Source organism: Bacillus sp. UNC41MFS5 (genome assembly GCF_000686805.1).
Map to the genome: position 1 here is coordinate 1 of NZ_JMLP01000015.1, position 57,671 is coordinate 57,671.

A 57,671-nucleotide genomic window follows, 5' to 3' on the forward strand; every position below is an offset into this window, starting at 1 on the left:
TACTTGTTCTTCCCTAACAACAGAGCTTTACGACCCGAAGGCCTTCATCGCTCACGCGGCGTTGCTCCATCAGACTTTCGTCCATTGTGGAAGATTCCCTACTGCTGCCTCCCGTAGGAGTCTGGGCCGTGTCTCAGTCCCAGTGTGGCCGATCACCCTCTCAGGTCGGCTACGCATCGTCGCCTTGGTGAGCCGTTACCTCACCAACTAGCTAATGCGCCGCGGGCCCATCTGTAAGTGTCAGTTTGCACCGACTTTCAGCTTTCCCTCATGAGAAGAAAAGGATTATCCGGTATTAGCACCGGTTTCCCGGTGTTATCCCAGTCTTACAGGCAGGTTGCCCACGTGTTACTCACCCGTCCGCCGCTAGACTCCGAAGAGTCTCGCTCGACTTGCATGTATTAGGCACGCCGCCAGCGTTCGTCCTGAGCCAGGATCAAACTCTCCAAGAAAGTTGATTAGCTCATTTATTACGTTGGCTTAGCTTGCTTTCTTTCGAAAGTTTCACTAATAAAATTTTGTTGACGTTTCTGCTTTGTTTAGTTTTCAAAGAACTATTTTGTGACAGGTTTATAGTTTATCATCTCATTTTCAGGAAGTCAAGCGTTATTTTGAAATAACATTTCCTGAACAAACGAGATTATCATCTTATCAAACACGATCACTTTTGTCAACTGGTGAAGGATTATTTTTAAGAAACAACTAAGTTTCATTTGCTATTCCCTCATCAGATTTACTATATTACTATCATGTACCCTTAAAGTCAACTATTATTCTACAAATTATATTATTTTCATTTTTTAATATAACCATTCTATCATTCAGTCATTGATGCAACTATAGTGCACCACTCATTCTATTGTACAATTCAGTTATAATATACAAATTATATAAATTGAACAGTATAACGCGGGTTTGTAATGCAGCTTTCAGAGTGTCAGGCACCGCTAAGGAAGGTAATGGAATGACAAATATTAAAGATTTGGCCAAGATGGCAGGCGTTTCTGTAACCACTGTTTCTCGAGTGTTAAATAATCATCCTTATGTAAGTGCCGAAAAAAGGAATGCCGTTTTAGAGGCGATTAGACAGAGTAATTACCAACAAAATATTAATGCAGTCCATTTAAGTACAGGAAAGACCTTTCTTGTAGGAGTGGTTGTTCCTTTTATCGATACCCCTTACTTTGCCCTATTAATAAAAGGGATAGCAAATGAAGCGTTAAAACACAATTACAATTTGGTTTTATTTCAGACCAACTACCTGGAAAGCCGAGAATTAGATGCATTACAAACGTTAAAACAAAAGCAGATTGATGCGTTAATTATTTGCTCGAGAATATCCACATGGAGCCAAATTGAAACGTATATGCCTTTTGGACCGATCATTTTATGTGAAGATACCAGAGGAAAAAAAGTATCCTCCTCATTTGTGGATCACTATAAAAGTTTCCTATTTGCATTAGATTACCTCTATCAAAAAGGTCACGAAAAAATTGGTTATTGCATCGGACGTCAATCGGGTACTAATAGTAAAAACAGAGAATTAGCGTATAAGGATTTTTTAAAAACCAATCGATTACCTTTTAACTCTTCCTATATTTTTGAAGATTGTCTTCACTTCGAGGATGGGGAAAAGGTAGTGCAGCAGATTAGAAAGATGCCTCATCCACCAACAGCCTTACTGGTGACAAGCGATGATGTTGCAGCTGGGATTGTTACCTGTGCACAAAATCTAGGTGTTACGATACCAGATAATCTTGCACTTATTGGGTTCAACAATCAACCTATCGCTAAAATGATGAGTATCACAACGATTGAAATTCCACTGGAGGAAATGGGCAGGAAACTATTTTTACAAGGAATCAACCAAAATGAGGAGATTGCCCAATATGAAATCCCCGTAACATTAATTGAACGGAATACTGTATGAGTCTCACGAATTGATTATTATCTCCCTTCTTCACCTTCCGTACCTAATAAAACAGAAATTATTTTTTCAATCCCCTTGACCTGAAACGCGTTTCATAAACTATTCTGTTTTTGCAAGAACTCACAACACTAGGTCGGCGTTATCAGAATTCCCTGAGCGTAACGACCTATTGTGATTAAATGGAGGGGTAGAAAATGAAACAACCTATGGTGTTCTTTGATATTGACGGTACATTACTTAACGAGGATAAAGTGATTCCGGATTCCACAAAGAAAGCTGTTCGTTTACTTCAGGAAAAAGGAGTACACACGGTAATTGCCACTGGTCGTGTGCCGAAGATGTTTTATTGGATTCAAAAAGAATTGAATATTAGTTCTTTTATTTCCATGAACGGACAATATGTTGTATTTGAAGGGCAAGAAATTTATGCCAATCCAATTAATCCAGAGCTGCTTCAGTCGATTTCCACTTTGACAGCAAGCAAAGGGCATGCCCTTGCCTACTGCAGCCATGATGATTTTAAAGTCAGCAAAGAAAACCATCCCCTTATTGAATCGAGTTTTGACTCATTAATGATGCCTTACCCTAAAGTTGACGAAGCATTTTATAAACATCGGTCAATATTTCAGGGACATCTTTACTGTAACCACGAGGACCAGTTTAAATACGTCGACCATTTTCCTGATTTAGACTTCGTCAAGTGGCATGATTATGCTTATGATTTCCTGCCAAAGGGCGCATCAAAAGCGGTTGGTATTCGCAAACTGCTTGAATTCTTAGATATCAATAACGAGAACTGTTTTGCGTTCGGCGATGGTTTAAATGATTCGGAGATGTTATCGATGATTGGAACGGGGATAGCTATGGGTAATGGGGTTCCTGAAGCAAAGGCCGCAGCTGATTTAATAACAACGACATCTTCTAATCACGGGATTCTCAATGGCCTCATCCAGGTTGGCCTTTTAGGAAAAGACGCGGCCGCAGAATACGCAAATGAAGCGATATAACCCTTGAGAAGGTATGGTTTTTAGAATGGTAGACCTTCATCCAACAAACGTATGTCAGACGGTGTCAGGCACCGTCTAACATACATCTATCCTTTAAAAACTAGCGGAATATAGATGTTGAAAGTACTCCCTTTTCCGAGTTCACTGGTAACTTTTATCGTTCCTTTATGTGTGTCAACAATCCATTTGGCGATGGAAAGTCCCAAGCCATGCCCACCCATTTGCCTGGAACGAGATTTATCAGACCTGTAAAACCGTTCGAAAATCCGCTGATAATCCTCTTCACTAATTCCAATTCCCGTATCTTGAACGGAGAGACATAGCTGTTGTCCAACGATATTCATTGAAAGCTTCACTTCCCCATTGTGCGGAGTGTATTTTATCGCATTATCTAAAAGAATATATAATAGCTGTGATAGTCTTTGCTGATCGCCGACTGCAATCAGCGAAGCAGGTGAATTCAACTGGAGAGAAATTTGTTTAGCGTCAGCGAGCGGACGAACTGAATCAATCGCTCTTTCTGCTTGGGGACGAAAGTCAAAGGTCTCTATACTAAGCTGAATGGTGTTTGAGTCTGAACGTGCAAGCGTCAATAAATCACTCACCAGATGTGTCATCCGTTTCACTTCTTGTCTCATATTGGTGAGGATTTTCTCCACCATATCTCTCATTTGAGGTTCAATCGTCATTTCCACTGCATCAATCGAAGAAAGCAAGACACTTAATGGTGTCCGTAATTCATGCGAGGCGTCTGCGACGAATTCACGCTGCCTTGTAAACGCACCGCTAATTGGAATTATCGCTTTTTTCGACATGACGACACTCATATAGATGGCTATGCCCAAAAATACGATGCCGATTGCAATAAGGATCATTAAAAGAGAGTGAAAGAGCTGATATGCAAAGGTTATGTCTTTTCCAACATACAACCTCCCAATAAATTGACCATTATTATAAATAGACCGGTTGGCTATCATGAGCTGAACTTCTTGAGGAGTCTCACGGGGATGAAATTCCCCCTTCATTCCCCTTCCATTAGCGTTCACTTCTGCACGCACAGTTTCCTCTCCGATCTCCCCTTCATTTTGAATTTCCCTATTGATAAGCCGGAGTAAATTTGGACGCATTCGCTTATCTGATTCATTGCCCATGATTATTTCTCCGTTAGAATTAACAACATAATAAAAGAACTGATTTACTCCAGCAAACACTACCTCTTGGTCTTCTATCCCTTTCAAGTCACTTTGTTTCTTATTTAATAAAGAATCCTCGATGAAACTCGCTTCTTGATTTACTAATGATTGAAGTTCATGTTCCTGGTTGTTAAGGATGACAACATGAAGGACAATATAGACAATTGCGATAAAAAGGATTAGAAAAAGCATAAGCAATCCACTATACATGCGGGTTAATTTGCCTTGCGTTCGCTTAAAAATATCTTTTTCACCAAATTTTGTGAATACCCGGATTAAGGAACTAATTTTAGTTTCCAAACTTGTACCCAACCCCTCTTATGCTTTGAAGTATATCTTGTTTTCCGAAAGATTGGAGCTTTTTGCGGATTAATTTGACGGTCGCATCTATCGTTTTAGGTGCAACCTCTGAATCATAACCCCAGATGCGCTCTAAAATTACTTCACGCGGCAGGACCTGCCCCTTATTTTTCACCATTAAATCTAATAACTGAAATTCACGAGGACTTAGTTGAATTTCCTCTTGATTCAAACGAACCATATGGCTCAGTCGATTCAGAACTAAACCTTGAATTTGAATCTCTTCCTCCAAAATCGGCGCATAATTGCGACGGGTAAGCGCCCGGAGCCGAGCTAAGAGTTCGTCAATTTCGAACGGTTTAACAAGGTAATCATCTGCGCCTGAATCTAAGCCCTCAATTCGGTCTCCAACGGTATCTTTGGCAGTCAGCATCAGAATTGCACCTGAATAACCTTGTTTCCGTAATCTGGCACAAGCTTCCACACCCGTCCCATTCGGCATCATCCAATCCATGATTATGACATCATAGTGGGTGGTGGTAGCGTAATAGTATGCATCCTCTCCATTTGTTACCCACTCAACTTGGTAGCCGCCCTTCTTTTTGAGCATATATTTGATTAATTCACCGAGACTCAAATCGTCTTCTGTTAATAAAATTTTCATTCTATTATCTCCTTTGCGATTGATTTTATAATGAATAAAATCATCTCTAGTAACCCAAATCTAGCATCGCAATCTTAAGGTTTGCTTAAGAAAAGACAAAAAGGTGTCAGGCACCATGTGAAGAATTCACATGGTGCCTGACACCTTTCATTCTACTTTTCATCCAGTCATAAATTTCTTCAGCATTTCTTTTGTATCGGAATCGGCAAAGCTGGCTTCAACGCTAGTAAGGTAGATTTGTTTATAGTCATCTTCACTTATATTGAATTCTTTAAATACGATGTTACATTCATTTGACATGGTAGTATCTGATACGGTCCGGTTGTCTGTATTAACGGTTACCCTGACTCCATCTTTATGGAATTGATAAATGGGGTGATCGCTAAACCGGTTCACCGCTTTTGTTTGCACATTACTTGTTGGACACATTTCAAGGACAACTTGCTTTTCTTTTACGATGTTATATGCCTCATCACAGTCCTTTATAAATACGCCATGACCAATTCTCTCTGCTCCCAAAAGTTCAACTGCCTCTAATACGTTTTTACCTACGCCCGTTTCACCTGCATGGATAGTTACTCGATAACCATATTCTCTAGCTAAGGCAATCGGTTCTACGAATTCTCCACAAAACCCTTCCTCTTCCGATGCACATAAATCAATGGCAACTACCCCTGTGCCAAGGAATCTCCTCCCCTTCTCTACAACCTCAAAAGCACGGGAAGCAGGCATCGTCCTCATGCAGGAAAGAATTAAATTTCCCTTAATCTCATATTGCTTTTCAGCATCCTTCATTCCAATTAAAACGCTTTGGATGACCTCTTCAACATCTAATCCCCCTGCTGTATGAAGTAATGGAGCAAATCTTACCTCCATGTATTTCACATTTTCGCGGGCCGCATCCTCAAAAAGTTCAAAGGTGATCCTTCTAAGATTTTCCTCTGACTGCATAACTAAATTAGGTATAGAAAATTTCTCTAAATATTCATCAAGGGATTCGCATTCTAATGGAGCGATGAGTTCTTTTAGAATTTCGTCCCTATTCATAGAAGGTAGACTGATTCCATCTCTCTTTGCAATATCAAGGATGGTTTCCGGTCTAAGACTGCCATCTAAATGGCAGTGAAGTTCTATTTTAGGTAAAGTTGCAAAATTCATCGATAATTACCTCCTAATTTTTATGAAAATAAAAAAATTCCTGATTACGAAGAAAATACAAATTCATGTATCTTCTTCGTAATCAGGAATTTATAGGTTCCTGGTAGAGACCTCCAAACCATATCATTGGAGTTATACGAAATTATTTATTAAATTACTATTGCTAAAGAATAATAAATTCTATGTTTATTGTCAACCCTTTAAGCCTTCGATTAAACAAGATATATTTTCCTTTTTATTCGGAAGTAACTTATTTACTTTTATAAAAACGATCTCTTACTCTTTTCAACCGAGCGTGATAATTTAGAATGTCCAGTCTAGCTTTCTCTGCTTCTGGTGCAATCGGTCTTAATTTTTCCAACTCCCAATAATCAACAATCACATCTAGGACTTGATCAAAATATTCCAATGGACCGTAGTTTGCCTCTTTAGCAATAATCGCCATTCGATTTTCGAAATCAGGCATCACAGTTCCAGGCATTTGAAAGTTCTTAATAACATGTCCTAAATGATAACAGTAATTAGGTTCCAATTGGAGATGAAATTTAATCACATCTCGATAAAAGGCATAATGCAATGTTTCATCCTTCGCAAGACGGCGAAGCAGACTAGCTAAATCCTTATCATGCGAACCAGCTACTTTGGCAACGTTATTATAAAAAACCATGGTTGCAAGTTCTTGTAACGAGGTATATACCATAGTTTCAAAAGGCGTGTGATAATCAGGATTCCAGCCATTTTCAACCGTTTGTTTGTGTAATTGGTGGAGCCGCTTCGGATCTACATTTCGTGTAATTAATAAATACGTTTCAATCAGATTTGAATGCTGATCCTCTTCCGCAGTCCAAGTATGGACAAAATCTTTAATAACCGTTAAAGAACCTTTAAACGTTTGATCTAAATGCGAGGTAAACCATGGCAAGTTTACTTCGGTTAAAAGGGCGGTTTCAACCGCAGTAATAATCGATGCAGGCAGTGTAACCTGACTTTCATCCCAGGGAACACGCCTGAAATCCATTGCTTTATCCCATGGTAAGAAATCATGATAACCCCAATCTATTTTTTCAGATCGCTTTTTATGTTCTTCATATAAATCTATTAGTTTCGGCTCCAATCTAAAGTCCAAATCATTTGTTAACATCAAAATCCCCCGTTGTTGTAAAAATTCGTTAGTTTCCCGTACAAACACTCTTAAATGGTGAAAATAGCGCCTTATATACCCGTTTAAATATTCGAGAATTGCCATTGCCAGGCAATTAAAGTTATATCTGATATTAGTACCTGTTACCAAATTAATTATAGCACAACTATTCTGAATTAAACCAATAAATAAAAAAAGTGAAATAGAAGGGATCGTCCTTCCATTTCACTTTTGTCAATTTTACGGATTTACTTTTGTGTTAAATACTTGTTTACCGTCTTTATACTCTAATACAGTTGCTGATTTAATTGGATTGTGGTCTTTATCGATTGTAATCGTACCAGTAATCCTAGATAGATCCTTTGTTTTCTCTAATGCTTCTTTAATTTTTGCAGTATCGGTACCACCCGCACGTTCGATCGCATCAGCTAATAGATAGACAGTATCATAGCCAAGTGCATTAAATGCATTAGGAGATTCTCCATTGAACTTTTCTTTATATGTCGTTACAAACTTTTGAATCTTTTCATCTGGATCTCCAGATGTGTAATGGTTCGTGATAAATGTGTTATTTAACGCGTCAGCTCCAGCTAACTCTACTAACTTTGGTGAATCCCAGCCATCTGCACCCATTAACGGAACAGTGATTCCTAATTCACGAGCTTGTTTTACAATTAATCCAACTTCTTCATAATATCCAGGAATAAAAATGAATTCTGGATTTTTAGCCTTAATACGCGTTAAAGTAGCACGGAAGTCTGTATCTTTCGCAACATAAGCTTCCTCAGCAACAACCTTGCCGCCTGCCTTTTCGTAAGTTTCTTTAAATGACGCTGCTAAACCTTTAGCATAATCGCTGGCACTGTCTGCAAAGATTGCCGCATTATTTAATTTCAATTCCTTCGCAGCAAAATTAGCAGCTACGATACCTTGGAATGGATCAATAAATGATGTACGGAAAACATATTCGTTTAATTTCCCATTATCCGCTACAGTTACGTTCGGGCTTGTTCCTGATGGAGTTAATAGAATTGTTTTCGTATCATTTGCGATTTGTGCTTGTGCCACAGTGTTACCACTAGTTGCAGCACCAATAATCGCTGTTACTTTATCTTGACTTGTTAACTTAATGGCGCCGTTCGTAGCTTCAGCAGCTTCGGACTTGTTATCTACTTTAACAAGCTCGATCTTTTTGCCCTTTACTCCACCCTTTTTGTTGATTTCATCAACTGCAATATCAATTCCGTTTTCAAGCGACTCCCCGTAAGAAGCAACTCCACCGGATAACTCTAGGTTTACACCAACTTTAATAGTTTTACTATCACTGCCTGAATTTTCCTTTGCTCCTGAACAACCTGCAAGAACTCCTGCCAATAAGGTGGAGGCCATAAACATTTTTGCCCAATTCTTTTTCATAATAAGGACCCCTTTTTTTCTATTTTTTCTGACAACTCACATCATAGATTGCTAGATTTTCTAACATGAATACCGATGTGATTGTCTAGGTGATTTAATAAATATTATTGTAGTACAACTTTACTCATTCGTCTAGTATATTATTCTATTTATTTAAATATTTCTGAAACTTATGATTTATCAGTAAAAATGATAACGCTTCCATGGTTGATATGATGAAATTCTTAAGTAAATCCCCTTTTTTAATTTTTGTAGAAGTTATTTTATAAAAGAAATAGAATAACCCCCAGTAATTTCCTCAAAAAACATTTTTTAACCTGAAAATTATTTAATTTAAACGAGACGCCACCAATCACAATTTCTTTACATTCATTTAACATTAAATTAAGAAAAAATCTTATCATTTCCATATACAATTAAGTAAACTAAAGTATTGGGAGGGATTGGATGGAGATTTTCGTATCTGGTGCAGGATATAAAGGACCTGTTAAATGTACGTGTTTAGCTGAACTAGGGCACATGGTAACAAGTATAGGTAAGGGAATCATCGAGTACGATACACTACTTTGGAAAACTAACATGATTCCAGAATGCACCAGCAATCTTATCCAACAATATATCGAGAGAAGAAAACCTCCAAACCCAAAAGTAAAGGTATAAGTGGAACTAACTTAAATAATTTACAGCCAAATAATCGGTTGTAAATGAATAATTTATAAAGGGGAATAGGCATTTATGAGAATATTACAATTGTTTTATGGCTTCGAATGCCGATTATTTCAGCAGGTTAATCGTCATTTTGATAAAAGAGTATTAAATCTTATTTTCCGCATGGTGACACATCTTGGTGGAGCAAGATTTACGATTGCTGCAACTTTACTTCTCATCATGTTTTCGCCACGGGAGACTAGATTGATTGCCATTACCAGTGCACTTGCTTTATCCGCAAGTCACATACCTGTACATCTTGTAAAGCTGCTGTTTCCCCGAAAAAGACCCTATTTAATAATAGAAAAAACAAAGTTTCCTGAAAATCCATTACAAGATCATTCTTTTCCATCGGGGCATACCACTGCAATTTTTTCTGTTATCATTCCATATGTATTATTCATACCTCACCTTTCCTTTATCTTGATCCCTTTAGGGCTTTGTGTAGGCGTATCTAGAATTTACTTAGGCCTTCACTATCCTTCCGATGTAATTGCCGGAGGGGTACTTGGTTCACTTACAGGGAGCCTTTGCTTCTGTTTAATGTGGCTATGAGGATTACGATTAGGAGGGATATTATGAAAATTGCCATTTTCACAGATACCTTTCATCCGGATATCAACGGGGTTGCTAGGACACTTAAACGGTTAACTAATTATTTTGAGGATCAGGACATTGCCTTTAAGATTTTTGCACCTGACTCTTATTCCAATGAATATCATTCTACTAATATCCATCTTTTTAAAAGCCGTTCTTTTTTCTTATATCCAGAATGTCGCTTAGCTTTTCCAAACCTTCCTCATATTAAGTCGGAATTAAAATCTTTCTCTCCCGATTTGATTCATGTTGCAACCCCATTTAATATCGGCCTTTGTGGTGTTTATTTTGCAAAGAAATTAAACATACCGCTTGTCGGTTCCTATCACACCAATTTTGAAGATTATTTACACTATTATCACCTTCATTTTCTTTCAAAGATTCATTGGAATTACATGCACTGGTTCCATCAAACCTGTAGAAAACTCTTCGTTCCCTCACTTGAAACTCACCTCCAATTAAAGAACCATGGATTTTCAAATTTAGAAATTTGGCCAAGAGGCGTAGATTGCCAACTGTTTCACCCTCATTATGATAAACATTCAGTTCATAACCTTTACTCTATACAAGAAAGATATCTGCTGACATATGTAGGCAGATTAGCTCCTGAAAAGGATATAAAGACACTAATGACAGTCGCTAAATCAATCCCAGCTGAAATAAATGAGAAATTACATTGGTTAATTGTTGGGGACGGTCCATTACGTGAGGAATTGCAAGCACAAGCAGCAGGAAATATGACCTTTACAGGATTCTTAAATGGAAAAAGTTTGGCCGAAGTTTATTCGGCTTCTGATCTATTCGTTTTCCCCTCACCCACAGAAACCTTTGGGAATGTTGTCCTTGAGTCCCTTGCCAGTGGAACACCTGTTATAGGAGCAAAAGCTGGAGGTGTTAAGAATATAATTAAAGCAGGAGTTACGGGGTATTTATGTAGACCTGGTAATGCGCAGGAATTTAGTGAGGCGATTATTAAGCTTTTGGGGAATGACGGACTACGTGAACAAATGGGAAGCGCCGGAAGGGATTACGCATTAACACAGAGATGGGATCGGATTTTTGAAGATCTTATTTGGCATTACACTAATGTTATCGATGAACAAAACCGACAGGAATTTATCTCATGAGAATATCTCAAACCAAGTTCTTATTAGCCATGTAAAAAAATAAAATGGATTAAGATGTGTTAATTTAGAGTTTTGGGGGTGTTTCTGCTGAAAATATCACGGCTTGGGCATGCCATGTATGTTTTAAAAAGTAAAGCAGGAAAAAAGTATCTCATAGATCCCTTTTTCGATTTAAATCCTGGCTTTCCACCGGATTTAGATACGGCTGATTTCTACCAATCGATTGATTGTGTATTTCTAACCCACGGCCATTTTGATCATACTAGCGGACTTACGAAGTTGGTTGAGCACAAACCCGATGTTATGATTGTGGCCCAATATGAGTTAGCACTTATCCTTCTGAAGCAAGGAATGAAGAATGTGCTTCCTATTAATCTGGGAGGTTCGGTTTCCTTTGAGGAGTTAACTGCAACGATGGTTCAGGCAAAACATACCTCTTCCTATGGAGAAACCCAAGGTCCTCCCGTCTATGCTGGTGAGGCGGCAGGTTATATTTTTGATTTTAAGGATGATTATACGGTTTACCATTCAGGTGATACGGCATTGATGTACGATATAAAATTGATTCAAGATGTGTATGAGCCTGACATTGCCATCCTGTCCTCATCGGGCCATTTTACAATGGGGCCGAAGGAAGCAGCATATGCTGTTAAAAAACTATTGAATGTTAAATACGTCATTCCAAGCCACACCTTTCCTACAAATGAAACAGCGGCTTCTCCTGAATCACTAACTCGATTATTAAAGGCTTTTCCAGTGGTTGACTTTATGATTGATAAAGATAAGGAATTAAAAGAATTATTAAAGGATTATTCAAAAACTGCAGTGATTACACTGGCATATGGAGAGGAAAGAGAGTTCGACCACAGCCTTTGGTCTGAAGTCTTGGTTAATAAGGAATTCTCATGAGCAAGTTTTGATCTAATCAAACGTTTGATTAGTTTTCCGCTTAAAAGAGTGTCAGGCACCGCTCGTGGACATTTGGCCACGAGTGGTGCTTTTAACACTTCCAATATTGTTTATTTTATTTACTTAATCTCCCTAATTCAACCGCTGAAGTTTCTTTTGTATTATAGGCTGATATCCGGAACGACAGACTGAAGTCTTCGAATTTACATCGGTATTTTTCAAGCTGGTCTTGGCCGCAGGAGTTGCTGCCGAGACCATTTTGTTTGTAGTCAATATTAAAAACTACGTAGTCACGCGGCTTTAAATCGACTGTATGCTTGGCAAGTTCTAGGTCACTTATTTCATAGCGTGAAGCACTGAAGTCAAATTTTTCATCAGCAATGAAAATGAGACCATTAAACTGACGATCTGTTAAACTTACCCAGTCACAATCAGAGCGGTTGCCATTTTCTTGCGGCTTCACATAGTTTGTGAACAACTCATCAACTGTTTTACGGTAAACACCTAAGTGATTTGCTTGCTTCGAATCCACATAACTTTCACCTGGTCCTCGGCCGCTCCACTGAGTATCGGTAAACTCTTGGGCCAAGCGCATATTTACACCGAGACGCGGAATCATGACCGGTGCATTTTCTTTCATACCTGAGGCAATACCATCAATGCAGCAAACAATATCACCGTCAGGATAGATGCAGTAATGGTATTGAAGCTGATAATACCAAGAACTGTTTGTGGTTCCGTATAAAGCCTCTGTCTGCCATTCAAACACACCGTCGTTCAGTTCCCAGCGAGCATCTTCCACGATTTCATGGCCCAAATGCATGAAATACTTTGTCCGGTAATCTGTGACATAGTACATATCGTTATCGATAGGCGCACGCCAGAAATTGAACTGCGGTCCCTTCTCAATTTGAACCTTCCCGTTACGGGTTACCTTTGTAATGGCTCCTTTTACAGAATCAAAGGTTACAGCAAAATCAGCACCGCTTACAGTTACAAAAGCACCTTCTTTTTCAACCTTTAGCTCTCCAGCCGCATGGACCTTTGGCTGTTTTTGTTTACCAGGAAGCACGAAGGATGCATTTGCTAACTCATGACCTTTGGCTGCCCATGGTGTATCTTGCTTTAGTGTATAAGATAAAATGAAATAATAGTTAGCACCTCTAATTTTTTCAATATCTTGTCCTATTGGAAGCTGAATTTCTGCGGTTTCACTCCCAGAAATCTTTGGTAGTTTCACCTTAAAGGACTCAAGCTGTGTATCGTCCTCAAACAAGGAACAAGTTAATTCTATATGATCAAGTGATAAGAAATCGTAGCGATTAATCAGTTTGAATATTCCCTTTTCGATATCTACTATTTCTGTTTGGACAGGTTCAATGACCTTCTTATATTCAGATAACGATGGAGATGGTGTCCCGTCAGGCATAATTAATCCATCGATACAGAAGTTTCCGTTCGTTGGATCATCACCGAAATCACCGCCGTAACGATAATATACGCTGCCATTTTCATCAACCGTTTCAATTCCGTGGTCAAACCATTCCCAAATGAAACCTCCCTGCAGCTTATCATATTTGTAAAATAAATCTTGATAGTCTTTCAGATTACCAGGACCATTCCCCATTGCATGAGCATATTCACAAAGAATATGTGGTTTCGCAGATTTTTCAATTACCTGATCCATGGTTAACTTCTCATTATGCTCAAGCCATGTGTACATTGTGCTGTAAACATCCGTGACTTCCGCTTCAAAATCTCCTTCATAATGAACCAGCCGTGTTGGATCCATTTCCTTTGCCCGTTTTGCCATGGCACGGAAGTTGTGTCCGAAAGCTGATTCATTTCCAAGTGACCACATGATAATAGATGGATGGTTTTTGTCGCGCTCAATCATTCGTTCTAGTCGTGACACATAAGCCAATTTCCAGTCAGGGTCATTACTGATCCAATCATATTTACCTGTTAGTTCAAAACCGTGACATTCTAAATCTGTTTCATCTATCACATACAGTCCATACTGATCACAAAGATCATATAAGAAATAAGAGTTTGGATAATGAGCGGTACGAACCGCGTTAATATTATTCCGCTTCATAGTGATAATGTCGCGCTCAATTTCCTGTTTCGTGACAACACGGCCTGTTTTCGGATTGTAGTCATGGCGGTTTACTCCTTTGAACTTGATCGCCACACCGTTCACTAGGAACGTTTCACCCGAAACTACAATTGAACGGAAACCAACATGCTGATGGATGACTTCAATCGTTTTACCGTCATCATCTTTGACTGTCATATAAAGATGATATAGGTTTGGCTCCTCCGCACTCCATTTTAGTGGTGCCTCAACAAATTTGCTGAAAGGCTCGTCGGCTTTTTTTTCTTCGCTAAAAACTTGCTCTCCATTAGGGTGGATTAATTCATAACTGATTGTTTGCCCAAACTGCTCCGTCAGTTTTACTGAAACAGATAGAGTGGCATTTTGATAATCACTGTCTATCTCCGTGTTCACGGAATAATCATAAATGCCAGCAGTTGGCCTTGTATAAAGATCAACATCACGGAAAATCCCGCTCAGCCACCACATATCCTGGTCTTCAAGATAGGTCCCATCTGACCATTGGAACACAAGGACAGTCAAGTTGTTTTTACCTTGACGGCAAAGACTGGTAATATCAAATTCCCCCTGAATCCTCGCTCCCTTACTGTATCCGGCAAACTCACCGTTTACGTACAATTCATAAGCTGAATCCACGCCATTAAACTTAAGAATTAATTGTTCCCCTTCAAGGCTTCGGACCAGTTCAAATTCACGGCGGTAAATGCCTGTAGGGTTATCAGTCGGTACCCGCGGAGGGATAATCGGGAAGTTATACCATAAATCGGAATAATGCATCTTCCCATATCCTTGCAGTTGCCAGTTGCCAGGGACCGTAATTTCGTCCCAGTCGGTTGTATCAAGTGCTTCTTGAAAAAATCCTTCCGGCGAATATTCTGGAGCCTCTAGGAACATAAATTTCCATGTTCCATTTAGTTTTTGAAAGTAATGAGCATGACTAGCATCTTGTGTTTCGGCTGCTTCACGGCTTGGGAAACTGTTAAAATGAGCCCGGGCTGGCATGCGGTTAATTTCGTCAGTATGAATGTCTTCCCATCTTTTAATATTCTTCATTATTTTCCCCTCACTTAAGTTGTAGTTTTTTTTCGTACCGGCGGTAACAAATCCAGGCAAATCCTAGGAATACAATAATTCCTAGCACATTATATAGAAGAACAAATACAGGGTTAGCACCGTCACCTGCTACATTTCCTGTTTTGATATATTCCATAATCACACTTGGTTCTGGGAATGTAGAAACCAGGAATGATAGAAAGAAGATTGCTAAAATTAGGAATCCTGCAAAAATCCCAAACGAACGACTGCCCATCCTGAAGCTGCGTTCTAAATCGTCCTTTTTCATCCGCATGTTAATGTAAGCAATTAACAAGAAAAGTACTGGAATGATTGCAGTGGACGCCGTCATATTAATCAAAGTTTGTAAAAATGTATCCATTGAACCAATTCCGATTGCTGGGACAAGAAGTAATACAGTAACAATAGCAGCTTGTAGGTAAAGCGCATTAACTGGGTTTCCTTCATGGTTGGTTTTTGTTACCCATTTTCCAAAAATACCATCAGGGATTTCTGAGAATAAGATTTTTACAGGTGCTGCTGTCCAAATAACAAGCGATCCAAGGGCTGCCAGCATCATTGTCAGACCGACAAAGTTTGTAATGATGTTGCCAATCCCATAATGCCCGCCAATAATTTTGAACGCATCGAACAAACCATTTGAATAATTGTTTTTCAATACATCAGATGGAACGGCTAATCCTACAGCAAGACAGCCTAAGCTATAAATTAACCCAATTGCAACAGTGGAAATTAACATCGTTTTGATGAATGACTTATTACCGCCTTTTACATCTTTTACGTAAACACCAACACTTTCAGCACCACCAACCGCTTGGAAGATCCAGGCCATTGTCATGAAGAAGGTCCAATCAAATTTTGGAGTCATTGTAGAAGCACTAATTGCTTGGGCAGGTTCTTTCCCAAAGATCATAACGACCCCAAAGGCTAGAACAATAAATCCTAATCCAAGAATTAATCGAGCAATTCCGGAGATATTAGTTACTTTTGAAATCCAGCCGACACCACGGGTAGAGACATAAGTGGCTAACCAAAAAAGAACAATCGATACGAGAGAAATAATTAGCGTACCCTTGTCCCCTTCAAACACGTTTTTACCTAAAAATGTGTACGAAGCGTAGATAATAATTTGTGGTAATAGTGCAGTAAAATAAAATAAGTTTACAAAGAAATAGGACCACGAGCCGAGGAATGCCCATTTGTCTCCAAGGGACGTACGAATCCAGCTGTATACCCCTGATTCTGAATTTTGGTTTGCTGAAGCAAATTCCCCTATCATTAGTGCAAATGGAAAAAAGTAAAAAACGGTTGCAATAATATAAGCAGGTATGGTGGCCAGGCTGATACTAATGCTGTTATTGATAATACTGTTAAATGCAAAAACTGCTGTAAAGGTCATTAGCAGTAATGAGGTGGAACTAATCTTCTTTCTGGTCTGCTCCATAATGTTTTCCTCTCCTTTTTTAGCCTCTTCTCGAGCAAAATGTTGCCAACGGATGTTGCATAAATAAACACACAGTGGATTTACACCAAGATGATTTTGTTATAAAATCAGTGATATCTAAGGTGTTTACGCTTTCATTGTAGTTAGTTATTGATTAACTTTCTATATACTAGTGTTGCATCTATATGTCATTATGTTGAATCGTGAGGGTAATGGATGTTTGACTCTATTGGTATATTTCTAACAGAAGAAAAGATTGGGGAAGAGCTCTATATTTATGAATGCGGTTATGAAGATGTCAAACCGAGGGACCCGTATCAGTATGAACAAATTGATTATTATTTACTTCATTATGTCATAAGCGGTGAAGGTTTATTTTTTATAAATGGTGATGTACACAAACTTGGTGCCGGGGATTTGTTTTTGATCCCGCCACATACAGATAACAATTATTATCCGTTAATCGGGAACCCGTGGAGTTATCGCTGGATTGGATTTAAAGGAACAAAATGCGGCGAATTATTAAAGAAGTGCGGCTTTAATGGTGATAAGTTTACACTATCCTATACGAAGGGTGATTTTGTTGAAAAGCAATTTGCTGAAGTGTTTATCCATTGTAACAAGGGAAAATTGCATGCCGGTCTAGGTCATTTATATATTCTATTAAATACATTAATCGTAGAATATGAGAGTGAGCTGAGATACTCTTTTAGCGAAGCAGAAAAATATGTGAAATGGGCGTTAGATATGATCCATAAACGATACAATCAGTCGGACTTAACCGTGGCTGCACTGGCTGAGGAAATAAATGTGGACCGGACTTATCTATTTCGTCTATTTAAAACCTATGTAAAATACAGTCCACAGCAGTACATTATTCACTATCGGATTAATAAAGCCTGTGATTTACTGCGTAAGAGCAGCTTTTCAATAAGCGAAATTAGCGAACTAACAGGATTCAACAACCCGTCCCATTTCTCAAAACTTTTTACCAAACATAAATTAATCTCTCCAGCTGCTTACCGAAAACAATTCCTTAAGAAGGTTTAATAAAGAGTGTCAGGCACCGCTCTTGGACATTTGTCCACGGGTGGTGCCTGACACCGTATAATATCTCTTATATTTCAAACTTATATTTCTGCTCACTGATGCCATCTGTAGTGAATACCCACTCCGCATATTGAATTTCTTTACTAGACATCAACAGGACTGTCGAGCTCCTCGTTCCGTAGTTTTCACTTTTGATAAACAATGGAGAAAGTCTTCTTTCCCATTCTAAAGAAACGCCTGTATTTGGAAGAAGTTCGTCTGGAGCTTGATCTTCATTCTGTAGTAGTGCCAAAAGCGTCTCTGTCATTTCCTCTGGTTTGCCCTTGATGATGTTGGACATACCAGCCTTTCCTTTTTGAACCTTTGGCCAGTCAGTATTTAATAAGTGGTTGCTGACACCATAAATTCCAGGTACAATCTTCTGCAGTTCTTGCCCTTTATTTGAAAAATAATATAGTTCATTTCCATCACCGGCCAATAAGTTATAGCCTGGGTACAGATCCTTACGTTCTCCAAGATCTTTCATATAATCCTCTACATTTCCTTTGTGTTTCAAGGCTTCGGCAACCAATTCACCCCGTGAGCGCTTTCCATCCGTTGCTTCCTTTGGGTCACGATAATTGGTCAACGCCGCAAACCGTCCCGTTGTAGTAACCCCCATCCAGGTACCCATTTTTTCTAAATCCCTGCCGGCAAGGATGTCAGGCCGGTCTTCCCAGAAATGAACTGGGGAAGTAGGACGCCCGAGGAATTCATCTCGGTTTGCTGCCACAATGAGCTTGTATATTGGATGGACTTGATAAGCAAAAAGTATTAAACACATCAAAAATCCCAGCCTTCTAATCAATTATCCATGGCTTCTTCAACCTTTACGTTTATTAAGCATTTTTTTGATCAGACGCATCTGACCTCTATGACTCAGTTCATCTTCAAACACATGGAACCATTTAAAGAAATTATTCGCATGGCGATCGTGCCAAAACGGCGTTTGTTCATATAACCATTCATCAGGAAGAGTTTTAAACATTTCGATGGTTGTATTCCGTGCTTCAGCCATTTGCTCCAAGTAATAATCAATGCTATTGCCTTTAATCGTTTCTCTCCCGAGACTTCCTAAATCTAGTGCGGGAAGTAAAATGCTTAACTCTTTCTCATTTAGATCACGGTTTTCAATTGTTAAAACTTGATACGCCTTTTCGACCGCAGTCAAATGAGCTAACAGCATTCCAACCGAATTTGCTTCCTCATCAAATAGGAAGTCTAACTCTTCCACTGTAAGTTCCTTTACTGCTTCAATCGTGGTGTACCTCGTATAATTCATCATCGACACCAATTTACTGAACTCCAAGCCGAAACCGTCTTTTTGATCAATTACATATAATGTATCCAAATTCATGCCATTACCTCCGTATGGGAAAATAAACCACTCATTCTAATTCGCCATCTTCCTAGTAAATCCTTTTAACCTAGAGAACTCCTTTAATAGGCTGAAATTGCTAAAAAGAAAATAATCCTATTCCTGATGGTTAATCACCACTTTGGAAATGATAATAGCAATGACCGAATTCATTTGGAGGTGTTGTTTCTCATGTCTGAATTAGAACCATTAGAGTATGAAACAGGGACAGCGATTCGCGAATATGACATTATTGATATAACCCAAACTGCCTTAGGGTATGAAGTACTCCTTGATATCGAACTAGACAGCGGCTATTCCTTAGCAAGAACAAAGTTAGAAGTGACCCATGAGGACTTAGAAGGATATGAAACAAGCGAAATTGAAGAAGGAATTAAATATGCCTTAGGATTTTTCACTCATTAACAAACGAATATTTCAATGGGTAATCTCGGGTGAACTGTGTTAAACTTGTTAATCTAACCAACGACGGTTGGATGTATGTACATGAGTAATGGAGTGGTTAAATGAGTAGTGCAAAAGGGAAAGGCGGAACCGGTCGAGGAACCGGCAAGAAGGGCTGGACTCGTTGGCAGGCTGGAGTCAAAAAAGCCAAAAGCGCCAAACCGTATGTCAGCAAAGGGGTAAAAAGAGCCAAAGACGCAGAAGAAAAAAACGAAAAATAGTAATAAAAATGGGTGTCAGGCACCGCTCGTGGACAAATGTCCACGGGTGGTGCCTGACACCCTGTTTTTCACACTCTATTTTATAAAATTAACCGAATTTGATTTCCTGATGGGTCTTCTGTTACAAAGTAATCGGATTCCTTCGTAATTGGAGCACCTATTTGTTTTAGTTGGTTCAAGGCTTTCTCTCTTGCTGCCGTATCAGGAAAAACGAGTGAGTACCAATTTAAACCTACACTGTTTTTCGATGGAGTGGCAGCCCCTTCTCCTTGCCAAGTATTGATCGCAATATGATGATGATATCTGCCTGTCGATAGGAATGCCGCTTGTGGATAGTAACTAACTACCTCAAAACCAAGCCCTTTTGTGTAGAACTCTTCAGCTTTTTGCAAATTGCTGACATGCAAGTGTATGTGGCCCATAAGCGTACCTGCTGGTAAACCGCTCCATTCCGCATCACTTTCTGCGATAATTCCATTGCCATCAAGCTCTTCGGTTGCCATTTCGACTAAACCGTTGTTCCATTTCCATTCTGAAGATGGGCGGTCTCGGTACACTTCAATACCATTGCCGTCTGGGTCATTAAAATATAACGCCTCACTTACATAGTGGTCCGCAGCTCCGAGCGGATATCCAGTTTGGACCATGTGCCGTAAAAAGACCGATAAATCTGCTCGTGATGGAAGTAAGATGGCAAAGTGATACAAGCCTGACGTACGACCTGTTTTCGCCACAACCTCTTTCGGCTGCTCTATCGTTAGTAATGGCTTTTTTCCATCGGTCGTTAAGACCGCTTTACGCTCTGATTTTTCCAATACATTAAAGCCCATGATATTTTGATAAAAGGTAAGTGAATAATCGAGATTTTTCACCTTAATATTGACCTCTCCGACATATATATTTGGAGCTTGATGAAATTTATCCATTTTCTCCTCATCCTTTCGTTAATCTGTTATATAAGAAATTTGTCTTTAATTTAAGTATGGTTATCCTACATACCATTCATTCGAATCCAATCATCTATGATTACATAGTACTTTAATTTTATCTCGAATTCAAGTATTTTAAATTAAAAATAAAATAAAGACCCGCCCATTTTTTCTACAAAAAAAGGACTCTTCCGCTATGCGAAAAAGCCCTAAACCCTTGTTTCCTGTTTTTTATGCTTCTACAATGTCTGGCTGTTTATAGACTTCGTTTTCAAATTCCCCTGTTACTTTACTGGTTAATATACCGGATGTCATTGCTCCGCTGACATTAAGAGCCGTACGTCCCATATCTATAAGAGGCTCCACTGAGATGAGCAAACCAACAATCGCAACTGGAAGGTTCATGACAGATAAAACGATTAATGCCGCGAAGGTCGCACCGCCACCTACACCCGCTACACCAAATGAGCTAATCGCGACCACAAGAATGAGAGTTAAGATAAAGGATATACTCGTTGGATCCACCCCAGCGGCCGGTGCAACCATCACAGCTAACATTGCTGGATAAACACCTGCACATCCGTTTTGACCAATGGTAAGTCCAAACGACCCGGCAAAGTTTGCAATCCCTTCTGATACACCAAAGTCTTTCGTTTGCGTTTTAATGGTCATTGGTAAGGTTCCTGCACTAGTCCGTGACGTGAAGGCAAAGGTCAAGGTTGGCAGCCCTTTTTTCACATAATTTACAGGACTTAGTTTGGCAAAGGATAATAGTAGTAAATGGACAATGAACACCAAAATGAGCGCCACATAGGAGGCAATCACAAACTTACCTAATTTCGCAATCGCCGCATAGTCACTTGTTGCTGTTACTCTTGTGATGATGGCAAGAATTCCATATGGTGTGAGACGCAAGATTAGTGTAACTACCCTCATGACAACGGAATAGAACGTATCAATGATCTTAGCAAAAAATTCTCCTGTTTCCGGATCTTTGCGCTTAACCCCAAGATAAGCAATTCCAATAAACACAGCAAAAATAACAACCGCTATCGTCGATGTCGCGCGCGCTCCCGTTAAATCCTGAAATGGGTTGCTTGGGATTAACTCAATTATTTGTTGTGGGAGCGTCATATTTTCTATCCCAGTAACTCGTTCCTCTAACTGGGCATTTCGAGCTGCTTCCGCTTCTCCTTCAGTTAACTGCACACCATCAAGACCAAATCCCAATGCAGAGCCAATTCCAATCGCCGCAGAAACGGCTGTCGTTGCTAGCAGAATGCCGATGACAAGGAAACTGATTTTCCCAATATTTTTCGTTAACTTTAATTTGGTAAAGGCGCCGACAATGGAGACAAAGATCAGCGGCATGACCACCATTTGTAATAGTTTCACATAGCCATTCCCGACAATGTTAAACCAATCGATTGAATCTGTCGTTACTTCATGTGTCGTGCCATAAATGAGATGAATGAGAAAACCAAAGATAATTCCTAAACCTAACGCACTAAAAACGCGCTTGGAAAAAGAAACATGCTTCTTTTGCATCGTATATAATCCAAACATGAGTAATAACAGAACAGCTACATTGACGAGGATCAGTAAGAAATTCATAATATCCATCCTCCTTCAAATTCGGAAAAATTGTAATCCAAATATTCCAATGAATTAAGTCGGAATTATGGTCGTCACCATATACCTGCCACACTTTATAACAATCAAACGTTTGATATGGTAAATAATATGATAGGACTACTCCTTATATTCCAAGCTCGTCACTTATTTAATCAAACGTTTGATTAGTTTTTTTATCACCCAAAAAATTACCTTTACATTTGGACTTCCATAACGGAATAACTCCTATTATTTCATTCGGATGAGGATGGATTGATCGCACCCTTCAGTGCTGTTTCTAATTCTTCTTTGAATCTAGTCCTTTCCTCCATTGTCCATCCAAGAGCATCTTCCATAAAGCCAATGATCGCTTCTTCCCACTCCACGACCCATTGAATATCAAAAAATAAAGCCCCCGTTCGACGGATAAAAAAGTCTACTGGTTTTACTGTCATTTCATCCTCTAATGAATAAACAATTTGAACAAACACCTCAAACGGTAAACCAAACTTGTTATTTGGGTCAAATCTATTCGCAATGTCAAAAATACGGTCAATATTGGAACCGTAGCGATGGACCAATTTGCGATATTGATCCTTTGTAAACCCTCTTAACTCGCTGATCTTTTCATTTTTTTCAATAAATGAAGCAAAGTTATGTGATCCATCCACATGACCGCCGGATATAGGTAGATGTATTGTTCTGCATGCCGGAATATTGTGTAGATCTTCGCTCTGTTTAGCAATCAGGTCTACCACGGTTTCAGCCATTTTCCTGTAGCCAGTCAGCTTCCCGCCTGCAATTGTTACTAGCCCGGACTGTGATACCCATATTTCATCCTTTCGCGAAATTTCAGAGGGATCCTTGCCTTCTTCATAAATCAGCGGTCTTACTCCTGCCCAACTTGATTCAATATCCTCCGCGCTAATATCTACAGTTGGAAACATATAATGAATCGCATTAAGAATGTAATCTCTGTCAGCGTCCGTCATTTTCGGATGAATCGGATCGTTGCCATAATAGGTGTCTGTTGTCCCCACATACGTTTTCCCGTCCCTTGGAATGGCAAATACCATACGCCCATCAGGTGTATCAAAATAAACTGCCTGTTTTAGGGGAAATCTCGATTGATCTATGACCAAATGGACTCCTTTGGTCAGCCGCAGTTTTTTCCCAGATAACGACCGATCTTTGTCTCGGAGCGAATCGACCCATGGGCCAGTAGCATTAATGATATGTTTCGCATAAATATCATGAACGCTTCCAGTTAAAAGATTCTCAACTTTAGCACCGATCACCTTATCATCTTGATATAGAAACTCCACTACTTTTGAATAGTTTACCGCTTTGACACCTTGAGCAACTGCTTCTTTGATAACTTCGATGGTTAACCGGGCATCGTCAGTGCGATATTCGACGTAATACCCGCCGCCTTTTAATCCCTCTCTTTTAATAAGTGGCTCTTTTTGAATGGTTTCATCGGCAGAAAGCATTTTTCTGCGTTCACTTTTTTTGACACCTGCTAAAAAGTCATAGACTCGCAGCCCAATCGAAGTACTGACTTTTCCAAACGTTCCACCTTCATGAATCGGCAGGAGCATCCATTCGGGTGTCGTTACATGCGGGCCATTTTCATATACAATCGCCCGCTCCTTCCCTACTTCTGCCACCATCTTCACTTCGAATTGTTTTAAATATCTGAGGCCTCCGTGAACGAGTTTCGTTGAGCGGCTAGATGTCCCAGCGGCAAAATCCTGCATTTCAACTAGTGCCGTTTGCTTGCCTCTTGTGACGGCATCAAATGCGATTCCAGCGCCTGTAATTCCACCACCGATGACAAGCACATCCCATTCTTCTGCTTCCATCTCCTTTAGGATTATGTTTCGATTGGAACTCGAAAATGTTAATTTTTCCACTATGGTTCCCTCCAATCGGGTGGAGTACAATTATTTAAATGCCCTTGCAGCGTTTACAGCCTTTTTCCAGCCTGAATATAGATTGTTTCGATCCTCTTCACCCATATTTGGTTTGAATGCTTCATCCATATGCCATTGAGCAGCAATTTCTTCTTGGCTTGCCCAATAACCTACTGCTAAACCTGCTAAATAAGCAGCTCCTAAGGCCGTTGTTTCCCTTATTTCTGGGCGTTCAACTGGGACATCCAACATATCGCTTTGGAATTGCATTAAGAAGTTATTGGCAACAGCGCCGCCGTCTACACGCAGAGCTTTTAGTGAAATCCCTGAATCGGCTTCCATCGACGTTAATACATCTTTTGTTTGATACGCAAGCGATTCTAACGTTGCGCGAACAAAGTGTTCTTTCGTTGTTCCACGTGTTAAGCCGAAGACCGAACCACGTACATCACTATCCCAATAAGGAGTTCCTAACCCCACGAATGCTGGAACTACATAAACACCATCGGTAGATGTTACACTCGTAGCAAATTTCTCACTCTCTTCTGCACTTCTAAACATACGGAGCCCATCACGGAGCCATTGGATAGCAGAACCGGCAACAAAGATACTTCCTTCTAATGCATATTCTACTTTTCCGTTAATACCCCAAGCTATGGTCGTTAACAGCCCATTCGTTGATTTTACTGCTTGCTCGCCGGTATTCATGAGCATAAAGCATCCGGTCCCATACGTATTTTTCGCCATTCCTTTTTCATAACAGGCCTGACCGAATAATGCCGCTTGTTGGTCTCCTGCAATGCCGGCAATTGGCACCTTAGCGCCGGAGAAAGTGGAATCAATTGTTTTGGCGTATACTTCTGAAGATGGGCGCACTTCTGGAAGCATAGAAGCTGGAACGGAAAGAATTTCTAATAATTCCTCATCCCATTTAAGGTCATGAATATTGTACATCAATGTTCTCGAAGCATTGGAGTAATCTGTTACATGGACCTTTCCACCGGATAGTTTCCATATAAGCCAAGTATCAATCGTTCCAAATAGCAGCTCTCCACGCTCCGCTTTTTCTCTTGCACCTTCTACATGGTCAAGAATCCATTTTACTTTTGTTCCAGAGAAATAAGCATCAAGTAACAGGCCTGTTTTATCCCTGAATAATTGATCATACCCATTTGCTTTCAATTCTTCACAAATCTCAGCGGTTTGGCGGGATTGCCAAACTATCGCATGGTAGACTGGCTGCCCTGTTTCTTTATCCCAGACAACTGCAGTTTCCCGCTGGTTCGTAATACCGATTCCAGCCACTTGTTCTGGTTTTACGTTCGCCTCAGCCAAACAGGAGGCCATTACGGCTATAACTGAACCCCAAATTTCATTGGCATTATGCTCTACCCAACCTGGTTGTGGGAAGTATTGCTGAAACTCCTGTTGAGAAACATGAACAATCTTTCCTTCTTTATTAAATAGAATCGCACGTGAACTTGTTGTCCCTTGATCTAAGGATAAAATGTATTTTTCCATATATGAACTCTCCTCCTACATTAATCACCTTTTATATTTGATTACTTTTCGAATGCTTCAATGTGGTAAATACTCGAGTAAAAATCTCTATTTATCAGTGGCAGCGTTAATCCAATTTTCATTAACTCATCGCCCGTATATTCTTGTTCTCCCCAATTTATTCGATAAATCTCACACGACTTTAGCCCGCGCAACTTCAGCCGGAAAAATGGTGGATTTGGTGTTGCCAAGGTTTTATAGTAAAAAACTACAGCCCCTTCCTGATTCCGTGAAACATACATCCACGCCGAATCCATTCCATCAAACGGACTTAACAGCCTGTATAAGTCCCCAAAACAGACAATATCCTTGATTTGATGATATCGTTTGATTTGTTCCATTACAACCTTCTTATCCTCACTACTCAGTTTGTCGATATTTAATTCAAATCCCAAATTTGCAGCCATCGCTACATGACATCTCATTAATAGCGGTGTAGTTCTTCCCACCTGATGGTTGGGCACATCTGATACATGTGCCCCCATGGTAATCGCGGGATAAATGAGGCTTGTTCCGTATTGAATCTTAAGCCGTTCAACAGCATCTGTATCGTCACTCGTCCAGGTTTGCGGCATAAAATAGAGCATGCCAGGATCAAAGCGACCGCCTCCTCCGGAACAACTTTCAAATAAAATCTGCGGAAATCGTTTGGTCAGTTTTTCTAGGATTCGATACAAGCCAAGCATATAACGGTGTGCTGTTTCTTTTTGCCTATTAGGTGGCAGTGCAGCCGAGCCCACCTCAGTCATGTTTCGATTCATATCCCATTTCACATAGGAAATTTTAGCACTGCTAAAGACACGGGTGAGCGTTTCGATTAAAAAATTACATACGTCTTCCCTGCTTAAATCAAGAATTAATTGATTTCTAGATTGTGTCCGGTTCCGTCCCGGCACATGGATACACCAATCGGGATGTTTACGGTACAAATCACTGTCAGGGGAGACCATTTCCGGCTCGACCCATATCCCAAATTGCAGCCCCTTTTTTTGGATATAATCAGCCAATCCGTCTAAACCATTCGGAAGTTTTTTCTTAAAAACAAACCAATCACCCAACGAACTTTTATCATTGTCACGATGCCCAAACCAACCGTCATCTAATACAAACAGTTCGATGCCCAACTCTTTTGCTGCATCCGCAAGGTCGAAAAGTTTTTTTTCATTAAAATTGAAATAGGTGGCTTCCCAATTATTAATAAGAATTGGGCGTGTCTTGTCGCGGTATACCCCACGGCAAACTCTTTCCCTCAGTATTTTATGAAAAGTCCTGGACATTCCTCCAAGCCCTTCTGAGGAATAAACCATTATAGCCTCAGGAGTCTGAAACGTTTCCCCCGGCTTCAGTACCCATGTAAAATCAAAAGGGTTTATGCCGATGCTAAGTCTAGAAGTTTGAAATGGATCGACTTCGATGGAAGCTTGAAAATTCCCACTGTAGACCAAACTGATGCCATATACATCTCCATACTCTTCGTTGGAATCTTTTGAAAGCAGCGCAACAAAAGGATTATGCTGATGGCTGCTTGCACCTCGAGCTGATGAAATCATTTGAATCCCATGGTTAAGTGGCTGCCTTTCGATGTGACGCTCACGCCCCCATGTTCCATAAAGGTGCAGCCAATCCCACTCTGATTGATGAATGTCTACTGACATACTCATACATTTATGTATTTCCACTTCATGGCTCCCAAGGTGCTCAAAAGAGACAGATCTCGTTATCACATCAAAATCATGGTAAATTGTATAATGAAGATTCATCCCGATCCCAAGCATGGCATCTACCATTGTTAGCACAAGTGTTTCTGCTTCAGATTTATCCTCGACATAAGCTGCAGGCAATCCCTCCAGCGGATGTTTTCCTTGAAAAATTTCATAAGAATCATAGACAAAGTCCGTTACCGTAGTTCCATCAGCGGAGCGGATCTGATAAGCCGGAGAACGAAAGTCCCCGTTCCCAAAAGCTGGATATTCCTGTGGCAGCGTATCAAGTGAAAATTGCGAAAGAGATGGTTCTGTCGTCGGCGAAAAAGGCCTGCGTTTAAACGCCAGAATGGAAGAAGGCTGGAGCGCCTTAACCCTCTTGCCCCAATACAAATGTGCGGGATATTTACCGTGGACAATTTGAATCAAATAACTAACCCTGTTATTGTACAAATGAAAAATCCCATCCTTTTCATCCCAATCAATTGGCACAGGCGCTCACTCCTCCATTGTTCAATATCCTAAATTACGTATCTTACTATTAATATGATTTTCCTCATGCTCATCAGAACAATATATTTGAAAAAAGGGTGTCAGGCACCGTTCGTGGACATCTGTCCACGAGCGGTGCCTGACACCCATTATAGTGTAATGGTGAAGGTGGTTCCCATCCCTTCTTCGCTTTCAACTAGGATGGTGCCTTCGTGCATTTCGATGATTTTCTTGACGATGGAGAGTCCTAAACCGCTGCCGCCTTTTGACCGATCTCTTGCCTTATCGGCTTTGTAGAATCGTTCAAATACATGGATCTGGTCTTTTTTCGAGATGCCAATCCCCGTATCTGAAATTTTCACAATCGTTTTGTCTTCCACCTTTTCGAGATGAACACGAATCATCCCCTGACTCGGCGTAAATTTAATACTATTGTAAAAGAGATTGGTCCAAACCTGGCTCATCAAATCTTCATCCGCGATGATTGTGACCTTCTCCATGGATACATCCAATTCCAGTTCCTTTTCCAACCAAAGCGGCTCACAAGCTAAAATAATCGTCCGTATTTGCTGGTCTAATCGATAGCTATGTCGATCAAAGGGATGATGCTTGGATTCTAAAGAAGTTAATTTCAAGAGATTATCACTTAATTTCGAGAGCCTTCTACTTTCTGTTTCAATGATACTGAGGTAATGGTTTCTCTCCTCATTTGTTAACTGATCGTATTGGAGGGCTTGTGCAAAACCCATTATTGACGTTAACGGTGACTGAATTTCATGTGAGACATTGGAAATAAACTCCTGCCGCATCTCTTCCAATTGTTTTAATTGCTTAGCCATATGATTGATATGATCGATTAGTTTAGTAAATTGATTTTCGCGTCCAACATTTAAATCTAGGTATACATTAAAATCACCTTTTGCAATCCTGCTTAAGGCATCTAGTACCTCATGAAAGAGATTGTGACGCCTGGAGTTCGTAAATAAACCAATAAGAAGACCAATTAACGCCATGGTTAATAAACTACTGGCGACTTCCGCCATATGACGAAGATAATCGGATGTCTGAAGGTGGAAAAAGTGATAGATTCCCGAGACAATGAAATAACCTGCCGAGAAGCCTGCAGAAACAAATACAATGAAAAAAACAATCCCGAATAAATGCTGAAAAAAACGTTTGACCTTCATGGTTTAACCTCAAAACGGTAGCCTAATCCCCGAATCGTCTGAATCCGAAACGGAAATTCCTCCTCTGAAAAACGCTCTCTTAACCTTTTAATATGAACATCGACGGTTCGTTCATCCCCTTTATAGTCGTAGCCCCAAATATCTTCAATCAGTACCTCTCTTGAATATGTTTTCCCAGGGTAGCTCGCTAATTTAAACAACAGTTCAAATTCTTTCAACGGAATGGTAATTTCCTTATTTTTAAATGAAATTTCATGCGTTCTTCGATTCAGCATAAATTCATGAATGGTTATCGTTTGTGAGACCGTTATTTTATACCTTTTCAATACCGCTTTGACTCGGGCCGTTAATTCGGCTGGATCAAAAGGTTTCACAAGGTAATCATCGGCCCCAAGTTCAAATCCTTTTACCTTTTGGGAGGTTTCCCCTTTGGCAGTCAACATTAAGATCGGCATATCACTAAACTCCCGAATCTCTCGGCACAATTCCCAGCCATTCATATTTGGCATCATAATATCAATAATCGCGATATCGATTTTTACTTTTTCCATCAACGCTAACGCCTTCATTCCATCTGATGCTTCGTACAGTTCAAATCCCTCTTTTTTCAAAAATAGAAGCACAAGCTCGCGAATATTAGCGTCATCGTCGACAATTAATAATTTTGTCATCGCTCCTCATCCCTTTCCACTTATTAAGCAAGTTCGCTGATTCGTAATTGCTGTTCGGCAAATTCACGATATAAGGAGTGAGTTTGGACTAGTTGTTCATGCGTGCCGCTGCCGGTTATTTTCCCCTTATCCAAAAAGATAATTTGATCAGAATCAATGACGGTGGACAAACGATGCGCAATCACGAGTGTGGTCCGTCCCTTCATTAAATTCTGTAATGCCTGTTGGACTACTTTTTCAGATTTGCTATCAAGACTAGAGGTCGCTTCATCTAACATCAATAGTTTTGGGTCCCTCAGAAAGGCACGAGCTATTGCAATTCTTTGACGTTGACCACCCGATAATTTAACCCCTCTTTCGCCCACTTCTGTATCATATCCATTCGGCAGCTCGGCAATAAATTGATCGGCAAAGGCCATTTTCGCAACCCTTCTTAAATCGCCCTCGGCTACCTGTTTTTCCATTCCATAACATATATTATCGCGAATGGTTCCTGCAACGATCGGGCTTTCCTGTGATACATAGCCAATTTGACTTCTCCAAGAAAACAGTGAGAAGTCATTAATAGGCTCCTCTCCAAGACGAATCGTTCCTTGCTGCGGCTGATAATACCGCTCCAATAATGAGAACAGTGTCGTTTTTCCGCTGCCACTTGGACCAACAATTGCGGTTACCTTGCCTGCCTCTACGGAAAAACTGATATCTTTTAGCACGGATTCCCCATTTTTATATGAGTAATGCAGCCGCTCAACCTTTATGGATTGATTCATATTATGGACATCTTTCCTGGAATCATCTTGTTCCTCATTCATATCAATGATGGCGATAATTCGTTCGGTCGCACCGGTTGCCTTTTGAAATTGAGTAAAGAAGGCGGCTAATTGCCCCATCGGCATGACGATTTGAAAAAGATACATGATAAAAGCAACTAAATCACCCGCCATTAATGCACCTGAAGATACTCTCATTCCACCAAATCCTAGAATGACGACTAGTAATACCATGATTACTAAACCAATCAACGGAGAAATCAGCGCTTGAATTTTTGCCTCTTTCAACCCATATTGAAACAACTTCGTAATACCGTTTTTACCATTCTTATATTCGATTTCTTCCGCATTCGAAGCTTTGACTAGGCGTATTTCGGATAATACTTGCTGAATGACGGAGGTAAAATGTGCAGTTTCGGTTTGCATCCCTTTGGACACCTGATGCATCCTTCTACCAAGTGTCATTAAAATGACTGCTGCAAGCGGCAAGGCAATAAACATTAACAAAGCCATCTTCCAATCCAATAGCAGTAAGACAATAATCGAGCCAATGATAGAAATGGTCCCTGATAGAAAATTGGCAAGATGGTCAGTTATTAAACCTTTCACCACTGCTGTATCATTGGTCATTCGGCTGACCGTTTCTCCTGTTTGATTTTCATCATAGAACGGAATAGGTAAAACGAGCAGTTTCCTCCATAAACGGTCTCGAATCCCGGCCACAACCGATTGGCCGATATGATTTAATAAATAGATGGATATCCCGCTTGCAACGGCTTGAATGATGAGTGCGCAAACTAGAAGAATGATTCTTCCTGTGCTTAACGAGCTAAGAGAAAAATCATTGATAAGATTTTTGGTGAACAATGGGACAAACAGCCCCACCAAGGTGGTTCCTACACTTAATAAAAGAGCAATACCCAAGAGCACTTTAGACGGTTTGGTATGTTGAACCAATCGAATAAACTGCCGCCAGCCCTTTTCGTTCTTCACATCTGACATAATCATTTACATCCTCTCTATCAAAAACACACTTAAATTTCTTTTACTAATACAGACTGCATTATACAAAGAATATATGAATTGAATATGAACATCCAAAAGCGGAAGCGTAAAAAGGTGTCAGGCACCACCCGTGGACAAATGTCCACGGGTGGTGCCTGACACCCAATTGTACACTCAATTGACACCCAATTCTCAACTTGCTGATGGGAGTTTTATTTCAACGTTGGTTCCTGCCTTTTGTTTACTGCTAAATGTAATGCTGCCATGGTGTTGTTTAATGATTTTATGGCTAATCATTAGGCCAAGGCCTGTGCCTTTTTCTTTCAATGTATAAAATGGTTCTCCTAATCGAGGAAGTAATTCTTCCGGAATCCCGCATCCCTGATCCTGAACAGAAATAATACATTCATCATCTGGCCCCTTGCGAAGGCGGACAAGAATTTCTCCCCCTTCTTTCATTGCTTCCATCGCATTCTTTAAGATATTTAGGAAGACCTGCTTTAATTGATTTTTTTCACAGGTAATATAGTAGGAGGATTCTTCAAAATCCAGCTTCATTTGGATATTACTCATCAATGCCTCAGGGGCTAGAAGTTCAAGCGTATCTTTAATTAATTCAAGGATATTCGTCCGGTCTAATTGAACTGCTTGCGGTTTCCCTAAAGTTAGCAGTTGGCTGGTAATGGTTTCAATCCGATTTAATTCGCTAAGCAGCAGGTCATCAATCGAATTATCCCCTCTTTTATTAAGTTGCATGAAACCTTTTATGGTAGTAAGTGGATTTCTTATTTCATGGGCGACCCCTGCCGCTAACTCCCCAACGATCGATAGTTTCTCCGACCGAAGTAGAATTTCTTCTGCTTGCTTACGTTCTGAAATATCCCTGCTAATAATCACGATTTTTTCGACAATCCCCTCTTCACCCTTAACAGGCACACAGTGTGACTCGAAATGAAGCCATCTTCCGTCTTTGTGCATCATCCGCAATTCAATGGATTGCGATTCTTTATTTTCAAACATCAACTTTATCGTATTTTTAAACAAGTCCACTTCATCCCTATGTATTAATTGGTATTTTTCCATTTTTTCTAGTTCACAGCATTGATACCCTATAATACTCTCATGTGAAGGAGATGCGTATATAATTGACAGTTCTTCATTTAATACAATGATCAGGTCTGAAGTATTCTCAGCGATAAGGCGGTATTTTGCTTCACTTGCCTCTACCATCCTATACATATCTGTTAACCTATTATTTAATCTATGCAGCTTTTCATAAGACTCAATCAGTAATGCGCCAATGATCACCCCTAACATCACAAATAACAAATATTGTAAATGAAAGATAGGGTTATCAATAAATATCTTAAAAGTAAAGACCATAATCCCATAAATCACAGAATAGCCAGCAAAAAATATGATGATTTTTTTGATAACCGTTAAGTATTTAGTATAGAAGTAAATAATTGAGAAAACAAACATCATCAATCCCCAGCCAATAAGAACTGGTTCCCATTGACCGCTTGTCCACAGTCTTGCGAGTAATGAAAACAGTCCAGTAATTAATCCTGCGAGTGGCCCGAGGTACACAAACATGAGTATAATAGGGGCATACCTGATATCGTATGAATAGCCTTGCTGCTGGAATGACAGTATAACGAGCAGTACGGAAACTACCCCCGCATATACAGACGTCCAGAAGCGAGCTAGTTTAAATGGCTTATGCTTAATGAATGAGGAGATGACTAAAGGTGTACTAACCAGTAGTGAAAAAATTGCAAGATTAAAAATATAGTCTAACAGGATCATTATGCTTCCACCCAATCTAACTGTTTTCGAAATATTCCCTCTTATCATAAACTAGAGTCGTGACTATTACCATAGTAATAATACGCTTTCAAAAAAGGGAATAATATCTCGTTTACACAGGGGAATTGTTACTATTTAATAGCGTACAATTTGCACTTTTCATAAAAACTAGTTTTCCCAATTTCAAGTAGTTTAGCAGCTTCTTGCTTATTGCCATTCGTTACGTTTAATGCATTTATCATTGCTTCCTTTTCCGCCGCAGCAAGTGTTTCTCTTAATGATGTAACTGGTAATGCCGCTTTCATAGCTGGTTGATTATTCTCGTCTGAACTATCATGATTCGTCTCCAGCTCCATGTCACGCAAGTATAATGGCAGATGGGCAACTTCAATTGTTTTTCCATCTAAGACATTGATGGACCGTTCTAATACATTCTCAAGTTCCCGGATGTTTCCTGGCCACGAATGCTGCATTAGTCTTACTTTTACGGAAGCAGACAACTCGATCCCTTTACGATAAAATTTCCCCTCTAATTTTTTCAATAAATTTTGGGAAATAAGCGGAATATCCTCTTTTCGTTCTCTAAGAGGGGGGATATCTATTTTGATGACATTTAATCGATAGTACAAATCCTGACGAAATGTTCCTTCCTCCACCAACTTCTCTAAATCACGGTGTGTAGCGGCGATAATGCGGACATCTACAGCTATTGACTTCTGTCCACCAACCCGCTGCACCTCTTTTTCCTGCAAGACCCTTAAAAGCTTACTTTGCATCGAAAGTGGCATGTCTCCAATTTCATCTAGAAATAGTGTCCCATTATTAGCAATTTCGAACTGACCCTTTTTGCCGCCTTTCTTTGCCCCTGTAAATGCACCATCTTCATAACCAAACAGTTCCGATTCTAATAAATGTTCTGGTATTGACGCACAGTTGATTGCAATAAAAGGCAAGGAGGCACGCATGCTGCTATTATGAATGGCATGTGCAAATAATTCCTTTCCAGTACCTGACTCCCCGATCAATAAAACGGATGAGTTGCTTTCGGAAATTCTTTCTGCCAGTTTTTTAGTTGCTATAAACGCAGCGCTATTCCCAATTAAATGGTTGAAATGGTATTTACTTGTTAGCTCTTTTTCAGCTTTTGTTTTATAATATTTTAATTCTTCAACAAGTCCCTGTATTTTCGTTTTATACATTCGCCATTCTTCTGGTGTGCGAAACATGACCGTTCCCACCGCACCGACAACTTTTCCATCCTCAATTATTGGAAGACGATTAGCAATCATTTCACTGCCATTGATGGGATGAAGAGCAGCAAGCTCTTTTTGCCCTGTCTTGGCGACGATGTGCATACGCGAGTTTTGAATGACATCCTGTACAGGCCGGTGAACGGCATCTTTCACGGTAGTTCCTAAAAACTCGCAATATGCCTCATTTATATAAAGAATAATCCCTTCGTGATCTACCACGACAATTCGTTCCGCTATTAGATTAATAATTTGCTCGTACCAATTATTAGGAATCCTCTCAAAACCAGGATACATTCTTTTCCCACCTTTACCGTTTTGATATAACCATTATACCAAACGGATTCTTTACTTTAGAAACTAGATTTTTTCTCATACAATTTGAAAATCCTATTCGAATACTCGAATAGGATTCCGCCTTACATTATTGAGCCGTGTAGCCTCCATCTAGAATGACCGCTTGGCCGGTAACGCCTCTTCCTTTATCGCTTGCTAGAAAGACAGCATAATCAGCAATTTCTGATACCGATAATAGCCTCCTTTGCGGAACCAGCGGGAAGAGTACTTCTTCAATGACCCGATCTAGGCTGACATTTCTTGTCTTAGCCAAATCTCCTAATTGGTTTCTGACAAGCGGCGTATCGACGTAACCGGGACATAGAGCATTGACGGTAATTCCATCGGCTGCGCCTTCCAATGCAGCAACCTTGGTTAAACCAATGACACCGTGCTTGGCACTATTGTAGGCTGCCTTACCAGCAAACCCAATGACACCATTAATGGAAGCCATATTGATGACTCTTCCAAAGCCTTGTTTCTTCATGATTGGGAACACATTTTTAATCCCGATGAAGGGACCCGTTAACATGATTTTGACCAGTAATTCAAATTTTTCAGTAGGAAACTCTTCAATTGGTGAAACATATTGCATTCCTGCATTATTGACTAAAATATCAATGCTCCCAAAGGTTTGATAAGCAGACTCAAGACTATTTTTAAATGCTTCCTCGTCTGTTACATCACATGGGGCTGCTAGTGCTTCAAATCCTTGCTCCCTTAGTTCGGAAGCCACTTCTTCACTCTTACTGGCATTTAAATCAGAGATGACTACTTTTGCACCTTCCTCTGCAAAGGTCTTTGCAATTTCTAATCCAATCCCACTAGCAGACCCGGTAATAAATGCTGTTTTTCCTTCTAATGCCTTGCTCATCCGAGCATCCTCCTTAATAACTAAAAAACTATGATTCTAAATTTGGATCGCCATTAAATAATCCCAAATAAAGTGTAGAGACCGATAACAAAGAAAACAGCCACTGTTTTAATGATTGTAACAGCGAAAATGTCGCGATATGATTGCTTGTGTGTTAATCCAGTTACAGCGAGTAATGTAATAACAGCACCGTTGTGTGGAAGTGTATCCATTCCACCCGATGCCATGGCAACAACACGGTGCATGACTTCTGGTGGAATGTTCGCTGCTGCAATTGCTTGATTGTATTTATCAGCCATCGCGCCTAATGCAATTCCCATACCACCCGAGGCAGATCCAGTAATCCCTGCAAGGGAACTAGTTGTAACCGCACCGTTAACGAGCGGATTTGTAAAGGTGCTGGAAATTCCATCACTGATTTTTGTAAATCCAGGGAGAGCAGCAATAACCCCTCCAAAACCGTATTCTGCTCCTGTGTTCATGGTGGCAAGTAAGGCTCCGGCAATACTTAGGTTTAATCCTTCTTTAAAGTTTACCTTTACTCGCTTCCAATCAAAAGCAAGTGATGTAATAATCCCAACGACTAGAGCCATTTCAATTGCCCAAATCGCGGCAACAGTCGGAACATCTACTACATACGCTTTTAGACCAATTGCAGAAAAATCAAAACCGTTCGGATACCATTTTGGAATGTATGTGATGAACAGTTTATTGGTAACCCCTACTAAGATGAGCGGTACAAACGCCATAACTTGTTTTAAAACAGACTGTTGAGATGTTAAATCTGGAACCGCTGTTTCCTTTTGATTGGCTTCAGCCAATGCCGCCGCATTCTCTGTTCCAAACCCAAAGTACCCTTCTCCTGCTTTTGCTGCCTTTTTCCTACGTGTTTCAAGATATAAGAGCCCTAGGCCTAAGACAAAAATAGCACCAATAATTCCAAGAGTTGGAGCAGCATAAATATTTGTTTTAAAGAATTGAATTGGAATAACGTTTTGAATTTGCGGTGTTCCCGGCAGGGCATCCATTGTGAATGTGAAGGCACCAAGCGCAATCGTCCCAGGGATTAAACGCTTCGGGATATTAGCTTCCCTGAACATTTGAGCAGCAAACGGGTAAATAGCGAAAACAGCTACAAATAAACTTACACCGCTATAGGTTAAAATTGCGCCTAATAATACGATGGTTAGCATCGCACGTTTTGCACCAAGCCAGCGGACAATTGTCTTAGCAATGGATTCTGCAATCCCTGACATTTCAACCACTTTACCAAAAATCGCTCCTAATAAGAAAACCGGGAAGTACGATTTAATAAATCCGACCATTTTTTCCATAAACACTCCGGAAAAGAACGGTAATACGTGGCTTGGGTCTACAAGTAAAACAGCTAAAAGTGCACAGATTGGAGCAAATAAGATAACTGAAAAACCTCGGTAGGCAACAAACATTAATAGCCCAAGCGATAAAAGAATAATAAATAATTGCATTTAAATCCCCCTTGTAAGTTTAGTATAAGCCCAGATACCTCAGGAAAGCGATTACAAACTGAAGTTCATTTTTAGTAAATGCAAGTTCCATGCCAAGGCTAGCACGTGAATTTTTAAAAATATTAATTTTCAATATTATCACACAATTATTATACTAAATTAAAACTATGTAACCAATAATCGCCTTCGTTTGGATTTTTAATTCCGGAATTCCGGAAATTAATGACTATTTCAATTCCGCAAAAGCGGAATTTTCCGTATTTTTGGAAATTATTCTAATACGTTTAAAACGCTAGAGATATGCCAATAAAAGGTTTGCAAGGGTAAACTGGAAATGGTAGTTACTTAGAAAAAATAAAGTATACTTTTTATACTTGATATATTTTTTATATCATATATACTTAAAGCATATGATTGAGGTGTGTATATTGGAAATTTGCCCTTATTTGGAGTATTCATTTGAAATATTAGGTAAAAAGTGGAATGGATTAATTATTCATTACCTTTCCCTCTGCCCTAACGGTCAAGCTCATTTTTCAGAAATCAAACGAGATTTATCAGATATTACACCACGGGCCCTTTCAATAAAACTGAATGAGTTGGCGGAGTTCGGGTTAATTGAAAAAAAAGTGACAGCAGGAACACCCGTCCATATTTCGTATCTACTTACCGAAAAAGGGAGAGCCTTGACATCAGCACTTGGCCCGATCCAGCAATGGGCACAGAATTATAAAAAACAATAAGGAAGAGAGGACACTCTATGACTAACAAAATGGTTTGCGACTTAGAAACAGGTGTATGCGGAGAAGCAGGGGATAACGTAATTGAGACAATAGATTTGAACAAACCCCAAAAGAAAATTTCTCTTTATTATATAACGGATCCCATCTGCTCTCACTGCTGGGCGCTTGAACCCGTATTACGTAAATTTGAAGAACAATTTGGACATTATTTTGACTTGCATACAGTGATGGGCGGATTGCTTGAAAGTTGGGATGGATTTGCTGACGTGGCCAATGGCATCGGCAGCCCTTCAGATGTTGCTGGACACTGGCGAGAAGTAGGAGAGTACTCCCGGATGCCAATTGATGGGACATTATGGCTTGATAATCCAGTTCAATCCTCATTTACTCCCTCACGTGTGTTTAAAAGGGTTCAACAAAAAGATGAACAACTGGCACGTACTTTTTTACGCCGGGCGAGGGAAGCGGTTTTTGCCTTTAATCAAAACATCGGGGATGAGCAGGTATTAATTAACATTGTTAATCAAATTGGTCTAGATGGGGAACAAGTTGTGAGAGAATCCGGTCTTTCAGACGGCCACGAACTTTTGAATCAAGACTTTGCACTTGCTAGAAGCCTTGGTGTGCGCGGATTCCCAACGGTCATTATGGTAAACGAAGAGAATAAAGGGGTCAAAATCGTAGGATCACGCCCACTAGAATACTATATTAAGGGGCTTGAACAGATATTAGAAGGAACTGAATCAATTAAAGCACAGACACCTCCGTCACTTACGAAAATACTTGAAAAAGAACGGTTACTATTCGCAAAGGAAATCGAGGTATTGTATGACCTGGAACCTGTTGATGTAAACTCATACATCCAAAAAGAGCTTCCATCCAATTCTTATGAACTGAAAGAAATTCTTGGCGAAACCTATATTTTCAAAGAGTCCTAAAAAGGCGGACTATTAGAAATAGGAAAGCGAAGAGCATATTCATGTGCTCCTCGCTTTTTTGCGTTACATGGTAAATGGTTTCCTAATCCTTTGTTATTTGTATATAGCCAATCTCTTCAACAATTTCTTGGCTTTGTGGTCCCTGCATCCATTCCAGGAATGGCTGGATAGATAGCATTTTTTTGTTGTCCTTTACTGTAATCGCATATAGGGAGGCCGTGAATGGGTATTTACCGCTCGCGATGTTTTCAGGACTTGGTTCAATCCCATTAATTGCTAACAGCTTGATGTCTGTGTTGGCCTTCATTCCTGTCGCAAAGAACCGAAACGAAAAGCCAATTGAATTGTCATAGTTTCGGTAGTCGGCTACCTGTTCGATAATCCCGCCCATCCCTTCAGGTACATCTTCTTTTAAAGGCTTCATGATTGGCGTATTCCCCATAATTTTCTCTAAAAGTGTTTGACTCCCCGAATTTTTTGGACGTTGAAAGGCAATAATTTTCTCATCTTTGCCACCAAGCTTTGACCAGTTTTTAATTTTTCCAGAGTAGATACCTTTAATCTCTGAAACAGCTAAGTTATCAATCTTATTATCTGGATTGACGAAGAAGACAAACGCTTCCTTCCCTATTGGGGTCATGACCAGTTCTTTACCTGCCTTTTTCGCCATTTGCTGCTGTTCTTTTGATGGCTCTGCACCAAAGTAAATATCGACATCCCCTGTTAAAAGCCGCTCATAGGCATAAATGGTATTAGTAAAGGTGACGACTTCCCCATATTCTTGATACACCTTTTCAATATTTTCATAGGCTGCATTGGCAAAGGCGGAATAAACCGGGAACGCAGCTTCTGCTCCATCTAATATAGGCATTTCACTTGGATTTTTAATCGTGAAAGTTGAAGCAGTTTTCAACTTCGGCAGGATATTATCTGGATTATTCACATCATAAGGATAGAGGTCTGTACTAGAATATCCTCCTCCATATTCAAATCCATAGGATGGCAGGACCGTTTTACTGCGATGCCATTGAACAGCGGCACCAGTACCGATTCCAAGCATAAATATCATTATCACTGACAGCAAGCGCTTTTTCTTGAAGGTCGGGAGCTTTCTCACCTTTAATACGGCAAGCGCTGCTCCTAAAATAAAGGAAAGCTCGTATGCTAATGGGGCCCCCAGAAATAATCTTCCTTCTCCCATAAGCATGGCAATAAAATAGTTTGGCGCGTAGACCAAATGAAAAATACTATAACCCAACCAAGCATCCGCTCCGTAAAACCCTTTGCTAATTAACATAAATAGGGCCCAAAGTGCCGCCGTATAGGCAAGCGGAACGAGAATAAGGACCAGATAGTCCTTTAAGTTTTCCTGCTTCAAGTGCTTCTTGCTTACTAGGAATCCGGTCAAACACCCTGCAACAATTAATCCAGGTAGTGCGGCAAGCAAAGTATTATCAAACTCAGTCATAATTGCGAATGCGAAAAAGCTAAAAACTAGTGGTACGATCCCAAAATACAACAATAAGAACTTTACTATTTTCTCCATGTCCCGCTCCTTTTTGATGGTTTTTCCGATAAATATAATTTAGTGTAATTTTACACTTTTATCTCACTTTTTACAATATACTTCTAGATAGAAAAAAGACCTTTTCGCATCGCGAAAAGGTCTTCCTTAAAATCTACCATTAACTATTTCGACATCATGGTTAAAACCGTATCCAATAAAACATTAATCCCCTTCTCGCAATCCTCCCAGGTCGTCAATTCTTCTTCACAGTGGCTTTTGCCGTTAATACTCGGAACGAACAGCATCGCAGTAGGCACGAAGTTAGCAATGAACTGAGCATCATGTCCTGCACCCGAAACCATTCTTCGATTAGAATACCCGAGTGACTGTGCGGATTCTTCAAATAGCTGACAGATTTCTGGTTCGAACCAAACCGTGTCCCGCTCCCATAATTTTGTTGTTTTTACCTCACAGCCTTCATGAAGTGAAGTTAAATTCGGGAGTGATTCGATAAAGTTTTTAACCGTACGGACAATTTCCATATCCTTATGTCGAGCTTCTAGGGTAAAGACAACCTTATTTGGAATGACCGTATGGATGCTTGGGTACACGTTTACCCTGCCAATCGTGAAAACTAAGTCTTCATCTAATACTCCTAACCGCCTGCGAATTTCATTGATTAAGTTATTAGCAGCAAACAGGGCATCTTTTCTCATATTCATTGGGGTGGTGCCGGCATGATCAGATTCTCCTGTTACTTCAATCTCATAGCAGGCCATTCCCACGACACATTCGACAACACCGATAGAGAGGGCCTCTTTTTCAAGAATCGGGCCTTGTTCAATATGAAGCTCCAAAAGGGCTGTCGCCTCTTTCAACCGATTCTCTACTTCCCCTTCGTATCCGCTTGCCTTTAAAGCCTCACCAAAGGTTACTCCCTCTGAATCTACCTTTTTCAACATAACTTCCTTATCAAATTTACCAGAGAGCACCCCTGATGCCATCATGGATGGTTCAAACCTGGCTCCTTCTTCATTTGTAAAATTAACGATCGTTATTGGGATTTTTGGTTTAATCTGATTCTCGACCAATGTCCTAACAACTTCTAAGCCAGCGACAACTCCTAATACACCATCGAAACGGCCGCCTTTTTTCACCGAATCCAAGTGAGAGCCCATAAGAATTGGCGGTTTATCTTCAGTCCCAGCCAATGTCGCATACATGCAGCCCATGTCATCAACCGTGACTGTCAGCCCTAACTCCTCGCAGCAAGAACGGAAATAATCTCTTACCCGAATATCTTCCTTTGATAACGAAAGCCTTGTGACTCCATTATTTTCTGTCCGGCCAAAGTTTGCAAATTGTTCTAATGTCGTTTTCAGTCTTTCTCCATTAATCAATAACTTTTGTCGCTGCATGATTAAACACTCCCCTTTTTTTAAATGAGATTAAGTGCATGTTATTTGGTTTAATAAATCACATGGAGGATAAAAACGTAAATTTGCTGATTTTTGTTATGAAGCAGTGATGGGACCTAAAGTTAACTCTCAGTAAGATATGTAAATATTCAGTCAATATATTCATTATACACCACGGCCAAGCCCTGTCATTAGACAGAACATAAAATCTCACACACAATTTGTTTGATAGTTTGTATGAAAAAAGGTGTCAGGCACCGCTCGTGGACAACTGTCCACGAACGGTGCCTGACACCAGCAAACTTATTTTTTCTTTGCGTGTTTACGCATGTCGAAGGCTACTGCTACGACGATGATTAGTCCTTTTACGATGAATTGGATGTATGGACTTACGCCAAGGAAGGCTAGACCGTAGTTGATGATTTGGAATATTAATACCCCTGTTACGACGCCTGGTACAGATCCGATACCACCGGATAGTGATACACCACCGACTACGCAGGCTGCGATAGCATCGAGTTCGTACATGTTTCCTGTATTGTTTGTCGCACTACCAACACGTCCTGCTTCAAGCGTACCAGAGAAGCCATATAATAGACCGGCAATCATGTAGATAATGATCAGGTTTCTTGCCACGTTAACACCTGAAACCTTTGCTGCTTCAGGGTTACCACCGATAGCATACATGTTTTTACCTAATTGTGTTTTATTCCAAATAACCCAGATAACTGCAGTGGTTATAATTGCATAAATGACTAGATAGGGAAGTTCATATGATCCAATTGGAATCCCACGTTGGGCAAATGTTGTAAATTTTTCACTTAATCCACCGATTGGCTGTGCACCATATGGCGGGCGGTCAAAGTAAATCGAAGTGATTCCGTATACACCAATCATCATACCTAATGTGGCAATGAAAGGCGGTACGTGTAATTTAGCGACAATCACACCATTTAGTGTTGCAATTAAACCCGTAGCAATCATTGCAATCAAGATTGGTACAATTAGTGGCAATTCAGGAAGGTTCGGATACATTTTATAGGCATAATCACCCGCTTGCAGCATAGATGCAGACACAACGGCTGCAAGTCCGACCATCCGTCCAGCGGATAAATCTGTACCAGCGGTAATCAGAATTCCTGCCATCCCGAGTGCAATAATGATACGGGAAGAGGACTGACTTAAGATATTGATTAGATTGGTTACTGATAGAAAGTCAGGAGAAGCAATTACGATTCCAATGACAAGTAGGATTAAAAAAACATATATCACATTATCAAATAACAATTTGGTTATACTGCCTTTTTGTGTAGCTGATTTATTCATTTGCATCTCCTCCTAATACAAAGCTGCTAAGCGCATGATTTCTTCTTGGGATGTTGTTGCCGTTTCGACAATCCCAGCTGCTTTTCCATTACTCATAACTAAAATTCGGTCAGAAACACCTAGAAGTTCCGGCATTTCTGAAGAAATCATAATAATTCCTTTTCCTTCAGCAGCTAACTCGTTAATTAACTGGTAAATTTCGAACTTCGCCCCAACGTCAATTCCTCGTGTCGGTTCATCAAGTAATAAAATTTCCGGTTTGGTTAGCAGCCAGCGTCCAATAATCACCTTTTGCTGGTTACCGCCTGAAAGACTGCCGATAGAAGTTTTTTGCGACGGGGTTTTTACTTTCATCGAATCAATCACCCATTGCGTATCGTCGGCAACTTTGCGGTCCGATAGGAACCCACTTTTAGTTTTATATTGCTTCATGTTTGAAATAATCGAGTTAAAACTGATACTCAAATCAGGAAATATCCCTGTTGATCTTCTTTCTTCCGTAACAAGGGCAAAGCCGTTTTTGATGGCGTGCTGCGGCGAATGATTTTTGACCACCTTGCCATTTAATTCAATCGTTCCTGATGTTATCGCCCTTATCCCAAACAATGCTTCAACAACCTCTGTCCGTTTGGATCCAACTAAGCCGGCAATCCCTAATATTTCTCCTTTTCTTAGTTCAAAACTTACATTAGAAAAAGAAGGTTGTGTTTCTGCCGTCAGATTAGAGACTTTCAAAATGATATCCCCTGGCTTGTTTGCCTTAGCAGGGAAGCGCTGTGATAAGTCACGACCAACCATCAGTTTGATGATTTCGTCAGTGGTGAGGTCTTTCGCGCTTTTGGTCGCAATATATTGACCGTCACGCATGATGGTAACTTCATCGGAAATCTTCAAGATTTCCTCCATTTTGTGAGAAATATAGATAATCGCTACATTTTCACTTTGCAGTCTTTTAATGATTTTAAAGAGATGATTTACTTCAGTCTCTGTTAAAGATGAGGTAGGTTCGTCCATAACAATAATTTTCGAATGGTAGGAAACAGCCTTTGCAATCTCTACCATCTGCATTTCGGAAACGGATAGCGTACTCACCTTACTGCGTGGATCAATATTGATGTCAAGACTTTTAAAAATCGCTGCTGTATCCTCATACATTTTCTTTTCATCTATGAAAATACCTTTTTTCGGATAACGGCCTAGCCAGATATTATCCATAACATTCTGTTGACGGACCTGATTTAGTTCTTGGTGCACCATCGATACGCCATTTTCAAGTGCCTGCTTTGAATTGGCAAAGGAAACCTCTTTTCCATCAAAAAGGATTTTGCCTTCATCCATTGAATAAATCCCAAATAGGCATTTCATTAGTGTTGATTTTCCGGCACCATTTTCGCCCATTAAGGCATGTACCGACCCGGGCTTTACTTTAAGGGACACATTATTTAAAGCAAGTACCCCAGGGAATCGTTTGGTTATGTTTAGCATTTCAAGTAAATTAGTAGTTCTGGATTCTGACATGAGCGAACCTCCTTGTTAAACCATTTGAAGATATAAGACACAGTTTGGGGTGCCTCATTTGAATTTGTATATAAGAATTATTTTAAAAACGGTGTCCTGCTCCGGTTTTAGGCGGAGTCTTACTCCGAACGAAAGAAAAGCGCACCCTTTTCCTTCGTTCGAAGAGCGCCTAGGGGGCTGATTCCGTCCCCTGGACAAGGCGCTTCGACTAGATTTAGTTCTTATTTGTATGCATCCTTACCAACTTGGATATTATCTTTTGTAATTTCAATGTAAGGAACACGGACGGCTTTATTATCGTCAAGCTTCCATTCTGTTCCATCTAATACGTCTTTACCCTTTGCTGCATTTGCTGCAAGATCAATTGTAGCTTTACCTTGGTTTTTAGCATCGTTCAAGACCGTACCAACCATTTTGCCTTTTTCAATCATTTCAAGTGCTTCTGGAATCGCGTCAACACCTACAACTGGCATAAACTTGTCGCCAGAGAAGTAGCCTGCTTTTTCAAGAGAAGCAACCGCACCTAGTGCCATTCCATCATTATTAGCGATTACAAACTCAATCTTATCGCTGTACTTAGCTAACCAAGCATCCATTTTTTCAGTCGCTTTTGTTGCATCCCACATCGCAGTATCCATTGCTAATTCTTCTACTTGGATACCTTTCTCTTTTACAGTATCCACTGCAAATTTTGTACGTGCTTCTGCATCTGGGTGTCCTGGCTCACCTTTTAATAATACGTATTGAAGTTTGCCATCTTTGTTTTTATCATATTTATCTTTGTTAGCTTCCCAAGCCTTAGCAATCAGTTGACCTTGAAGAACACCTGATTCTGAAGAGGTAGTTCCAACATAGTAAGCTTTATCATAGCCTTTTAAAACGCTGGCATCTGGCTCTTTATTGAAGAAGATTACTGGAATATTTTTCGGTTTCGCTTTGTCGATTATCGTTTGTGCCGCTTTTGGATCCACTAGGTTAATGGCAAGAGACTTAGCTCCTTTGGCAATAAGAGTATCGACTTGTTCAATTTGTTTTGCTTGGTCGTTTTGAGAGTCGTTCAACATAAGTTTTACGTTGTCTTTTGCTGACGTTTCCATTGCACGGCGCACATAAGACATAAAGTTGTCATCAAATTTGTAAATGGTTGCACCAACTGCTGGAAGACTGTTGTCCTTGCCTGATCCAGAATCCTTACCACTTGTCGAATCACTGCAGCCTGTTGCTAATAGAATACTAGATGCAACTGTCAAAGATAGAATTAATCCTTTTTTCTTTTTAAACATGTTGTCATTCTCCTTTTACTATTTAGTAAAGACTCTGTAAGCCTCTAATCTGCTTAACTTAGCCTCCATGTAAGCCCTTACCTTTATGTTAGCATCAGACCGAACTTTGCAATAGTTCAAAACACTAGCACTTATTTGTGATTATCTAGATTATTTTGCAAACGTTTGCAATTCAAATGTAATATTTGTAAAAAAAGAGACCAACCCATTTTGCGGATTGGTCTTGCAGGAAAATTATTAACTTACAGAAGCCTTACGGAATTCAGTAGGCGACAAACCAGTATGCTTTTTAAAAACACGGCTAAAATAATTCGGATCTTTATAGCCGATTGAATAGCAGATTTCCTTTAAGCTTTTTCCGGGGTCTGCCATTTCCGATATTGCTTTTGAAATCCTTATCTCTGTTAAATAATCGATAAACGTCAATCCGAACCGATCTTTAAATAATTTACTGAAATAAAAAGGACTAAGTTCCACATATTCGGCAACCTGTTCCAATGTAAGGGAATCGGCATAGTGAATTTCGATATATTCCTTTGCTTTATGCAGCATACCTTTCGCATGATTATTACGCCAGACCTGCACATGCTGGACTACCGCCAACAGATGGGCTTTTCCCTTTTCTAGCAACTTCACTACTTCTTCCGTTTCATCAATGGATGGTAGTTGTTGATAGTTGATTCCTAAATCATGGAGCATTCGTGAAATCAGAACAAACAATTCATCAAATGACTTTTTTAGCAATGTAGCACTTAATTCATTATTTTCCGCAGGCATCGTGACAAACGAATCGAAAGTTAACAGGACTTGGTTCACATCTCCCTGCCGGACAGCATCCAGAAGCTTTTTCTCAACCTCAAGGATCCCAGATTGATCTGGCCGTGCTGTTGAATCTTGTCTGTCCGCAAAAAAGTACCTTTGATTCGGACTTTTTAGCAGGTGTTCTAATGCCAAGACTGCTTCATGGTAGGATTGATTCAGTTCATGTGCATGATGGTAAGGTCGGCCAACTCCAACCCGCAATTGACCTTTGAAAGATTCTTTATTAAAAAGCACAAATAGCCGTTCGATATTAGACCTTACGATGGATTTAAACTGGCTTTTTTCTATTGTTTTTTGGGATAGAAATAAAACAGGAACTTGGTTGTCCGTCATCGGGCCAAAAATGGCCTCTTTTTCTTTCACCAAAGATTTAACGGTTTCCTTGAGCCACAAATACCAAGATTTTTTTTCGTTTGCAGTTATTTCGCTTTCTTGTAATGGCTGAAAGGAAAACAGCTCCATATATCCGCTTGTAATTTCAACACCCAATAATTGTCCCCACTCATCAAACGTGATGTCCTGTACTTGGTTTACCAATAGTGATGAGACCCATTCCTTTTGGGCAATGGAAACGGCACGATTAAGATTTTCCCTTAAGTTTTCGTGCTCTTCTCTACGTTTCCGTTCTTCAACGATTTCCTCCGACACACGGTGTAGGCTTTCAAGAATATCTTTTTTACTGCTCGGCTTTAGGATGTATTCCTTGACCCCCTGCTGCATGACTTCTTTAGCATATTCAAATGTATTAAACGCCGATACCATGATAAACCGAATACCGGGGGCGAATCTTCTAATCGCTTTTACTGCTTGGACGCCGTCAACCCCAGGCATTTTTATGTCCATAAACATAATATCAGGTTGATGTTCTTTAGCCATTTCAATGGCTATTCTTCCATTGGGAGCCTCTCCTATGACCTTGACTGTATCCGAAGAGTTGTTAATAATTTTCGTTAATGCCTTTCTCTCCAGTATTTCGTCATCCACTATAAGTATTTTCAACAATCCCTTGTCCCCCTTTACCTACCTCAGGAATAGTAAGTCTAAACTTGGTCCCTTTCTTTAATTCTGATTCAATTTCCACTACGTCGTTTCGCTGGTAATAGAGTTGAAGCCTTCTAATTACGTTCTTCACTCCAATCCCATTGGAATGGCCTTTTGACTTTTCAGGAACAAAAGATTCTTCTGCTGCTGTTCCTTCCACATAATCAAGAAATCTTTTTTTAGTAGCTTCACTCATACCTTCCCCGTTATCGATAACTTCCACGTAAATTCTGTCATTGTGTCTGTATACATTCAGGCGGATCTCTGCATTTTCTTCATATTCCTCTACCCCATGAATGAAGGCGTTCTCAATAAGTGGTTGCAATATTAAAACCGGAATCTCAATATCCAGACAGTCTTCCTGGATGTCTGTAATAAATTGGATCCGCTCTCCAAATCTCGTTTTTTGAATATAAAAATACTCACTGACAATTCTCACCTCATCACGAAGAGTTGAGGCCTTATTCACATCTCCGAGATTGTATCGCAGTAATGCCGCAACGGCTTCAATCAATCTGGACGTTTGTTCTGCATCCTCTAAATAAGCCAGTTTTGAAACCGTATTCAATGTATTGAATAAAAAGTGTGGATTGATTTGATTTTGCAGACTCCGCAACTCCAATTCCTTTAACAGCTTATCCAATTCCGATTTTTGTTTAATTTCATTTACCAATTGTCTTAGATTCGTGCGCATTTGGTTAAAGGTTTCCGTTAGTGGCTTTAACTCGTCCTTTGTGGTAATTTTTATATCTTCTCCTGATAGATTTCCTTTTGAAATTTCCTTGGCCGCTTTTGAAAGCAGACTAATCGGCTTCGTAATCCCGCCGGAAATCCATAACGCTAACAAGGTGCTAAGGAAAAAAGCGGCCACAAAAAGCGAAATGGACATCAATTTATAATAATGGTTTTGCTGCTCCATCTGGCCATATAATTTTTGATAGTCTGTCAATTTATTATTTAACAAAGACAGTGTGCTTTCTTGAAGAAAACCATTAATTTTTAAAACCTCATTAAAATGATTCGAATATTTGTTAATCTCATCCTTTTTAAAGGCCCCTAGAGTTGCATCACTTTCGTCTATAAAGCTATCGATCATGTTTTTGTAATTCGTGAGATTAATTTCATTTGTATGAATCACTTCATATAGTTTGTTTTGATCATTGATCAGCTTCAGCTTTTCTTTTTGATGATCTCTTAGATAGGAAGGCTGCTTTTCCAAAATATAAGCATGCAGCTTTTCCGTCATTAAATTAGTTCTTTGGGAGATATCATTCAACAACAGAAATCGTTCAAAGCTATCGTCATATTCTGTTACTAATTTTTCACTGCTGTTATAAAAAAAGAAGCCGACAGAAGATAATAGAACAACAAGCACAATAAAATATAAAAGCAGCTTCGATCTGATTCGAAATAACATCACTTTCTTCCCCCCATTCCAACGGCAGGAAGGTCCTCTAGTCTTGCAATTCGAGTATTTGTATGGACGATAGGATCTACTCTTTTTCCCTCAATAATATGAATCATCATTTCCACGGCACCGTATCCCATTTCATATGGCTCTTGAACGACCGTTGCCTTAATGGTTCCCTGCCGGATGTATTTTACGGTTTCCGGAAGTGTATCGAATCCAATAATGTATATTTGATTCTGCTTTTTATATTTTTCTACCACATGTGCTATTTCAATGCCGTCCAGAGCGCTAGTTCCAAAAAATGCATTCACCTCAGGGTGCTCCTGCATGATTTGGTTAGCCTTTTCTGCAGCTATCACCCTGCTAATCTCTGACTCTTCCAAAGCAATAATATGAATCCCTTTTTCGAATTGAACGGCATCCTTAAAGCCCCGCACCCTTTGAATCTGGTGATTCTTAGTAAAGCTGCCGGTAATTATCGCTACATTTGCATTTCCCTTTGTATCTTTAATTAAGGCCTTTCCTGCCAAAAATCCTGAATAATAATTGTCTGTCCCTATATAAGCCTGCCTTCTGCTATTTGCCGTATCTGTATCAACGGTAATGACAGGTATTCCCTTTGCTACGACCTTGTTGATAAGGGGGCTAAATTGGTCATCGCTCAATCCCTGTGTCATGATTCCGTCCACTTTTGCTGCCGCCGACATTTCAATTGTTTTTAAATGATCCTCCAGATTGGCTTGCTTTGGTCCAGCATATTCCAAAAGCACATCGTATTTTTTAGCAGCTGCCCTTGCCCCTTCATCAACAAGCCTCCAATATTCGTTATCTAACTCCTCTGCAACAAGAACAAAATGGTAGTTATACTTTTTTACTGCACTATCCTCTTTAGGTAAATGGTGGGTAACGACCTTATATCCGTAAAATATTGAAAATGAGCAACTGACAAGAAAAAACAAACTTCCTACTGTATAGGCAACGATGGATAATTTGCTCATATAACATCCCCAATCCCAAAGCATTGTTAAGCATATTATACGGAACTTACCAATTTTCGACAATCTCCAAAAAATGAAAATGCTTTAATTACCATTTCCAAAAAACTGTAGTAGAAACCTCATAATAAAAACAGCCCTCATTCACGATCAATGAGGACTGTTTTTTATTATGATTTATTTTTTAAGCAGTTCAATGTTCACTTTGGGAGCTAATGCCTCGTTCACCTTTTCAACGACGATATCGTGATCTACCGTAAACGTTGCTGTTCCTTTAATGTCTTCTGAGGATGCACCAACTTTTACAGTATAGGTTCCTTTTTCAAGAATCCATGCATTTTTCTCTTCATCGAAGGAAGCAAGGTCTTTGGCATTTAATTCAAATTGAAGAAGCTGACGCTGATTAGGCTTAAGTTCTTTTGTTTTATCAAAAGCTTTGAGTTCCACAGCCGGTTTTTCAAGCTTTCCATCCGGGGCGGAAACATAGACTTGAACGACCTCTCTGCCTGGTAGTTTTCCTGTATTTTCTACCATAGCTGATACCTTTAGCGTATCTTTAAACTTCTTGCCCTCACTAATATTTACATGACTAATTTCGAAGTCAGTATAGGACAATCCATAACCAAATTCATAGGCAGGCTTCACATTGAACGTGGTATTGTAGCGGTAGCCTACATAAATGTCTTCGTTATAAACCACTTGTGTTGGATTATTTGCCGGTGTACCAGGGAAGCTATTTGCAGAAGCAACATCACTATATTTTACAGGGAAGGTAGTTGGCAGTTTTCCAGACGGATTGACTTTACCGGAAATCACATCGGCAACCGCATAACCTGCTTCTTGACCAGGCTGCCATGCTAGTAGGATCGAGTCTACATCATCCCTCCAGCTGTCTACCTCGATTGGTCCGCCAATATTTAAAATAACCGCTACTTTTTTGCCCTTCTTATGGTATTCTGCTGATACATTCGAAATCATGTCTTTTTCCGCATCGCTTAATTGGTAATCTCCTTTTACATCTTTCCGGTCTGCACCTTCACCGGAATTTCGGCCAATGACAATGATACCGATATCCGTGGCCTGAGAAGCTCCAGCAATTTCATCATCTGTTAGAGGCTTTTCAGGAATAGCTGGGATTGACTTACCAAAATCTTCTCCCCATGGACTTGGTTTAATTTTATATTGGTCTTGGGAGCGCAGATCATCAATATAAGTTTTATATTTATCTAATTCAGTTTGGTTTAACTGGTATCCGGCACTCTTTAAGCCATCTACAATTGAAGTGGTGTATGCTGCATTCACATCTCCGCTTCCTGTTCCGCCTTTAACCGTTTCGATTTGAGTATTACCAAATAGCGTGATCTTTTGATTCTTGCTGATAGGTAATGGCATCTTGTCATTCTTTAAAAGAACCATACCTTCAGCAGCTGCTTTGCGAGCTGTTTGTGCGTGCGCAGCTAAATCAGGCTTGTCTGTGTTTTGGTACTTTTTAAACTCAGGTGTTTGGATGAGTACATTCAGAATGTTCTTGATATTTCGGTCTAGCACCTTTTCGTCTAAACTTCCATTCTCAACAGCCGTTTTAATTAAAGTTGAATGATTTGCCGCACCCGGCATAATCATGTCATTTTGTGCTTTCATTTGTTCAACAGGATCGTTCCCGCCAAACCAGTCAGTCATTACAAAGCCCTTATAGCCCCAGTCCTGTCTTAAAACAGTTGTTAGTAGGTCCGCACTTTGGGAAGCGTATGTTCCGTTTATTTTATTATAGGAACTCATAACAGACCATGGATTGGATTCCTTGACAGCGATTTCAAAACCTTTTAGATAAATTTCTCGTAATGCTCGTTCTGAAACGACCGTATCAACGCTCATTCTATTCGTTTCTTGGTTATTGGCTGCGAAGTGCTTGATCGTTGCTCCAACACCGTTGGATTGAACACCATTTACCATCGCCGCAGCCATTTTTCCTGCAATTAAAGGATCCTCTGAATAGTATTCGAAGTTTCGACCATTTAATGGATTCCGATGGATATTCAGTGCAGGTGCTAATAACATATCGACACCATATTCTTTTACTTCATTTCCCTGAGCTTTACCAATGTCTTCTACTGTTGCTGTATCCCAAGTGGATGCCAGCGATGTTGCGATTGGGAAAGCGGTCGCATAATACGTTTGGGTTTCCCCTGATCTTGTCGGTCTGATTCTAAGACCTGCCGGACCATCGGCAAAACGCAGTTCAGGGATTCCTAACCGAGAAATTCCATATGTACCTCCTACTGCTCCAACTACATCATCAAATGGAGGCCTTCCAAATCCAGGCATACCAACCCCGACAACAAATTTAGCTTTTTCCTCGAGGGTCATCGCTTGAATAACGCTGTCAATCGATGACGCATCTGTTAAGTATGGCTTTGATGTCTGTTCAGTAGAAGTTTGAGCTTGCTGTACGGATGTTGGATTTTGACTCTGTGCGGATGCAATATCATAGGTGAGTCCTGAAAGAAGTAATGAAGATGTAAGAGTAAAGGCTAGTAATTTTGACTTTTTCTGTTTCCTAAGTTTTTTTAACATATAATGCTAATTCCCCCTCAAAATAGTTTTAACTTTTTAAATTAATAAACTAAAACGCTTACATTTGCTAGTTTACCTTAAATAAACTTTCAGATTATTGATAATTTTCTGGATTATATTGCGATTATCTTCACTATTTTGTTTTTGCAAAAAAAAAGAGTTTGGATGGATCTACTTTACCATTTTAATGAACTAAATCATAAGTCCTATAGGTTATTTTCTAACAAATATGTAAAATTACACTTGTTTTTTTATAAATTTATTGAATATTCAGTTTACAGCAAATTAATCTAGTAAATCACAATTTAATGCTATCTCTAATAACTTATCGGATTATCCCCTACATGTTAACGTGTTGTTTGTAAGGGTTTTCATTTAACTAAAGGAGTTGCTAGGTATGAAGAGTTATTACAAAGTTCTAAGTTCATCCATGTTTAGTCTAATGCTATTGTCATCTGGTATTTCAGGAGTACAAGCTGCGGAACAGCCACAATCACAAGTTAATGGCGCGGCTGTTGCTTCAGACAATAGTGGTGTACAAACCAGTGCTATACAAGAGCAAACACCGATGTTAGTGGATCAAGCTTCCATTCCGGCAGTTATTCAGGCGATGACGCTGGACGAAAAGGTCAATTTGATTGGAGGAGCTGGAGCGGCAGTAACAGGTGCCGCTGGCGGAACGTTTGCTATTCCGCGACTTGGTATTCCTAAACTTACCTTTGCAGACGGACCAGCAGGTCTTCGGTTTGGATCGACTGCAAATAAATCTACAACCGGTTTCCCGATTCCAACTGCCCTTTCTTCAAGCTTCAATAAAGACCTCATGTATAATGTTGCTTCAGCGATGGGTAAAGAAACACTTGATTATGGTGTGGATGTTATTTTAGGGCCTGCCTTGAATATACATAGAGATCCACGAGGCGGACGAAACTTCGAATATTACTCAGAAGATCCACTATTAAGCGGAGAAATGGCTGCTCAGTTTACGAAAGGGGTTCAGGACCAAGGTGTTGGCGTCAGCATGAAGCACTTTGCCGCAAATAATCAAGAAACCAACAGACAGACTGTAAACGAAGTTATTACTGAACGTGCCTTAAGAGAAATTTATTTAGCTGGCTTCGAGAGGGTCGTTAAGGAAGCACAGCCATGGACTGTGATGAGTTCCTATAATTCAATTAATGGGCCATTCTCTGCACATAACTCCTGGCTGCTAAATGATGTATTAAGAAGTGACTGGGGCTTTAATGGCATGGTCATGACCGATTGGGGCGGCTCTAAACAAAATGGTATCGCCATGATAAATGGCGGAAATGATTTGTCCATGCCTAGTTTAAATGATGCCGGAAAGGCAGCTGTAAAAGCAGCGATTTTAGATGGCTCCTTAAAAGAGGAAACACTAGATACGGCCATTGAAAATATTCTTACCCTTGTGGTTAAGTCGCCAACATTTAAAAAATTAAGTACCGTTGATAATACGAAGTTAAGCGTTAGTACGGATTTAGCTGCTACCGATGCAAAAATTTCACGAGAAGCAGCGCCTGAAGGCATGGTTTTATTAAAGAACGAGAATAAAGCACTTCCTTTCGAGAAAAAAGTGAAAAAGGTAGGGATTGTAGGTAACTCTTATACAATGCCAAGCTGTGGTTTTGGTACTCCTGCTTCAGCGTGTAATACCGACAACGCTGCTTCCAAAATGTTCCTGTCCGGAACCGGCAGCGCCTATGCTACACCACCTTATTCGGTACAACTTCCAGAAGGACTTAACAATGGAGGATATACACCTGTTACGACCAATGCAAGTGGTACAGAATTTAATCAAAATCTTAGCGCTGAAGATGCTGATTATATGGCGAAGAATTCAGATATTGGTGTCGTTGTGATTGCTCGAGGATCTGGCGAAGGTGCAGATGGAAATTCAACCACTTTTGAACCAACAGCAACAGAATTGGAACTAATTAATAAGGTTTCTGACGCTTTTCACGCCGTTAATAAAAAGGTGGTAGTGGTCTTAAATGTTGGTGCTCCATTTAACACAGTAAGTTGGAGAGATAAGGCAGACTCTATTTTATTATCCTGGCAGCCAGGGATGGAAGCAGGAAACGCTCTGACAGATGTTCTTTCAGGAAAAGCGTACCCATCAGGAAAACTTCCAGAAACCTTCCCAGTTAATTTAGAGGATTCCCCGAGTTATGCGAACTTCCCAAGCTCGGACGGTAATGCAAACTTGGTTAATTATAAAGAAGATATTTATGTAGGATACCGCTACTATTCTACCTTTAATGTTAAACCTGCTTACGAATTTGGTTATGGTCTCTCTTATACAACGTTTGATTATAGCGACTTTAAATTAAATAAAGACAACTTATCGAATAAAATCAAAGTCCAGTTTAAATTGACAAACTCCGGTTCACTTGCTGGAAAAGAGGCACCACAACTTTATGTAAGTGCACCTGACGGCAAGTTAGAAAAACCAGCGATTGAGCTGAAAGCGTTCGGAAAAACCCGTGAGCTGAAGCCAGGTCAAAAAGAGACATTCAACTTCTTTATTGATCCAAAGGATATTGCATCTTTTGATGAGTCAACTTCCTCCTGGATTGTTGAAAAAGGTACCTATAAATTCAAGATTGGAGCATCATCTTCCGATATCAGAGGGACGCTGAATTTTAAAGTGGACAAAGATATCATTGCCGAAGTAGTTAATGACAATGGACCTGATGTGCAATTAGAAACTCTATCAAAATACAATCAGTAGAGTAATATCGACATCCTTAAAAATATCATTGTGGGGGTAATGAAAGATGCTTAAAAAAATGAAAAAAAGGGCCATCTTGGCTGCAATGGCTGCAGCCATGACTTTATCTTTCAATACAAACGTTTTCGCTAAGGAAATCAATACACAGCCAACATCCTTTCAAACCGTGACAGAGATTGAAGATTGGGGAGCTGCAACCACGAAAGTAATTGTCAATGTTGGAAAGCCAATACCGAAGGACTCTGTTACAACAGATACCTTCAACGTTCATGTGGCTAGAAGCGATAAACGGTTAAGTAATCCTTTTCTGGAGGAAGGTAACCGAACCATTACTAACGCATATGTCTCAGATAAAGACGGGAATCCTGCAGTCCAAACTGGTAAATATGTCGTCTTAGAAATGAAAATTGGCCCGGATGTATCCCTGGGTTCCCCTCTTAACTATGATTGGGCGACTACTGGTTTTAATGATTGGATCGATATGAAATATACCATCACCCAGCAAAAAGATATTGAAACAAGTGCAGGAACGATTTCAGGGTTAGTCGTTGATCAATTTGCAGGGGATACAAGAGAACTGGTCGATGATTTTTCAACGGGAAAAGCAACTTATGAAAATGTTAATTTAACATACGCTGACTATACTCCAGCGAAAGACAATCATAAAAACCCATTAATTATCTGGCTGCATGGTGCTGGAGAAGGCGGATCCGACCCAACCATTGCAATCTCTGCCAATAAAGCAGCCAACTTTGCTTCAAAGGATATTCAATCCTACTTTAACGGTGCCTACGTTTTGGCCCCTCAAACACCTACTTTTTGGATGGACGGTTATACCGGAAGAGGGGATGGAACCTCCAAATATGAGGATGCTTTAATGTCTTTAATTAAGGATTATGTAGCTAATCACAAAGATGTTGATACCAGCAGAATTTACATTGGCGGCGACTCTAACGGCGGATATATGACCATGCTGATGGCGAGGGATTATACGAATTACTTTGCCGCAGCGTTCCCAACATGTGAAGCCTTAAGGGATAATTTAATTACAGATACCCAAATTCAAAAAATGAAGGATCTCCCAATGTGGTTCATTGCCGCTAAAGCCGATCCAGTAGTTATCACATCACAATATGTTGAACCTACGTATAAACGCTTAGTCGATGCTGGTGCAAAAAATGTCCATTTATCATTATTTGATAAGGTAGTCGATACATCCGGTTTATATACCAAAGCGGACGGCACTCCATATGAATACAACGGACACTGGTCCTGGATTTATGTATACAATAATGCGCCAACAAACATGATCAATGGAGTAACAACCACCATCATGGAATGGCTGGCAGCCCAAACCAAGTAAATGGTGTCAGGCACCACAAAAAGACAACAGACCGATTTGTCCACCTCAGGTGTACAAATCGGTCTGTTTTAATTTTCGTCTTAGATTAGAAGCTGCTGTTACGAATGATTAGTTCGGTGGCAATGAATATTTTCTTGGCTGTTTTTCTGCCTGTGATTCTCTCCAAAAGGGTGTCAACGGCGGTTTCACCCATAATTTCGGTATATACCTTAACTGTGCTTAAGGATGGAAAGACATATTTAGAGATGCTGATATCATTGACACCTATGATGTTCACACGATCAGGAACGGAAATCCCTTCCTCCAACAGAGCCCTTAATGCTCCAACCGCAAGTGAATCATTACCTGCAAAGAAAGCCGTCGGTAATTGATCCCCCTGTTCATGAATCGCCTTCTTCATCAAAGCATGACCATCATCAGCAGTAAAGTTACCTACATACATATAATCTTCATTGGGC

Annotated in this window: 44 protein-coding genes, 1 rRNA gene and 1 riboswitch (1 of these 46 running past the window's edge); of the genes, 13 read left to right on the top strand and 32 right to left on the bottom strand. The window is 39.9% G+C overall.

Translation table 11 applies throughout. From position 1 onward, the window contains the following. Window positions 1–452: ribosomal RNA gene (locus BR30_RS0108020) — 16S ribosomal RNA — on the bottom strand; the annotation flags it as partial. Window positions 453–964: 512 nt separating this feature from the next. Between BR30_RS0108020 and BR30_RS0108030 the strand changes: the two genes are divergently transcribed. Together BR30_RS0108030 and BR30_RS0108035 are read left to right on the top strand one after the other, a co-directional pair. Next, complete coding sequence (locus tag BR30_RS0108030; protein ID WP_026564574.1) at window positions 965–1,930, top strand: LacI family DNA-binding transcriptional regulator; 966 nt, start codon at window positions 965–967, stop codon at window positions 1,928–1,930. Between the two features lie 194 nt (window positions 1,931–2,124). Further along, window positions 2,125–2,937 carry a Cof-type HAD-IIB family hydrolase gene (locus tag BR30_RS0108035; RefSeq protein WP_026564575.1) on the top strand — a complete coding sequence of 271 codons (813 nt, stop codon included), beginning with the start codon at window positions 2,125–2,127 and terminating at the stop codon, window positions 2,935–2,937. Window positions 2,938–3,023: 86 nt separating this feature from the next. On the opposite strand, the gene BR30_RS0108040 is transcribed toward BR30_RS0108035, so the two are convergent. The 5 genes from BR30_RS0108040 to BR30_RS0108060 form a co-directional block, all read right to left on the bottom strand. Then, window positions 3,024–4,430 (bottom strand): sensor histidine kinase, encoded by a 1,407-nt coding sequence (locus tag BR30_RS0108040; protein WP_231507647.1) that lies wholly within the window; start codon window positions 4,428–4,430, stop codon window positions 3,024–3,026. Then, the gene (locus BR30_RS0108045; protein ID WP_026564577.1) at window positions 4,420–5,094 is read right to left on the bottom strand and encodes a response regulator transcription factor; all 675 of its coding nucleotides are present in this window, start codon (window positions 5,092–5,094) and stop codon (window positions 4,420–4,422) included. The genes BR30_RS0108040 and BR30_RS0108045 overlap by 11 nt, the downstream gene beginning before the upstream one ends. 159 nt (window positions 5,095–5,253) lie before the next feature. After that, a complete protein-coding gene (gene add, locus BR30_RS0108050) occupies window positions 5,254–6,252 on the bottom strand; it encodes an adenosine deaminase (protein WP_026564578.1) in 999 nt (332 codons plus the stop codon). A 59-nt stretch (window positions 6,253–6,311) separates the two neighbouring features. Continuing rightward, window positions 6,312–6,412, bottom strand: a riboswitch (purine riboswitch). A 90-nt stretch (window positions 6,413–6,502) separates the two neighbouring features. Further along, the gene (locus BR30_RS0108055; RefSeq protein ID WP_026564579.1) at window positions 6,503–7,393 is read right to left on the bottom strand and encodes an acyl-ACP desaturase; all 891 of its coding nucleotides are present in this window, start codon (window positions 7,391–7,393) and stop codon (window positions 6,503–6,505) included. A 240-nt stretch (window positions 7,394–7,633) separates the two neighbouring features. Next, window positions 7,634–8,809: an ABC transporter substrate-binding protein gene (locus tag BR30_RS0108060; RefSeq protein ID WP_197032306.1), complete on the bottom strand. Its 1,176-nt coding sequence runs from the start codon at window positions 8,807–8,809 to the stop codon at window positions 7,634–7,636. Window positions 8,810–9,256: 447 nt separating this feature from the next. Here BR30_RS0108060 and BR30_RS0108065 point away from each other — a divergent pair, with 447 nt between their 5' ends. The 4 genes from BR30_RS0108065 (at window position 9,257) to BR30_RS32845 (ending at window position 12,150) form a co-directional block, all read left to right on the top strand. Next, the gene (locus tag BR30_RS0108065) at window positions 9,257–9,469 is read left to right on the top strand and encodes a hypothetical protein (RefSeq protein WP_026564581.1); all 213 of its coding nucleotides are present in this window, start codon (window positions 9,257–9,259) and stop codon (window positions 9,467–9,469) included. A gap of 75 nt (window positions 9,470–9,544) precedes the next feature. Further along, the gene (locus tag BR30_RS0108070) at window positions 9,545–10,072 is read left to right on the top strand and encodes a phosphatase PAP2 family protein (RefSeq protein WP_026564582.1); all 528 of its coding nucleotides are present in this window, start codon (window positions 9,545–9,547) and stop codon (window positions 10,070–10,072) included. A 23-nt stretch (window positions 10,073–10,095) separates the two neighbouring features. Then, on the top strand, window positions 10,096–11,241 hold the full coding sequence (locus tag BR30_RS0108075) for a glycosyltransferase family 4 protein (protein WP_026564583.1): 1,146 nt from the start codon (window positions 10,096–10,098) through the stop codon (window positions 11,239–11,241). A gap of 78 nt (window positions 11,242–11,319) precedes the next feature. Then, on the top strand, window positions 11,320–12,150 hold the full coding sequence (locus BR30_RS32845) for a metal-dependent hydrolase (RefSeq protein WP_051633512.1): 831 nt from the start codon (window positions 11,320–11,322) through the stop codon (window positions 12,148–12,150). A 115-nt stretch (window positions 12,151–12,265) separates the two neighbouring features. Here the strand turns inward: BR30_RS32845 and ebgA are convergent, their stop codons facing one another. Then, window positions 12,266–15,322: a beta-galactosidase subunit alpha gene (gene ebgA / locus BR30_RS0108085; protein WP_051633513.1), complete on the bottom strand. Its 3,057-nt coding sequence runs from the start codon at window positions 15,320–15,322 to the stop codon at window positions 12,266–12,268. Between the two features lie 10 nt (window positions 15,323–15,332). Beyond that, on the bottom strand, window positions 15,333–16,787 hold the full coding sequence (locus tag BR30_RS0108090) for an amino acid permease (RefSeq protein ID WP_026564585.1): 1,455 nt from the start codon (window positions 16,785–16,787) through the stop codon (window positions 15,333–15,335). Window positions 16,788–17,003: 216 nt separating this feature from the next. Here BR30_RS0108090 and BR30_RS0108095 point away from each other — a divergent pair, with 216 nt between their 5' ends. Then, window positions 17,004–17,837: an AraC family transcriptional regulator gene (locus BR30_RS0108095; RefSeq protein WP_026564586.1), complete on the top strand. Its 834-nt coding sequence runs from the start codon at window positions 17,004–17,006 to the stop codon at window positions 17,835–17,837. A 67-nt stretch (window positions 17,838–17,904) separates the two neighbouring features. Here BR30_RS0108095 and BR30_RS0108100 read toward each other — a convergent pair whose 3' ends face one another. Together BR30_RS0108100 and BR30_RS0108105 are read right to left on the bottom strand one after the other, a co-directional pair. Further along, window positions 17,905–18,660, bottom strand: coding sequence for an NRDE family protein (locus BR30_RS0108100; RefSeq protein ID WP_026564587.1), 756 nt, complete (start codon window positions 18,658–18,660; stop codon window positions 17,905–17,907). Between the two features lie 39 nt (window positions 18,661–18,699). Continuing rightward, the gene (locus BR30_RS0108105) at window positions 18,700–19,233 is read right to left on the bottom strand and encodes a DinB family protein (protein WP_026564588.1); all 534 of its coding nucleotides are present in this window, start codon (window positions 19,231–19,233) and stop codon (window positions 18,700–18,702) included. 192 nt (window positions 19,234–19,425) lie between these two features. Between BR30_RS0108105 and BR30_RS0108110 the strand changes: the two genes are divergently transcribed. After that, window positions 19,426–19,659, top strand: coding sequence for a hypothetical protein (locus BR30_RS0108110; protein WP_026564589.1), 234 nt, complete (start codon window positions 19,426–19,428; stop codon window positions 19,657–19,659). 101 nt (window positions 19,660–19,760) lie between these two features. Then, entirely contained in the window at window positions 19,761–19,919 is a 159-nt protein-coding gene (locus tag BR30_RS35735) for a DUF3934 family protein (protein ID WP_081825384.1), read from the top strand. A gap of 80 nt (window positions 19,920–19,999) precedes the next feature. On the opposite strand, the gene BR30_RS0108120 is transcribed toward BR30_RS35735, so the two are convergent. The 12 genes from BR30_RS0108120 to BR30_RS0108175 form a co-directional block, all read right to left on the bottom strand. Then, a complete protein-coding gene (locus tag BR30_RS0108120; protein WP_026564590.1) occupies window positions 20,000–20,845 on the bottom strand; it encodes a VOC family protein in 846 nt (281 codons plus the stop codon). Between the two features lie 234 nt (window positions 20,846–21,079). Beyond that, a complete protein-coding gene (locus tag BR30_RS0108125) occupies window positions 21,080–22,462 on the bottom strand; it encodes an L-cystine transporter (RefSeq protein ID WP_026564591.1) in 1,383 nt (460 codons plus the stop codon). A gap of 254 nt (window positions 22,463–22,716) precedes the next feature. After that, a complete protein-coding gene (locus BR30_RS0108130; RefSeq protein ID WP_051633526.1) occupies window positions 22,717–24,327 on the bottom strand; it encodes a glycerol-3-phosphate dehydrogenase/oxidase in 1,611 nt (536 codons plus the stop codon). Between the two features lie 81 nt (window positions 24,328–24,408). Then, window positions 24,409–25,899: a glycerol kinase GlpK gene (gene glpK / locus BR30_RS0108135; protein WP_026564593.1), complete on the bottom strand. Its 1,491-nt coding sequence runs from the start codon at window positions 25,897–25,899 to the stop codon at window positions 24,409–24,411. 41 nt (window positions 25,900–25,940) lie between these two features. Then, complete coding sequence (locus BR30_RS0108140; RefSeq protein ID WP_026564594.1) at window positions 25,941–28,133, bottom strand: alpha-galactosidase; 2,193 nt, start codon at window positions 28,131–28,133, stop codon at window positions 25,941–25,943. A gap of 149 nt (window positions 28,134–28,282) precedes the next feature. After that, complete coding sequence (locus BR30_RS0108145) at window positions 28,283–29,320, bottom strand: sensor histidine kinase (protein ID WP_026564595.1); 1,038 nt, start codon at window positions 29,318–29,320, stop codon at window positions 28,283–28,285. Next, a complete protein-coding gene (locus BR30_RS0108150) occupies window positions 29,317–29,991 on the bottom strand; it encodes a response regulator transcription factor (RefSeq protein WP_026564596.1) in 675 nt (224 codons plus the stop codon). The genes BR30_RS0108145 and BR30_RS0108150 overlap by 4 nt, the downstream gene beginning before the upstream one ends. Before the next feature lie 23 nt (window positions 29,992–30,014). Then, window positions 30,015–31,769 carry an ABC transporter ATP-binding protein gene (locus BR30_RS0108155; protein ID WP_035445230.1) on the bottom strand — a complete coding sequence of 585 codons (1,755 nt, stop codon included), beginning with the start codon at window positions 31,767–31,769 and terminating at the stop codon, window positions 30,015–30,017. Between the two features lie 189 nt (window positions 31,770–31,958). Further along, the gene (locus BR30_RS0108160; protein ID WP_026564598.1) at window positions 31,959–33,575 is read right to left on the bottom strand and encodes an ATP-binding protein; all 1,617 of its coding nucleotides are present in this window, start codon (window positions 33,573–33,575) and stop codon (window positions 31,959–31,961) included. 131 nt (window positions 33,576–33,706) lie between these two features. Next, window positions 33,707–35,122: a sigma-54 interaction domain-containing protein gene (locus tag BR30_RS0108165; protein WP_026564599.1), complete on the bottom strand. Its 1,416-nt coding sequence runs from the start codon at window positions 35,120–35,122 to the stop codon at window positions 33,707–33,709. Window positions 35,123–35,249: 127 nt separating this feature from the next. Then, entirely contained in the window at window positions 35,250–36,035 is a 786-nt protein-coding gene (locus tag BR30_RS0108170; protein ID WP_026564600.1) for a 3-hydroxybutyrate dehydrogenase, read from the bottom strand. Window positions 36,036–36,088: 53 nt separating this feature from the next. Next, window positions 36,089–37,522 carry a GntP family permease gene (locus BR30_RS0108175; protein WP_026564601.1) on the bottom strand — a complete coding sequence of 478 codons (1,434 nt, stop codon included), beginning with the start codon at window positions 37,520–37,522 and terminating at the stop codon, window positions 36,089–36,091. Between the two features lie 428 nt (window positions 37,523–37,950). Between BR30_RS0108175 and BR30_RS0108180 the strand changes: the two genes are divergently transcribed. Beyond that, on the top strand, window positions 37,951–38,265 hold the full coding sequence (locus tag BR30_RS0108180; protein ID WP_026564602.1) for a winged helix-turn-helix transcriptional regulator: 315 nt from the start codon (window positions 37,951–37,953) through the stop codon (window positions 38,263–38,265). Window positions 38,266–38,282: 17 nt separating this feature from the next. Then, window positions 38,283–39,203 (top strand): DsbA family protein, encoded by a 921-nt coding sequence (locus BR30_RS0108185; RefSeq protein ID WP_026564603.1) that lies wholly within the window; start codon window positions 38,283–38,285, stop codon window positions 39,201–39,203. A gap of 82 nt (window positions 39,204–39,285) precedes the next feature. Here BR30_RS0108185 and BR30_RS0108190 read toward each other — a convergent pair whose 3' ends face one another. The 9 genes from BR30_RS0108190 to BR30_RS32850 all read right to left on the bottom strand — a co-directional run bounded on the left by BR30_RS0108190 (window position 39,286) and on the right by BR30_RS32850 (window position 53,098). After that, window positions 39,286–40,749, bottom strand: coding sequence for a PstS family phosphate ABC transporter substrate-binding protein (locus BR30_RS0108190; RefSeq protein WP_035445232.1), 1,464 nt, complete (start codon window positions 40,747–40,749; stop codon window positions 39,286–39,288). 143 nt (window positions 40,750–40,892) lie between these two features. Continuing rightward, window positions 40,893–42,128 (bottom strand): Zn-dependent hydrolase, encoded by a 1,236-nt coding sequence (locus BR30_RS0108195; RefSeq protein ID WP_026564605.1) that lies wholly within the window; start codon window positions 42,126–42,128, stop codon window positions 40,893–40,895. Window positions 42,129–42,431: 303 nt separating this feature from the next. Then, a complete protein-coding gene (gene mglC / locus BR30_RS0108200; protein ID WP_035445234.1) occupies window positions 42,432–43,454 on the bottom strand; it encodes a galactose/methyl galactoside ABC transporter permease MglC in 1,023 nt (340 codons plus the stop codon). A gap of 12 nt (window positions 43,455–43,466) precedes the next feature. Beyond that, entirely contained in the window at window positions 43,467–44,972 is a 1,506-nt protein-coding gene (gene mglA / locus BR30_RS0108205) for a galactose/methyl galactoside ABC transporter ATP-binding protein MglA (protein ID WP_026564607.1), read from the bottom strand. A gap of 221 nt (window positions 44,973–45,193) precedes the next feature. Continuing rightward, complete coding sequence (mglB, locus tag BR30_RS0108210; protein WP_026564608.1) at window positions 45,194–46,255, bottom strand: galactose/glucose ABC transporter substrate-binding protein MglB; 1,062 nt, start codon at window positions 46,253–46,255, stop codon at window positions 45,194–45,196. A 237-nt stretch (window positions 46,256–46,492) separates the two neighbouring features. Then, the gene (locus BR30_RS0108215) at window positions 46,493–48,079 is read right to left on the bottom strand and encodes a response regulator (protein WP_051633514.1); all 1,587 of its coding nucleotides are present in this window, start codon (window positions 48,077–48,079) and stop codon (window positions 46,493–46,495) included. Then, window positions 48,054–49,535 (bottom strand): sensor histidine kinase, encoded by a 1,482-nt coding sequence (locus BR30_RS0108220; protein ID WP_026564610.1) that lies wholly within the window; start codon window positions 49,533–49,535, stop codon window positions 48,054–48,056. The genes BR30_RS0108215 and BR30_RS0108220 overlap by 26 nt, the downstream gene beginning before the upstream one ends. After that, window positions 49,535–50,527: a sugar-binding protein gene (locus BR30_RS0108225; RefSeq protein WP_051633515.1), complete on the bottom strand. Its 993-nt coding sequence runs from the start codon at window positions 50,525–50,527 to the stop codon at window positions 49,535–49,537. Before BR30_RS0108225 ends, BR30_RS0108220 begins: the two co-directional genes overlap by 1 nt. Window positions 50,528–50,701: 174 nt before the next feature. Further along, window positions 50,702–53,098, bottom strand: coding sequence for a beta-glucosidase (locus tag BR30_RS32850; protein ID WP_051633516.1), 2,397 nt, complete (start codon window positions 53,096–53,098; stop codon window positions 50,702–50,704). Between the two features lie 397 nt (window positions 53,099–53,495). On the opposite strand from BR30_RS32850, the gene BR30_RS32855 reads away from it, so the two are divergent. Together BR30_RS32855 and BR30_RS0108240 are read left to right on the top strand one after the other, a co-directional pair. Beyond that, window positions 53,496–55,850 (top strand): glycoside hydrolase family 3 C-terminal domain-containing protein, encoded by a 2,355-nt coding sequence (locus tag BR30_RS32855; protein WP_051633517.1) that lies wholly within the window; start codon window positions 53,496–53,498, stop codon window positions 55,848–55,850. Window positions 55,851–55,935: 85 nt separating this feature from the next. Next, window positions 55,936–57,213: a prolyl oligopeptidase family serine peptidase gene (locus BR30_RS0108240; RefSeq protein WP_442852962.1), complete on the top strand. Its 1,278-nt coding sequence runs from the start codon at window positions 55,936–55,938 to the stop codon at window positions 57,211–57,213. 85 nt (window positions 57,214–57,298) lie between these two features. Here the strand turns inward: BR30_RS0108240 and BR30_RS0108245 are convergent, their stop codons facing one another. Continuing rightward, window positions 57,299–57,671, bottom strand: the end of a protein-coding gene (locus BR30_RS0108245) for a LacI family DNA-binding transcriptional regulator (protein WP_026564613.1). 617 nt of this gene lie beyond the right edge of the window; the window shows 373 of its 990 coding nt (coding positions 618–990); its start codon lies off the right edge, out of view; its stop codon occupies window positions 57,299–57,301.

What these genes read in the sequence shown, in the direction of transcription:
- BR30_RS0108030 (WP_026564574.1), top strand. Translation starts at nt 965, where the DNA reads ATGACAAATATTAAAGATTTGGCCAAGATGGCAGGCGTTTCTGTAACC.
- BR30_RS0108035 (WP_026564575.1), top strand. Translation starts at nt 2,125, where the DNA reads ATGAAACAACCTATGGTGTTCTTTGATATTGACGGTACATTACTTAAC.
- BR30_RS0108045 (WP_026564577.1), bottom strand. Translation starts at nt 5,094, where the DNA reads ATGAAAATTTTATTAACAGAAGACGATTTGAGTCTCGGTGAATTAATC.
- add (WP_026564578.1), bottom strand. Translation starts at nt 6,252, where the DNA reads ATGAATTTTGCAACTTTACCTAAAATAGAACTTCACTGCCATTTAGAT.
- BR30_RS0108055 (WP_026564579.1), bottom strand. Translation starts at nt 7,393, where the DNA reads ATGTTAACAAATGATTTGGACTTTAGATTGGAGCCGAAACTAATAGAT.
- BR30_RS0108060 (WP_197032306.1), bottom strand. Translation starts at nt 8,809, where the DNA reads ATGAAAAAGAATTGGGCAAAAATGTTTATGGCCTCCACCTTATTGGCA.
- BR30_RS0108065 (WP_026564581.1), top strand. Translation starts at nt 9,257, where the DNA reads ATGGAGATTTTCGTATCTGGTGCAGGATATAAAGGACCTGTTAAATGT.
- BR30_RS0108070 (WP_026564582.1), top strand. Translation starts at nt 9,545, where the DNA reads ATGAGAATATTACAATTGTTTTATGGCTTCGAATGCCGATTATTTCAG.
- BR30_RS0108075 (WP_026564583.1), top strand. Translation starts at nt 10,096, where the DNA reads ATGAAAATTGCCATTTTCACAGATACCTTTCATCCGGATATCAACGGG.
- ebgA (WP_051633513.1), bottom strand. Translation starts at nt 15,322, where the DNA reads ATGAAGAATATTAAAAGATGGGAAGACATTCATACTGACGAAATTAAC.
- BR30_RS0108090 (WP_026564585.1), bottom strand. Translation starts at nt 16,787, where the DNA reads ATGGAGCAGACCAGAAAGAAGATTAGTTCCACCTCATTACTGCTAATG.
- BR30_RS0108095 (WP_026564586.1), top strand. Translation starts at nt 17,004, where the DNA reads ATGTTTGACTCTATTGGTATATTTCTAACAGAAGAAAAGATTGGGGAA.
- BR30_RS0108100 (WP_026564587.1), bottom strand. Translation starts at nt 18,660, where the DNA reads ATGTGTTTAATACTTTTTGCTTATCAAGTCCATCCAATATACAAGCTC.
- BR30_RS0108105 (WP_026564588.1), bottom strand. Translation starts at nt 19,233, where the DNA reads ATGAATTTGGATACATTATATGTAATTGATCAAAAAGACGGTTTCGGC.
- BR30_RS0108110 (WP_026564589.1), top strand. Translation starts at nt 19,426, where the DNA reads ATGTCTGAATTAGAACCATTAGAGTATGAAACAGGGACAGCGATTCGC.
- BR30_RS35735 (WP_081825384.1), top strand. Translation starts at nt 19,761, where the DNA reads ATGAGTAGTGCAAAAGGGAAAGGCGGAACCGGTCGAGGAACCGGCAAG.
- BR30_RS0108120 (WP_026564590.1), bottom strand. Translation starts at nt 20,845, where the DNA reads ATGGATAAATTTCATCAAGCTCCAAATATATATGTCGGAGAGGTCAAT.
- BR30_RS0108125 (WP_026564591.1), bottom strand. Translation starts at nt 22,462, where the DNA reads ATGAATTTCTTACTGATCCTCGTCAATGTAGCTGTTCTGTTATTACTC.
- BR30_RS0108130 (WP_051633526.1), bottom strand. Translation starts at nt 24,327, where the DNA reads ATGGAAGCAGAAGAATGGGATGTGCTTGTCATCGGTGGTGGAATTACA.
- glpK (WP_026564593.1), bottom strand. Translation starts at nt 25,899, where the DNA reads ATGGAAAAATACATTTTATCCTTAGATCAAGGGACAACAAGTTCACGT.
- BR30_RS0108145 (WP_026564595.1), bottom strand. Translation starts at nt 29,320, where the DNA reads ATGAAGGTCAAACGTTTTTTTCAGCATTTATTCGGGATTGTTTTTTTC.
- BR30_RS0108150 (WP_026564596.1), bottom strand. Translation starts at nt 29,991, where the DNA reads ATGACAAAATTATTAATTGTCGACGATGACGCTAATATTCGCGAGCTT.
- BR30_RS0108155 (WP_035445230.1), bottom strand. Translation starts at nt 31,769, where the DNA reads ATGATTATGTCAGATGTGAAGAACGAAAAGGGCTGGCGGCAGTTTATT.
- BR30_RS0108160 (WP_026564598.1), bottom strand. Translation starts at nt 33,575, where the DNA reads ATGATCCTGTTAGACTATATTTTTAATCTTGCAATTTTTTCACTACTG.
- BR30_RS0108165 (WP_026564599.1), bottom strand. Translation starts at nt 35,122, where the DNA reads ATGTATCCTGGTTTTGAGAGGATTCCTAATAATTGGTACGAGCAAATT.
- BR30_RS0108170 (WP_026564600.1), bottom strand. Translation starts at nt 36,035, where the DNA reads ATGAGCAAGGCATTAGAAGGAAAAACAGCATTTATTACCGGGTCTGCT.
- BR30_RS0108175 (WP_026564601.1), bottom strand. Translation starts at nt 37,522, where the DNA reads ATGCAATTATTTATTATTCTTTTATCGCTTGGGCTATTAATGTTTGTT.
- BR30_RS0108185 (WP_026564603.1), top strand. Translation starts at nt 38,283, where the DNA reads ATGACTAACAAAATGGTTTGCGACTTAGAAACAGGTGTATGCGGAGAA.
- BR30_RS0108190 (WP_035445232.1), bottom strand. Translation starts at nt 40,749, where the DNA reads ATGGAGAAAATAGTAAAGTTCTTATTGTTGTATTTTGGGATCGTACCA.
- BR30_RS0108195 (WP_026564605.1), bottom strand. Translation starts at nt 42,128, where the DNA reads ATGCAGCGACAAAAGTTATTGATTAATGGAGAAAGACTGAAAACGACA.
- mglC (WP_035445234.1), bottom strand. Translation starts at nt 43,454, where the DNA reads ATGAATAAATCAGCTACACAAAAAGGCAGTATAACCAAATTGTTATTT.
- mglA (WP_026564607.1), bottom strand. Translation starts at nt 44,972, where the DNA reads ATGTCAGAATCCAGAACTACTAATTTACTTGAAATGCTAAACATAACC.
- mglB (WP_026564608.1), bottom strand. Translation starts at nt 46,255, where the DNA reads ATGTTTAAAAAGAAAAAAGGATTAATTCTATCTTTGACAGTTGCATCT.
- BR30_RS0108220 (WP_026564610.1), bottom strand. Translation starts at nt 49,535, where the DNA reads ATGTTATTTCGAATCAGATCGAAGCTGCTTTTATATTTTATTGTGCTT.
- BR30_RS0108225 (WP_051633515.1), bottom strand. Translation starts at nt 50,527, where the DNA reads ATGAGCAAATTATCCATCGTTGCCTATACAGTAGGAAGTTTGTTTTTT.
- BR30_RS32850 (WP_051633516.1), bottom strand. Translation starts at nt 53,098, where the DNA reads ATGTTAAAAAAACTTAGGAAACAGAAAAAGTCAAAATTACTAGCCTTT.
- BR30_RS32855 (WP_051633517.1), top strand. Translation starts at nt 53,496, where the DNA reads ATGAAGAGTTATTACAAAGTTCTAAGTTCATCCATGTTTAGTCTAATG.
- BR30_RS0108240 (WP_442852962.1), top strand. Translation starts at nt 55,936, where the DNA reads ATGGCTGCAGCCATGACTTTATCTTTCAATACAAACGTTTTCGCTAAG.